We start from the raw sequence: 50,778 nt of genomic DNA on the forward strand, positions 1-50,778 counted from the left end.
CGGGTGCTGGAGAAGGCGGGCTTTCACAAAGAAGGCATCGCCCGGAAAAACGTTAAGATCAACGGAAAATGGGAAGACCATCAGCTGCTGGCGGTAATCAATCCGCATGATTAACCGCTTCTTTGCGGGGCTGGAGAACGAAATCAGCAGCATTAAAAAAGCTTGTCGATGAAGATCATTTCAACCTTTATCGACAAGCTCATAACATGCTTTCATCTGCTTTTTGTCTCTTTCATGATGCTGAAAATGACTAAGGCGATAACACCTGCACATACAATATAAAATAAAACATCAGTCACAGGGTTTCTTATATTTTTTAAGAGAAATATGACTCCGATCAACACGATCGGTATGATCCAGGTGAGCCGCTTTACGGCTTTGGGGCTTGGTTCGTTGTTTCCTTTCGATTCCATTCACTGCCTCCTCTGTTGCCTTTTCTAAACAAAGCATAACACAGGATATATTTGTTAAACACCGACGATCGTCTCATCAAAGAAAAAACCCCTTGGAAAGGAGCATTCCAAGGGGTTCATGTTTTATCGACTTACTCTTCTTTCATACCCGGTTTTTTCCGGCGGAATTTCGCCAGCACTTCGTATACGATCGGTACGATCAGAAGGGTAAGGAGCGTCGAACTGATCAAACCGCCGATAACGGTGACGCCGAGTCCTTTTGAAATGACCTGGCTGCCGCCTTCAAATCCGAGCGCCAATGGAATCAGGGCGCCGATTGTGGCGATGGCCGTCATCAGGATCGGACGGAGCCTTGTAGAGCCGGCTTCAAGGAGCGCTTCTCTCGTTGAGAGCCCTTCCGCTTCCTTATGGATGACGCGGTCGATTAAGACAATTGCGTTTGTGACGACGATTCCGATCAGCATCAGCATTCCGATCATTGCGTTCAGGCTGATCGTTTCTCCTGATACGTATAGTCCCACCAAGGCGCCGATAATCGTAAACGGTAGCGAGAACAGGATCGCAAATGGCGCCAGTGCTCCGCCGAATGTAATCACAAGCACGAGGTAGACGATCGCGACCGCCGCAAGCATCGCGAGTCCGAGTTTTGTAAAGGAATCTTCGATATCAGCGGATACGCCGCCTGTATCGATTGTGACGTTGTCATGCAGCTCGATCTTGTCGATGTTTTTCTGTACGTCGACTGATACGGCTGTGACGTTTTCAGATGTGACTTCCGCCGTGACATCGGCATAGATTTTGCCGTCGCGTTTTGAAATCGTGTCAGATGTCGTGCCTTCTTTCACTTTCGCGACATCGCCGATTTTTACTTCCTGGCCGGTCGGAGTTGTGATTTTCTTGTTTTCTAAATCTTTGACGCTTTTATATGTTTCTTCTTCTGTTTTAATCGTGACATCAAGATCTTTTCCGTCTTTTTTCACGGTTGTAAGCGGCGCCTGCGATGTTTCTTTCATGAGCGCCTGAGAAATCTGTGATGCCGTTAACCCGAGTTTGCTTAATTTCTCCTGGTCAGCGACAAAAGTAAATTCGTCATATGTGCTGGACAGGCCTGAGTTTACGTTCTTCAGGTCATTTTGGTCTTTCATAATCTTTTCGATCTCTTTTACAGTGCCTTTAATCTCTTTTTCTGAATCTCCGTACACATAATAGGTTAACTGATTGTTATTGCCTGAAGAGCTGAAATCCTGGGTTTTCCATTCTCCGCGTTTGGATTGCTTCTGAATGTCTTTTAGGACGTTGTCTTTTTCTTTATCAAAATCAGGTGTGTCTTCCTCATATTTGATATAGAACAACGCGCCGTTTGAGCTTCCGCCCATCAGCGGATTTCCCGCTCCTAACGTATATTGAACCGTATCGACGTGTTTGCGGTCCAATAGGACTTTTTCAGCTTTTTGCGCTTCTTTTTCCGCTTCTTTTTTCGTTTCTCCCGGTTCAGGAGTGTATGTGATTTGCACCATTTTATCTTTTGTAGCAGGCAAGTAGCTCGCTCCGATTAGCGGCACGAGGAACAAGCTTCCGACCAGCATTAGAACCGCGATGATCGAAGTGATCCATTTATGGCTGAGCGACCAATTCAACACTTTTTTGTAGAAGTTGGCCAGTACCCCAGGCTTGTGTTCTTTCGCCTTCACCGGCGCACCTGTCAACGACTTTTTGAAGAGGGTGTGCGCAAGCATCGGCACGAGCGTGATCGCGATCAGCAGGGATGCGGCAAGCGCGAATACAATCGTTAAGGCAAACGGCAGGAACAATTCGCCGATTTGACCGCCGACGAGTGCGAGCGGCAGGAATACCGCGATCGTCACGATCGTTGATGACATGATCGGCATGAACATTTCCTTCGTCGCTTCGCGCACGAGCGCTTTTCCGCGCAGCGGCTCATCTTTCAGCCTCATGCGGCGGTAAATGTTTTCAATGACGACGATCGAGTCGTCGACAACCCGTCCGATGGCGACCGTCATGGCGCCGAGCGTCATGATATTGAGCGTGATATCAAGCTGGTTCAAGACAAGCAGTGCGATTAACAATGACAATGGAATCGAAATGACCGAGATTAATGTTGATTTAATATCCCTTAGGAATAAGAGAATGATCACAACCGCAAAGATCGCTCCGAAAATCGCTTTGCTCAGCATCGTCTCGACCGACTCGGTGATCGGTTCGGCTTGATCGTATGTCGAGCTGTATTTGAAGCCTTTGTGGTCTTTTTTGAATTGTTCGAGTTCAGCTTTTACGTTGTCGGCTACCTCGACGGTATTGGCGTCGTTTGCTTTAATGACGCTGATGCCGATGCTGTCTTTACCATTGGTTCGTGAAATGGATTCGGCTTTTTTGACATCTTTAATCGTTGCGATGTCAGACAGCTTAACCGTCGGGATTCCCGCGCTTTGCTGAGCTTGTCCGGCGCTCTGTGCTCCGGCTTGAGCCTGCGCGCCCTGGGCCGCTTGCGCACTTTGCGCTCCGGCTTGCGCGCTTGCGCCTCCGGCAGACGCCGCTGGAATTCTCATATTTTTCAAGTCTTTAATTGTTTCGATATCGCCGCTGACGACGACCGATTTTTCTTCTTTCCCGAATGTGTACAACCCAAGCGGAGTCGTCACATCAGATCCTTGAATCACTTGCTTGACTGTATCCTCGTCAAGCCCATATTGCTTCAATTTGTCTTTTTTAAATGAAAATTCGACTTCTTCAACCTGCTGCCCGGAAAGCTGAACGGAAGCTACGCCTTCAAGGCCTTCAAGCTTCGTCAGGAGGCTGTCTTCCACTTTTTTCGTCAAGCTTTGAAGATCGTCTTTATCACTGGACACGCTGAGCGCGAGGATCGGGAAGGAATTCATGCTGTAGCGCGAAATGCTCGGCTCTTTCGCATTGTCCGGCAGATCGAGATTCGCCAATGCTTCAGCGGCTTCCGTCTTCGCTTTGTCCATATCCTTTTCATAATCGTATTCAATCATCACCGATGATGCGTTTTCATACGAAGTGGACGTCACAACGCTGACGCCGTCCAGGTTTTGCACGGCTTGTTCAACAGGCTTTGTGACTTCATCAGCTACCTGGCTCGGAGTGGCTCCGGGGTATGTCGTGCTGACGGTCAAATAAGGCATGTTCACATCAGGAATTGATTCCTGCTTCATATTTAAACCCGCATAAATGCCGGCAACCGTAACAATAATCGTCATCAGCCACACAGCGAACTTGTTCTTTAGTACAAAATTAATGATAGAATTCATTACGACCTCCATTGTGTATATCATTTTCAGAATACAGATTGACTGACTGGTCATTCTATACAATAATAAACTTCAAAAGTAAACAGCGTCAACTTATATATGTTAAAATTTATTCAATTTTAAAGAAGTGTTAAAGGGGTACATTCATGACAGAAAAAGAAGAAAAAATCATTAAAGCAGGCCTGCACCTGTTCGCGAAAAACGGGTTTGCTTCCACAACGATTCAGGACATCGCCAATGAATGCAACATCTCAAAAGGAGCTTTCTACCTCCATTTCAAGTCGAAAGAAGCGCTTTTGCTTGCAATCATTAAGTATTATATCGATCGAACGATGGAAAATATGAAGATCATTCAGCAAAAGAATTTTCCTCCGAAGGAAACGTTCAAGGAGCAGATTGCTTATCAATTCAGTGAGAGCAAGGAGCACCGCGACTTTATTCTCGTGATGATCAGCGAACACAGCATCCCGGAAAACAGCAAGATCGAAGAATATTTTAAAAATGTCAGCCAAAAATTCCACGAGACGTATAAAAACGCGCTGTCAGCAGCCTACGGGGACATTGTGAAGCCCTATCTGTCAGACTTGTCCGTGATCGTTCAAGGCATCGTGCAGTCTTATCAAAATTTGTTTATCTTTAATGAACTGGATATCGATTTTTACGAACTTGCGGATTTTATTATGAGAAGAATCGATGACATGATTGATGGCATGGTTCAAAACGGGGAGCAGCCGATCCTGGCCGGACGGACGTACAGCTATTACCGGAACGCCGGCAGTACGGCCGATAAACATACGATTTTGCGGGAGCTTGAAGATGCCAAACGTCAGCCGGCGCTGCCGGAAGACATTCTCATTACACTGGATGTGATCGAGGAAGAGCTGAGAAAAGATTCGCCCCGCATCCCCGTGCTCCAGGGCATGCTGACAAATTTGGAGCATCAGGACAATGTCCAGCATCTCTATGGAATGATCACCCGTTTCCTTCATTCATAAAACAGCCTGATGGCTGTTTTTTTATTTCCCTACAATACGACGATCTGACCATGAATATTTTGGAAACAGCATGTATAATAAGATCGCTTAAGACAATCTAGATTTTTAGGGGGTTTTACCTTAGTGAAAAAAAGCATCGTTTGCTCTATCTTCGCGCTGCTCCTTGCTTTTGCCGTTTCGCAGCCGAGCTACGCACACACCGTTTCTCCGGTGAATCCGAATGCCCAGCCGACGACGAAAGCGGTGATGAACTGGCTTGCCCACCTGCCCAATCGGACGGAAAACCGGGTGATGTCCGGGGCATTCGGAGGATACAGCCTTGACACATTTTCGCTGATTGAAGCCGACCGGATCAAACAAGCAACAGGACAGCTGCCAGCCATATACGGCTGCGATTATGCAAGGGGATGGCTGGAGCCGGAAGAGATCGCCGATACGATTGACTACAGCTGCAACAGCGATTTGATCGCATACTGGAAAAGCGGAGGCATTCCGCAAATCAGCCTGCACCTCGCAAACCCCGCGTTTACTTCGGGTCATTATAAAACTCAGATTTCAAACAACCAGTATGAGAGAATTTTAGATTCTTCCACGCCCGAAGGAAAACGGCTTGAAGCGATGCTGAGCAAAATCGCCGATGGCCTTCAGGAGCTTGAAAATGAAGGCGTACCCGTTCTATTCAGACCCCTTCATGAAATGAACGGCGAATGGTTCTGGTGGGGGCTGACGCAATATAATCAAAAAGACAGCGCGAGAATCTCCTTATACAAACGGCTCTATGTGAAAATCTATGACTATATGACAAAGACAAGAGGCTTGGATCATCTGTTGTGGGTGTATGCGCCTGATGCCAACAGAGACTATAAAACAGACTTTTATCCGGGCGCATCATATGTTGATATCGTCGGGCTTGACGCTTATTTTGATGACCCGTACGCCATTGATGGCTACGATCAGCTCACATCTCTGAACAAGCCGTTTGCCTTTACAGAGGTCGGGCCGCAGATGACAAACGGCGGGCTGGATTACGCGCGGTTTATCCATGCAATCAAAGAGAAATACCCGAATACGACGTACTTCCTGGCGTGGAACGATGAGTGGAGCCCTGCTGTGAATAAGGGAGCGGGCGCCCTCTATCTTCATCCATGGACGCTGAATAAAGGAGACATCTGGGACGGCGGTTCTTTGACGCCTGTTGTGGAATAACGAAAAAACCTTGGAGAATTATTCTCCAAGGTTTTTTAAGCAGCTTGTTCTGTCCTTTTGAGGCTGGTCCTGTTATTTAATATCCATGGCTTTCATAACTCTCATTTCTCTTTCCTGCTTTTTTTTCAAAGCTTCTCTGCCTTTAATCCATTCCCCCAGCAATAAAGCCAGTCCGCCAATAAGAGGAAGATAAAATGATGCGAAAGATTTTCCTTCATGAATGGATAATGCAACGAGAAAAATGATATAAGCTGTTGGCAGTATAGCTCCCCAAAAAGTACGATTTCTGGTCGATAAAAAATATTGAATTCCCAGTATTGCAAATCCGATCAGTAGTATATATATAGTATTCATTTATGAACACCCCGCTCTTTTTTATATTTCTCAATGATTAACTTTGCATTTTCCAGACTTATCTGATCATCGATAGCTAACTGTTTAATAAAATGAACAAAAGTCTCATTTTCCAATTCATCAATGAGTTGAATTTTTTGTATTAATCGATCCAACCTAACCCTAACTGTTGGATAAGATACTTGATAACTCTTTGCAATTTCTTTTAACGAACCAGATTTCAGCATAAAATTTTTAATAAATTCTACATCCTCTTCTTCTAAAGCCAATATCCACTCGGGTACATCTTTTCTTTCCATAGACAGCCCCTCTTATCAATAAATTTAAAAACAAAACTCAAATTAATGATAATATATATCTAAATAAAGTTCAAATAAATTTTAATTTTATTTATTTACATCTTTACACAAATAAAAAAAGGTCCCCAATATGAGGACCTCCATTTAAGTAGCATAAGTCTGTTTTTTTATCGTTTATTAATCTCTTCAAGAAGAAGCTTGTTGACCATCGGCGGGTTCGCTTGTCCTTTTGAGGCTTTCATGATTTGGCCGACAAGGAAGCCGATCGCACGGTCTTTTCCGTTTTTGAAGTCTTCGATCGATTGCGGATTGTTGTCGAGCGCTTCTGTGACAAGCTTTCTGAGCGTCGCTTCGTCAGAAATTTGCACAAGGCCTTTTTCTTTGACGATTTTTTCTGCGTCTCCGCCTTTTTCGATCAATTCTTTGAAGACCTTTTTCGCGATTTTCGATGAAATCGTGCCTTTTTCGATCAGCTTGACCAATCCTGCAAGGCCTTCAGGCGTGAGCGCAACATCCGCAAGCTCTTGTTGCTGAGCGTTCAAGTAAGCCGACACTTCACCCATCAGCCAGTTCGACGCCAGCTTCGCGTCTGCGCCTTTTTCGACGGCTGCTTCGAAGAAGTCGGACATTTCTTTTGTCAAAGTGAGCACTTTCGCGTCATAGGCAGGCAGGCCAAGCTCTTCGATGTAGCGCTTGCGGCGCTCGTCCGGAAGCTCAGGAATGCTGTCTTTCACGCGCTGTTTCCACTCATCGTCAATGTAAAGCTCGACAAGATCAGGCTCAGGGAAGTAGCGGTAGTCGTCAGATCCTTCTTTGACCCTCATCAAAATCGTCGTTTTGGACGCTTCATCATAGCGGCGCGTCTCCTGCTGAATGACACCGCCTGACAAAAGAACTTGCGCCTGGCGTTTTTCTTCGTGCTCAAGGCCTTTTTGAACAAAGGCAAATGAGTTCAGGTTTTTCAGCTCTGTCTTTGTGCCGAACTCCTCTTGTCCGATCGGACGGAGGGAGATGTTGGCGTCGCAGCGGAGCGAGCCCTCTTCCATCTTACAATCGGAAACGCCTGTATACTGAATGATTGATTTCAGTTTTTCAAGGTAGGCGTAAGCTTCTTCAGGCGTTCTGATATCGGGCTCGGAGACGATTTCAACGAGCGGTGTTCCCTGGCGGTTATAGTCGACAAGGGAGTAGCCGTCGCCTGTATGCGTCAATTTTCCCGCATCCTCTTCCAAATGAAGGCGGGTGATGCCGATGCGCTTTGTTTTTCCGCCGACTTCGATTTCGATCCAGCCGTTTTCGCCGATCGGTTTATCAAATTGAGAAATTTGATAAGCTTTCGGGTTGTCGGGGTAGAAATAGTTTTTCCGGTCGAATTTCGTTTCTGTCGCAATTTCGCAGTTGAGCGCCATCGCGGCTTTCATCGCGAAATTAACGGCTTCTTTGTTCAACACAGGCAGTACACCCGGATAGCCTAAGTCGATAACGCTTGTCTGCGTGTTGGCCGCCGCGCCGAATGGCGTTGGAGAACTGGAGAAAATTTTCGATTTTGTTTTGAGCTCCACGTGGACTTCAAGTCCGATTACCGTTTCAAAGTTCATGTTTTTTCACCCCTTACAGTTCAGGTTTTGCTTTATGGTGGTCTGTCGCCTGTTCGAATGCATGGGCGACGCGGTATACTGTGCTTTCGTCAAAGTGTTTGCCGATGATTTGCAGGCCGAGCGGCAAGCCGTTCGCCAAGCCGCACGGTACGCTGATTCCCGGTACGCCCGCAAGGTTGACAGGAATCGTCAGAATGTCATTGGCGTACATGGTCAGCGGATCGCTCGTTTTTTCGCCGATTTTAAATGCCGGCGTCGGCGTTGTCGGTCCGATGATAACGTCATAGTTTGCAAATACGTCTTCAAAGTCCTTTTTGATCAGCGTTCTGACTTTTTGCGCTTTTTTATAGTACGCATCATAGTAGCCTGAGCTGAGCGCGAACGTGCCGAGCATGATGCGGCGTTTCACTTCGTTTCCGAATCCTTCGGAACGCGTTTGTTTGTACAGGTCGATCAGGTTGTCGGCATTGTCCGTGCGGTAGCCGTAGCGGATGCCGTCGAAGCGCGCCAGGTTTGCCGATGCTTCAGATGAAGAAAGCAGGTAGTAAGTCGCCAGCGCGTATTTGCTGTGCGGAAGCGATACTTCTTCCCATGTCGCGCCAAGGCTTTCGAGCACTTTCAGCGCTTCAAGCACGGAATTTCTCGCTTCTTCTCCCACTCCTTCGCCGAGGTATTCTTTCGGCACGGCGATTTTAAGTCCTTTAATGTCGCCTGTTAACGCTGACAGATAGTCGGGCACGTCCACATTGGCGCTCGTCGAATCCATTTTGTCGACGCCTGAAATCGCCTGAAGAAGGTAGGCGTTGTCTTCGACAGATCTTGTGATCGGGCCGATTTGATCCAATGAAGAAGCAAATGCGACAAGGCCGTATCTGGAAACGCGTCCATATGTAGGCTTTAAGCCGACGACGCCGCAGAAAGATGCCGGCTGGCGAATCGATCCGCCCGTGTCAGATCCAAGTGAAAACGGCACTTCCCCGGCCGCAACCGCAGCCGCAGAGCCTCCGCTTGATCCACCCGGAACAGTTTCGAGATTCCACGGGTTTTTTGTCTTTTTAAAGCCTGAGTTTTCTGTGGAAGAGCCCATCGCGAATTCATCCATGTTCAGCTTTCCGATGGTGACCGCTTCAGCTTCGTGAAGACGCTCAACAACGGTTGCATCATAGATCGGGTCAAAGTTCTCGAGAATTTTGCTTGCGCACGTTGTCCGCAGATCCTTTGTTACGATATTGTCCTTAATACCGATCGGCATCCCGAAAAGAAGGCCGTGCTCATCACGGGTATCAAGCGCTTCGTCCAATTCTTTGGCGTATGCGCGGGCTTTTTCTTCATCAAGCTGCAAAAAGGCTTGTACCTTTCCGTCAACTTCGTGAATCCGTTTGTAAGATTCATCGACTAAATCTGATATGCTGATCTCTTTATTATGTATGAGACGTTTTAATTCAGATATTTTATGGTCAAACAGTGACATGTTTTCTCGCTCCCTCCTTTATTCAGTCCAAGATTGACGGCACGCGGATGTAGCCGTCTTTATGATCAGGCGCGTTTTTGACAACGTCCTCAACCGGAAGTCCTTTATCAGGGACATCTTCCCTCATGATATTCTTCATTTGCAATACGTGCGTTGTTGGTTTAACATTCTCTGTATCGACTTCGTTCAGCTCTTCTGCAAATGAAATAATGCTGTCAAGCTGTTCGGTAAACATCGCCGCTTCCTCGTCCGTAATCGCCAGTCTGGCAAGATGGGCGACATGCTTTACTTCTTCTATAGAAATACGCGACATACTAAAAACACCTCCAAGGTTATTCTCGCTTAGTCATAATACTGATCATATCAAATTTTAGCCTTCTAAATCAACAAAACCACTATCTTCGCCCCATTAGGCGGCTTTTATTTTATCGCACATGAAAAATTCAGTAAAATAGCACGTACTAATATTCAGAATATTTTTACTTTATATAATATTTGTAAGCGTTTTCATTATGATGCTTATCAGAACCATCACGCTCTTTTTCAATAAAATCGGATGTTTTTCACGGTTGATTGATGGGGAATAGTTTGATAGGTTAGGTAACTAAGTACGATCTAATCGGCAGCGCCTTAATTCCAATACTTGATTTTTTAAAGAGGGGGCCCTGCAATTTTCTTCGTACCGCAAGTCAGTATTGTCGAAAATTTTAAAGAGGTGATGCCACATTATTTTTAAAGAGGAGAGATATGAAACGTGAGTGTTGAAATATTTATTTCGTTAGGGATTTATTTTGCCGCGATGCTCTTAATCGGCTGGTATTCCTACAGAAAGACATCCAATTTGAATGACTACATGCTCGGCGGCAGAGGTCTTGGGCCTGCTGTTACGGCTTTATCGGCCGGCGCGTCGGACATGAGCGGATGGATGCTGATGGGACTGCCTGGAGCCATGTATGTGACAGGACTTTCGAGCGCCTGGCTTGCCGTCGGTTTAACAATCGGAGCTTATGTGAACTACTTGGTTGTCGCTCCCCGGCTGCGCACATATACAGAAGTAGCAAACGATGCGATTACAATTCCGGATTTTTTCGAAAATCGGTTTAATGATACGACGAGAATCTTGCGCCTGGCATCAGCCATCGTCATTATGGTGTTTTTCACACTGTACACGTCGGCGGGTATGGTGTCCGGAGGAAGACTGTTTGAAACGGCGTTCGGCCTCGATTATAAAATGGGTCTTTTCTTAACGGCAGCAGTCGTGATTGCTTATACGCTGTTCGGAGGGTTTTTGGCCGTCAGTCTCACTGACTTTGTGCAAGGTTTGATTATGTTTATCGCTTTAGTGCTCGTGCCGATCGTTGCCTTTACTCAATTAGGCGGAATTACGCCGACTTTCAATGTGATCGAAGAAATCAATCCAAGCTTGCTCGATTTCTTCAAAGGAACGACCGTCATTAGCATTATTTCATTTCTCGCCTGGGGACTGGGCTATTTCGGTCAGCCGCATATTATCGTCCGCTTTATGGCGATTTCATCCGTAAAAGAGCTGAAGCCTGCGCGCCGCATCGCAATGGGCTGGATGATCATCTCCGTAATCGGCGCACTGCTTGTCGGACTGATCGGTGTGGCGTATGTCCATGAAACGGGTACAGCGCTTAAAGATCCGGAAACGATTTTTATCGTGTTCTCAAAAGTATTATTCCATCCGCTGATTACCGGATTTTTGCTTTCCGCTTTGCTCGCGGCGATTATGAGTACGGTGTCTTCCCAGCTGCTTGTCACATCAAGCGCCATGACGGAAGATTTTTACCGGACGTTTTTCCGGCGCAAAGCTTCGGATAAGGAACTCGTTCTTGTCGGACGTCTGAGCGTTCTGCTTGTCGCCGTCATCGCGATCCTTCTGTCTCTGACACCGAACAACACGATCCTTGATTTGGTCGGCTATGCGTGGGCCGGGTTTGGTTCCGCATTCGGACCCGCCATCCTTCTCAGCTTGTACTGGAAGCGGATGAACCAGTGGGGCGCATTGGCCGGTATGATCACAGGAGCCGTGACCGTGCTGATTTGCATTCTGACCGGTCTGCAGGAGAAGACGGGAATCTATGAAATGATCCCTGGTTTCTTCCTGAGCTTGATTGTCGTTTACGCTGTCAGCATGATCACGAACAAGCCGGCAAAAGCAGCAAGAGATATGTTTGAAGAAATGGAACAGACGCATGAGGAAGAACATTCTTAAATGATCAGGCAATGAAAGCCGCCGGGCGATATCCGGCGGCTTTTTTGCTCAGACGGAATTCTTTTGATGCCACACCGGCAATATAATGGTAGGAGTATTGGGCTTTCTTGCTGATGAATGGTTCCGCGACATCCCCTTCAAAAACAGTTGTCGATCCATAGCGTCTGTGAGAAAATCATATCAATCATATAAGATATTGTCGGAAAGGAGATCATGGGCATGGATTGGCATATTGAAACAGAAACACTGTTGAAGCTTGGCATCGCAACATTAATCGGAATGGTCATCGGTCTCGAAAGGGAGCTGAAAAACAAGCCGCTCGGCTTAAAAACGTGCATCGTGATTGCGATCAGTTCCTGTGTTCTGACAATGATCAGCATTGATGCGGCATACCATTTTCCAAAGTCGAACAGAATTATGATGGACCCTTTGCGGCTTCCCGCACAAATCATATCGGGGATCGGTTTCATCGGAGCGGGCGTGATCTTACGCAAAAGCAACGACGTCATTTCCGGCCTGACCACTTCAGCGATGATCTGGGGAGCAGCCGGCCTCGGCGTCGCCATCGGAGCGGGCTTTTATAAAGAAGCATTTGTCAGTCTCATTTTCATTTTAATCAGCGTCGAGTTTTTGCCGTGGATCGTCGGCAAAATCGGCCCGAACCGATTGCAGGAAAAAGAAATCCGCGTCCGCATGTCTCTGAATGACAAGGATAAACTGACGGATATCCTCAAGGAAATGAAAGCGAAAAAAATCCGGATTCATTCCGTCCGGATCGATGATATGCGCGATAATGAATTTCCGGTCATGGAAACGAAAATCATGGTTCATAAGAAACGGTATGTCACCGATGTCTATTACGATATCAAAGCGATCGACGGCGTCGTCGGCGTAAAATGCGATACGCTTTAAAAAAAGCAGCCCTTTGGCTGCTTTTTTTGTGAATCATAAATATGGACGGTCGGTTCTATAGGATGGAGCTTTCTCTCGCCTAGAGGATTTATTCAATTTCCTCTATTCTCCCCTTTTCAAATGTTCGAATAAATAATATGAGGACAAGCGTATATGTAATTCCTTACCAGCAGGGTGGAAATTTGCTATATTCAGTCGTTTTTTACTGATTGATCGCTAGGAGATCTCTTGAAATTTTTTTAATGTCATCAGCCGATGTCTGTTATTGAATTTTATTTAAGGCCGCATCATCTGCCATCACAATCACATCATTATGTTTCCTTAAAATTGAAGCAGGGAACTCTTGGGAGACACGGGTGCTGTTCAGCAGCCGTGCCAATGCTTCAGATTTTTCATTTCCAGACACGAGCAGAAGGATCCGCTTACTTTCCATTATTGTTTCAATTCCCATGGTCAATGCCTTTGTCGGTACTTCGTCCAAGGAACGAAAGAACCGGGAATTTGCCTGCCGGGTTGATTTATCCAAATCAACGATATGGGTTCTGCTTTTAAAGCTTGTCCCCGGTTCATTAAAACCGATATGACCATTCAATCCCATCCCTAATATTTGTATGTCAATTGCTTTTTCGGAAACAAGTCTGTCGTAACTGATGCATTCTTGTTCCAAATCTTCCGCCATCCCATTTGGGATATTGATATTCCTTTGCCTAATATCCAGATGTTTGAATAATATTTCATTCATATAATAATGGTAGCTGTTTTTATTTTCTTTAGCCAGTCCAACGTACTCGTCTAAATTAAAAGCAGTAACATTCTTAAATGATATTTCCTTTTGCCGATACTTTTTGATCAGGCATTTATACAAACCTAGCGGTGTCGAACCTGTTGCAAAACCGATAACAGGATTTTTTGAATTGTTAATGAGCTCAGTCATTAAATCAGCTGATTTTTCACTCATTTCTTCATAACCTGATACATGAATAATTTTCACGTCGTTCTCCTTTCCGCAAAATAACATGTCCAAGACGGACTACTGTATTAAACTGCACTTCAAAAAGACAAGGCGTCTTCGCTACACCTCAGTAAGACAATCCATTATTCAAGAACTCCGATATTCCGCTGATAACGATCATTTACTCGATTACATTTCCTTTAGAATCAAATACACCGATAAGTTCAGGATCTTCAGAAACGTTTTTTAAGATTGCAATATGCGCATTCGTGACAAAGACTTGTGTACGAAAAGCAAATATTGCCGTATCGCCGACTTTTGCTTCAACTGTGTTTAATGCGCCATAATAATCAATATGATCAGGTGTCATTTCAATAGCTTGAACCTTCTTAAGATGATTTTTGTTTGTTCCAACCAGCGCCGCTTTCATATGTGAACGCGGATAGAATCCACCGCCGAAAACATAAGCATGATGATTAGATATGTGGGATACTTCAGTTACATATAACATTGCAGGTCTTTCTGCGAGTTTTTTCGTTGCATGAATGGGCGTCGTTCCAATTAAAGCATGACCGGGTTCGCCTTGAGTTGCACCATTTTCCTTCAACAATTTGATTGTTCCACAAGATGTTGCACTTGGCATATTCATCTCAAGCCTTTTATACCCTCTTTCCATTAAAAAAGATTTTACGGTTTGCATGGATGTTACATTCGGAGTAACTGTTGGAAGGCCGTCTTTAATCAATATACAAGGAAAGCTTGTTAAACCTGCAATTTCAATTCCTTCTAACTGTTCAATCGATTCGATATCCTTAACGATTTGTTCAAAAGTGAACCCTCCCTCTTGACCTTTATATATATAATCCTCTTTGTTTGCGATACGTAAAAACACTTTTTGTTTTCTTCCCATTTCCTTAGCTGCTCTACTAATGTTTCGAGCATTTGCAAGACTGAAAACCGTAACATAGTCAGGATGAAGCTTTAATATAGCCGGAATCATATGAATAGGTATTTGAACAAGATGTCCGACATGCCCAATTTTGATTCCATTTTGGCTGAGTGTGATTGCCTCCCACGGGTCTACAGCAACCGCTTTGTCAATTCCGCTTTCGGCGATAGCTTGTGCTACCAACGGATTACGGCCAAATTGCTTTGTCATAAAAAATAGTTCAATATCCTGTTTTCTGGCTTTTTCGCTTAAAACTTTTGTATTTTTCTTGACAGTGTCCAAATCTAATACATAAGTGTTAGGTGAAATGATTCCCCGCTGATGAAAATCCAATGCAGCTTCTATTAATTTTTTATTATATTTTAATGTAGATTCCAAAAACATCAGTCTGTCTCCTCTTTTCCTTTTTGCATTAAATGAAGGAATGAACTGCCGTTTTCAGTATTGCGAAGCCCTAGATAATCAGCAGAAGTTGCAGCAATGTCGGATAGCGTTTTTCTTTCCCCGATATTTGCGGGGGATAACTTTTTGTGATAAGCCAGCAAATACGTTTTTTCCCGTGTGTGTTGGTTATGGCCGATCGTAGGGTCATTCCCGTGATCTGCACTAATCATCAGCAGATCCTGATCTGTCATTTTACGGAGAATTTCCGGCAAATATTGATCTACCATTTCAATCCGATTCGCATAACGCACAGGATTCTGTGCATGTCCGGCTAAATCGGTTTCTTGTACTGTGGCAGCAATCACGCCTTTTTTGACACGGTCCGTCTCCTGTATAATATCCTTCATAACTTGTTCCGTATCTACACCCGGAAACCTATTTGCACCTTTACAATAAATAATGTCCTGCATTTTTCCGATAAGAGAAACTTCCATTCCCCCATTTTTCGCCAATGTTGGCAGCTGCTTCTCGGGAGAGATACCAAAACCTAAGTGACGGACTTGATACCCCTGCTTGTATACATTAGATTTAGGCGAATTCACTCCTACTAATCCGTCTTCTCTTCTTTCAACTGACCTCTGCAAGTGTTCGGGTGTTACATTTTCTCCTCCAAGAACAATCACACGATTTACTTTAACATGATGACGGACGCATCTTCCTATTTTCAACACTTCATCAAACGGAATATAATCCAGCGGAGCGCTTACATTATAAATTTGCCCGTAATCTGTTTCGATATTATCAGCCACGACTACTAAATCGTTTACTAATAGATACGGCAAATCTGAATTTGGTATGTTAACTTTATAACCCTGATCTTCCAAAGCGAGTTTAACATGATTGATATGTTCTGCAAAAGGAGCTAAATATGTCTTTTTTGGCTTTGTCCCCATGATTTCATTATGCCCTTCAAAACTGTCTGCTCCTTGATGCATCAGGTTCAAAACACCATAGCTGGCAATATGGTCTACATTTTTCAATTTAGGATGGTGCAAGATTTTGTTTATACCCAATTTTTCGAGATTTGGAATGTTTAAAGAAGGCACCGTATCAAGTATGTGATAGAAAGTATTAGCGCCAACGTCTAAAGGGTGATAATCGCTTGCATCTTCCATATAACCGACACCTAAGCTGTCTAATATTATGATAATGACTCTTTTATTCATTTATATCATCCCCTATTGAAGGATTTACACTAAGATTTTCTGTTGCTCGGTGAACGGATATGTTTAGAATTCTTAAAATGGTCTCAGGACCGCTTCTTAATGGATTAATGCGGATCATTTTTTTGGCCAGTGATGGATCTGCAGATAAAAAAGTGCCAGACACTCTATAAAACATTGGTGCAAACTCGTATTTTGATTCAGCACCTACCGGATGGGGTGCCGCTCCCAATTCATTAGCATGATGGAGCACTTTTTCGGCAATTGGTTTAACAAACTCTACAAGTAAGACTTTTGATTGTGCATTTGCCAAATAAGCCTTTTTAACACCTTTAATGGCTCCATTATTAAGCGAGTGAACTAACTGATCATTGACACTTGCTTGAATTGCCAGCATAACCGGCGCATATACCAGGCCCCTTAAAGCTTCTAAAGCTTCATAACCTTGAACTTGGCTTCCGCCTGAATAGTTTAAATTTTCTATTCTTTGTATTAAATCATTTTTGCCTAAAATGACTCCAATACCTTCCGGACCTAGTAGCTTGAACAATGAAAAGGTGGACAAATCGGCTTTGACTTGCGCTCCAACCTTTTCCGCTTTCATCGCAGCATAGTTGTCATCCGTAATAATGACTAGACTAGAATGAATGGAACGAATTTTTTTTATCGTTTCAGCCAAATCATAATGGTCATCTATTTTTTGCCTCGTATGCTGAATCAATACACCTTTTAACTTCGGGTGTTTGAGGATGGCTTTTTTTATTTGTTCAGAATCGTGAAAATCCGCGTATATTGGCAAGACCCCCATCGACTCTAACGTTGTTTTACTTGTTGGATATATAGGTGCATCATGGACAAGGATCTCGTCACCTGGCTTTAAAAAACTCATAAAACCAAATCTCAATGCCCCTGTTCCTGCACCACGAACTAACATTGCTTTCTCTGTGCCAAAGAAATCGGCTAGTGTCTCTTCTATTTTTTTTGTGAACCGCGGTTTATTCATTCCTTTTACAACGCCTAAATCGCCAAGTGAAAGCAATTCCTCTCCTCGAAAATGTCTTGTGATGACATCCACCAACTTAAATTGTCTATGCATGGCTTCTTCAATAGATAGACTATATAGAGGATAAGTTTCCATGCTCATTCACTCTCCCCTTTCATAAAAGCGCGAGGATTTTTAATCAACATCTTATCAATTGATTCATCAGTTATTCCATAGGTTTGCAAGAGAGGGATAAACGTGTCTATCAAATATGAATAGCCCACCCCGCCTTTATATACCAAATGTGATTTTCTGGTGATGTCCATAGACAGCAGAACCTTGTCTATATACCCTTTAGCCTGTATCTTTTTCAACATTTCTGCCCGAACACGATCAGGCATATAATTTTCTTTACCTATTGTATCGAATTCTACATACACACCTTCTCTCAGCATTTTCAATATATAATCGGCATCTCCTGATAAATCAACATGCCCTATCACCACTCGGTTTAAATCAACTTCATGTTTTTTAAAAAACTCTACTTGTTCATGCCCTAATGTTCCTATGGAAGTATGGGTTGATATTGGTTTTTTTGTTTGCTTATGCGCCACAACAACCGCTTCAAATACTTTTTGTTCGGTTTCCGTCCATTTATTATAACTTGTTCCAATTTCACCGATCAGCTCGGCTTTAGCATCTGTTCCTCTAATTCCTTCAACAATCTCCATTACCATTCTTTCTGCCAACTTTTCTTTTGGTTCGCGAAACACATGGATCGGGTAAAAAGTATCTTGGTAGAAACCAGTTGAAAAGACAATATTAATGCCTGTTTCTTCTGCTACTTTTTGAACGTATGTAATATTTCTCCCCATTCCAATATTCGTGACATCCACAATATTGAGTACGCCCTTTTCGTATAAACTTTTAAATTCTCTAACGGTTTCAGAAAATACATCCAACTTACAATCCTCATTGTTTTTTACTTCGGAAAGGTCTATCGTTGTATGTTCATGCATATAGGTCATTCCGTCTTTCAACATTCGGAAACTTCCCCTCTTTCGATGATTTAGCCAACCTGCCATAAACCGACTGCATAGAGAAGATTGGCAACAATCCCCAACAATATAACTGCAATAGGGCCGACAGCCAATTCAACAAGTGGTTTTGATGCAATTCGGTTTATTAAATAAAATCCAATCACCCAGAAGAAGCCAATACCGGGAGCAATTTTTTCCCCTGCCATCGCACTGCCAATTAATATAGCCATTCCTAGAACATCTGACAGCGAAGTGCGAATATGCTCCCCCATCTCCCTTACACCAGGCAGTTTGTCCATACTTTTTGATACTGCGGATAATGATACGACCTCTAAATACATGACTAAAAAGCCCAACAGAAATGCTAAAATCGGTATATCCCTGAAAATAAGACCGATTGCAAATACCAAAGTGGTACCAGCTAAACCATAAACTCCTGTTACGATCGCAGTTGAAAAAACTAAAGGGATGAAGCCAATTCCACGTGCAAATGTAGCGATTGCCGCCTCTGTGTAAAGCTCTTTATTAATCAATGCTTGAGGCATTGCATCCACTGCTAAAATCAGCATGGATGATGTTAAAGAAACAAGTCCTCCCATAAGAGCTAATAACCAGCGGTTTTTTTTAATTCGATTTACACGCTCATTAAATATATTCACTAAATTTGCATTAGTAGATTCATCTCCGCCTCTAATTCTCGCAGCATAATAAATCATCATTAACATTCCTGCTAATAAAGCCATTCCTTCAGGACTGAGCGAAATTTTATATCCTGCCGCTTGAAATGTTCCAAACTTCTCGAATAAGAGATAAGAAGCCAAAGTGACGATTGCAGTGACGGCGGCTTTTTTTAAACCGTGCTGATATCCAACCGCTACAGCTGGAAATACTGTAAATGCAATAATAATAGGCTGACCAATAAGACTTAAAGAATCTATAAAATTTACGGGAAACATGCCAAATAAATCTACTACAAATTGCAGTCCTAAAACGATTCCAATACTATAAACGGCTCCAATAACCCCTGCAGTTACCATGCCTATTTTGTTTTCCGGAGTCCAAATGCCAATAATGTCACACGCCAATAAAATGCTGTGTCCAATAATGATTGTTGCTCCTATTGAAAGCGGAATACCAAACCCTATGATTAAGCCAAAACTTAATGCAAAACTTGTTGCAGCAAGCTCCCCTCTTGTCATTCTCCCCTCAAGGTATTCAGGCATAATCGGTCGCAAACCATCATTAAACACTGCTACTCCGCGATTTACTAGTATAGAACCTAATGCACCAACAGCCGCTATGACAAGACATTGAATTAAAGAAAGGTCCATTCATTATTCACCTCTATGATTTTTCTCATCTTCTGTACATCATGTCATCCGTGCTTCTTAAATCATCCAGGAAAGCGCTTTCTTTAACTGAAAAAAATGTATACAGTTGAAGCCGGTGTAACAAAATATAAAGAAAAAAATTCATTTATTTTAATAAATAAGGAATTAAAATGTTTAATATATTTTGTGAAGACGAAGCTGTAAAACCAAAGGCAATTTTGCCGCTTTCTACTTCCTTCTCGATCTCTTCCTTGTTTTTTATGGTACTTGGCGAAGCCAAGGTGACGCATTTATCTTTGCCTAATAATGCAATTGCCATTGCAAGCGCACCACCGGATCCTGTTTCACAGGCGCCAATATAATAATCTACCTTATTGTTTTTCACAGCCATAACAGCGTCCAAATCACCTTTAACCAAAACTTCTACATTGCTTCCCCCAATTTCTTTAACAAGTTTTTCAATCGCTTGTTTTTTCAACTGTCCGCCTATTACGATTCTCACCATAATAAAACCCTCCTATTCATTAGATTCTATGACTTTATGAAGATGAAGATAAAAATAGACACGCTCACCTTCTGGAAGTTCTAAACCTGCCAGTGAATGTATAAAATCTATCACTTCTTCTATAGCATTTTTATATGGTGTTTCGTACACTTCATTGATGATGGCAATTGCAGGACTTTCTTCGCTTTCTCCCCTCTCAATTCTAGTTAAAGCCATCGCCATGTGCGTCCAAAACATTTCAGAGTCTTTGATCACCTCCTTTTTCAGCTTTTTTGATAAGAAAACAAATGTGTTCAAAGTTGTGTTGAAAGCATTTTTTGTAATCACTCGACTCGTTAGTAAAATAGACAACTTTTCTTCCAGCTGTATTTGGTTCACGCCAGTTCCTCCAATATACTGTATTTAGTATTTTAAATTTCAAATGCTGACCCATCGCCTCATGTATTGAATGACAAGTCGGATGGGCCGGCATTTTAGTAGCGCGGTATTTTCTCTCCTTTTTCTACACTTTTTTGAGTGTATAATATTTGTTTCTCATTAACCAAATTCCACTTTTCTGCTATTTCTTTTTCTCTGTCTCCTTCAATAACAATAACGGCTTCAGTTGTATCCTTGGAAATTTTCTTGGCTTTCGGTGAAAAAAAATCGATTGCTTTAAACGTTTGAATCATTCTTTTGTCATCGGCATTCCAAACTGCTGCATCAATTTGTTTTGAAAGAAGCATATCGAAAAGCTGCATATAATTCACATTGACAAACTCTGCATTTTTATTTTCAAATTCAGCCAATGTTAATTGTTTCTGATCCAGGGACTCCAAATCAACACCTACTCTTACGACATCCTTACCTATTTCCTCATCTGGATGAGCTAAGAAGATTTTATGGGAAGATACATAACTGCTTTCCCCGAATTTCTTAAAAATTTTCAAATTTGGATATTCTGCTATGATATGATCTGCCGTCATCTTAGAAACAATTGCAAAATCACTTCTTTTTGTTCGGACTGCTTCAATTCGATTCACTCCGCCACGCATATAGATCAAGTTAACTGTTTTTCCGGTTGATTCAAACCCTTCCACAATCCCTGTTGCCAGCCCTTCATATTTCCTTGAATACGGAAGTGGCATTGAGCCGATTAATGGTGCAATACCTGCAATCTCAAGTAATAAATTGTTATCCTTACTTACCAAAAACGTTCCTAAATGGCCTCTAGCCTCCAAATGAATCGCTTTCATATCAACCAATAAATTCAGCGCACTTTGGACAGTCCCCCTGCCGATGGATAACTTATGACAGTAGTCTGAGATGCGGGGAATTTTTTCACCTGCTTTGATATTCATCAATTCTTTAGCAATATTTTTAGCAGCCAAACCATTTTTAGAGTAAAATTTTTCCCACATAATTCATCTTCCTCAAAACAATATACTATATTCTGTATAATCAATTATAAGAGTTGTATCCTAATTTTGCAATAGTATTTTATTCAGAATACTATAAAAAAATATTTTGTTGGCGCACCGTGAATGAATGATAGGTCTCCTTATTCCTGTTTCCGCGTGACAAAAAGAAGCAGCCGAGAAGGCTGCTTCTTTTTTATGAATCATAAATATGAACAGTCGGTTCCTTGTCTCCCGGCTTTTTCAGGATAACGGCTTCCTGCCCGGCTGACGAATTAATGTTGATCTCAACGTTCAGTCCGCTTTTGCCGTAGTAATCCATTACTTCACCGGTCAAGAACTGGGTAAAGGCGATGACTTCGCTTTTGCCGTAAAACTGCATCGGGATGTTGATTTTCATGTCCTGCATTTGGTCGTCTTTATAGAGAGCCGTGCCGACAACCCCTGTGTAGTTTGGAAAATACGTATCGACTTTGTTTTTAAAGCGTTTGAAGAGCTCCGCGTCATCCGGATGTTTCTCTGAACCTTCTGTTGAAGGGAAGAACGTGTACTCTTCATTGATTTTATCCCAGCCGCCGAGCTCGCTTGTCCCTGATTTCACATCGGTTTTGGCGATAAAGTTTCCAGGGACGATCGATGACTTAGGCGCCTGCTTGTAGAGCATGATGGTCAGCGGAATGTTTTTCAAATCATCCATGTTTCTGATCCGTTTCGCCACTTCCTCGGCGATTTTTTCGCCTTCCTGCCTCAGCTTTTTGTCGCTGATGGTCACTTCTTTTTGCGGGTCGCCGACATTTTCGCGGTAGTAGTAGACAGAGTTCAGCGCAAGGCCGATCACGACGCCGCCGAGCTCAATCGTATCCTTGTCTTTGCGGACGAGGTAGTCATGCTCAAGCATATGGGCGAGGTATACCGGGCTTTCTTCGTTTTGCTTCTCTGTTGACCCGCTCCCGGAAAGGGCGGGGTTCAGTCCGAGGTTTTTGAAGTTTTTATCGTCTTTCTCCGCTTTTTTCAGGTCGTCTCCCGTTTTTTTGCGGGCGAGCCAGCTCGTAACTGTATCCTCATCCAGGTATTGTCCTTCTTGAAAAAGGTAATCGTCAGTAGAAAATGAATCTTGCGCAAGGCGCATCATGCCTGTCTCAAATTCATCGATATCCAGCCGCGTATTCAGGCGTTCGGTCGTCAAGCCGCGGGCTTTCCCCGCCTTGAAAGGAAGAACCATTTTATAATAAGAATCGGAGATGTTGTATTTCGGAATGATGGCTTTTTCTTTCGACTTATCCGTTTTCTGCACCATCTCCTGCTCTTCTTCTCCCCCAAAATTCGGCGCACAGGCTGAGAGCATGAGCATACCCGCAGCAGCCGCCAAACATAATATCTTTTTCAATAGAAAACACTCCTCTTATTTCTTTAGCTCACTGATCAGTCTTGCTTCATCCCATACTTCGATGTTCAGCTCTTCAGCTTTCGCCAGTTTGCTGCCTGCCGCTTCGCCGGCAATGACGAGATCGGTTTTTTTGCTTACACTGCCTGTGATTTTTCCGCCGAGCGCTTCGATTTCCGCTTTCGCGTCGTTCCGCGACATTTCGTTGAGCTTCCCGGTCAGGACGATCGTTTTTCCCGCAAAATACGAATCGCTCGCTTCAGCGGCCGCTTTTTTCGGGCCTTTATACTCGGTGTTCACCCCGAGTTCTTCAAGCTCGTCCAACAGCTTTAAAATCTCTTCTTTTTCAAAATAAGTGACGAGGGCGTCCGCCATCTTCTCGCCGATTTCATCGACTTCGACCAATTCTTCTTTTGTCGCTTTTTTGAGTCTGTCAAGCGTTTCAAAATGCATCGCCAGTGTCTTGGCCGCTTTGGCGCCGATGAAGCGGATGCCGAGTCCGAAGAGAAGCCGTTCCAATGAATTCTCCTTCGATTTTTCAATCGACTTCAATAAGTTGTCGGTCGATTTTTCCCCCATCCGCTCGAGATTGATCAGCTGCTCGCGCGTCAGCTTATACAGATCGGCGACATTGTGGACGAGGTCTTCGCGGAACAGCTGGGTGATGACGCGCTCGCCAAGACCGTCTATATTCATCGCGTTCCGGGAAACGAAATGGATCAGGCCTTCCCTGATCTGAGCCGGGCACTCCGGATTGATGCAGCGAAGCGCGACTTCTCCTTCAATTCTGACAAGCTCGCTTCCGCATTCCGGGCATTCCTTCGGCATGTTGAATTCTTTCTCTTCTCCCGTCCTCTGTTCGACGAGCACGTTGACAACCTCGGGAATGATGTCTCCTGCTTTTTTAATAACGACTTTGTCCAGCAGTCTGATATCCTTCTCTTTAATCAAATCTTCGTTGTGGAGAGAGGCTCTTTGGACGGTCGTTCCCGCCACTTTTACAGGTTCGAGAATCGCAGTCGGGGTTACTGCACCCGTCCGGCCGACGCTTAATTCAATGTCCAAAAGCGTTGTGACAACCTCTTCGGCAGGAAACTTGTAGGCGATTGCCCAGCGCGGGCTTTTTGCCGTAAAGCCGAGTTCTTCCTGCTGATCAAGGGAGTTGACTTTAATGACGATCCCGTCGATTTCATACGGGAGGTCGGCGCGTTTTGTCTTGAGCTCTTCGACGATCTCAATGACTTCTTCGATCGTGCTGCATTTTTTTCTTTCATGATTGGTTTTAAAGCCGAGTTCGTCGAGGAAATCAAGTCCCTGGCTTTGCGTTTCAACGCCCATTTCGTCAAGCTCCGCTATACTGTAGACGAAGATATCGAGATTTCGTTTCGCGGCGATTTTCGGATCGAGCTGCCTTAATGAGCCGGCAGCGGCGTTCCGCGGGTTGGCGAACGGCTCTTCATCCCGTTCGAGCCGCGTTTTGTTCAGCAATTCAAAGGAGCGCTTCGGCATAAAAGCCTCGCCGCGTACTTCAATTGAAAGATCGCGCTTCATTCGGAGGGGAATGTTTCTGATGGTCTTCAAATTTTCCGTAATATCCTCGCCCGTTGTTCCGTCGCCTCTTGTCGCACCTCTGACAAATACGCCGTTTTCATAGCGCAGTGAAACAGCAAGACCGTCTATTTTAAATTCGACGTTGTACTCAACATCTCCGACCGCCTGGCGGACGCGGCGGTCAAAGTCGCGCAGATCTTCTTCATTAAACGCGTTGCCGAGGCTCAGCATCGGCGTTTTATGCTGCACTTTTTGAAAGGCGTCCAAAACGGCTCCGCCGACGCGCTGAGAAGGAGAGTCCGGCGTTTTCAGGTCGGGGTGCTCTTCTTCAAGAGCAATAAGTTCCTTCATCAGCTTGTCATATTCGGAATCAGGCACGCTTGGGTCGTCAAGGGTGTGATATTCGTAGTTGTATTTGTTAATCAATGCATGCAGTTGTTCCACACGGCGTTTAGCTGCTTCTTTTTCCATTGGTTTCGTCCTTTCATTTCAGGTCTTTTGCCATTTATTGCTTTTCAATAGGCGCAAAGGCCGCGAGAAGACGCTTCACTCCGGTCGGGCTCGGGAAGGCGATGTCAAGCTCAGTCGATTCGCCGGATCCTTTGACGCTGACAACGGTTCCGACGCCCCACTTTTTATGGGAGGCTTTGTCGCCGACTGCCCAATTGACACCGTCGCCGCCGGTTTTGCTGTACGATGCAGCCGGCCGGGTAACCGGGCCTCTCCGCTCCGGCTTTCTTCCAAACGGCGTTTTCAGATCTTTTTTCTTCTCGTTTAGATTGTCCAATAATTCTTCCGGTATTTCCGCAATGAACCTTGATTCCGGGTTCATATTCGTTCTCCCGAACAATGTCCGCATCCGCGCGTTAGTTAAATAAAGCTCTTCCTCAGCCCTCGTGATGCCGACGTATGCGAGTCTCCGTTCTTCTTCCATCTCCGCTTCCTCCATCAGGGAGCGGCTGTGCGGGAATACCCCTTCTTCAAGCCCCATCAGGAACACGACCGGGAATTCGAGTCCTTTTGCGGCATGAAGCGTCATCAAGATGACCGCGTCTTGATTTCCGGTCTCTTCTTCCTTCTGATCAAGCTGATCGATATCGGCGATAAGGGCCAAATCCGTCAAAAAGGCGACGAGCGATTTATCTTCGCTTTGCTGTTCAAAGTTTTTCGTTACGGAGAGAAACTCGTCGATATTTTCAAGACGGCTCTGCGCTTCCAGGGATTTTTCCGCTTTCAGCATTTCGCGGTATTCGGTTTTTTCAAGAATTTCTTCCGTAAGCTCTGTGACAGATAAGTATTCCTGCATGTTCGTCAGGTTTTCGATCGTCTGTCTGAACTCGTCAAGCGCGTTCGCCGCTCTTGCGCTGAGGCCGATAAAGTCAACCTGTCCGAGCGCTTCAAATAAAGACATTCCGTTCATATCGGCATAAGCCGCGATTTTATCGACTGAAGTCGCACCGACGCCGCGCTTCGGCACATTTACGATCCGCGCAAAGCTGATATCGTCGTCAGGATTTGCGACGAGGCGCAAATACGCAAGGATGTCTTTGATCTCTTTCCTGTCATAGAACTTCGTGCCGCCGACAATGTTGTAGTTGATGTTCGCTTTCATCAGCGTTTCCTCGATGACACGCGATTGAGCGTTCGTCCGGTACAAAATCGCGATATCAGAGAAAGATCGTTTTCCCGAGCCGACGAGCTCCCTGATTTTGCCCGCGACAAATTGGCCTTCGCCAAATTCGTTGTCGCCTCTGAAGTAGGAGATTTTCGCTCCTTCGTCATTTTCGGTCCAGAGGTTTTTCGGCTTTCTGTTGGAGTTGTTCTGAATCACTTCATTGGCCGCGTTCAATATCCGCTTTGTCGACCTGTAGTTTTGTTCGAGCAGAATGACGCTTGCATTCGGATAGTCTTTTTCAAACGACAGAATGTTGGCAATGTCCGCTCCGCGCCATCTGTAGATCGACTGGTCGGAGTCCCCGACGACGCAGATGTTTTCGAAGCGCTGCGCCATTTTTTTGACGAGCAAATACTGCGCCCTGTTCGTATCCTGATACTCATCGACATGAATGTATTGGAATTTCCGCTGGTAGTATTCGAGCACTTCCGGCACCCGGTCAAACAGGATGATCGTCGTCATGATCAGATCGTCAAAATCGAGCGACTGGTTTTTCCGCAGTTTTTTCTGATAATCCTTGTAGACATCGCTGACGACTTGTTCAAAAAAACCGCCGGCTGTTTTCTCGTACTCTTCCGGGTCGATCAATTCGTTTTTCGCACTGCTGATCGATCCGAGTATGCTTCTGGGATCGAATTTTTTCGGATCGATGTTTCTTTCCTTTAAGATTCCTTTAATGACGGAAAGCTGATCTGACGTATCAAGAATCGAGAAATTCCGGTTGATGCCGATTCTGTCGATATCTCTCCGCAAAATTCTCACACACATGCTGTGGAACGTCGAAATCCAGATGTCGTCCGCTCCCGGTCCGAGAATGCGTTCCACACGTTCTTTCATTTCTCTGGCCGCTTTGTTCGTAAATGTAATCGCCAAAATGTTCCACGGGGCAACGCGCTTCTCCGCCATTAAATACGCAATGCGGTGCGTCAATACCCGCGTCTTTCCGCTTCCTGCTCCGGCCATGATCAAAAGCGGACCGTCCGTCGTTTTGACCGCTTCCTGCTGCATCTTGTTTAATCCGCTTAATAATTGGTCGCTAATGTAATTCAATTCCGTTCACCGCCTATTCAAACATATGCTCTATTATAAACCAATCCGGTTCGTTGTGCTCATCCTTTTACGGCCTTTACCGTTTGCAGCGCATCTTCGAAATTCTCATAAATCGCGTTTCCGACGACGATCACATCGGCGTGCTCAGCCATTTTTACCGCCGTCTCCGCATCTTTGATGCCGCCGCCGTAAAACAGCGTCGTTTCCTGAAGCACCGCTTTTGTTTCCTTAACGGTCTCCGAATCCCCCAGCATGCCGCTGTATTCAAGATAAAAGACCGGGAGGCGGAAAAGATGTTCTGCCACGCGGGCGTATGCTTTAATATCCTCAATGTCAAGCTCGGTATCTGCGTTTGTCAAAGCGGCAGCCTTGCAGTCCTGATTCAAAATACAGTACCCTTCAACAACAATCTCATCAGGTGACATCAGCTCGCCGTATTCTTTCATCGCCTTTTTATGTAAGCCGGCAATCCAGTCGGTATCTCTACTGTTGAGCACAGTCGGAATAAAATAGAGATCAAATCCCGGGACGATCGCGTCAATCGTCGACACTTCCAGGACGCACGGCACTAAAAAGCGGCGCACTTTTGACATCAGCCGAAGGACATCATCTTCTGTGACATGATCGCTTCCGCCGATCAAAACCGCGTCTGTTCCAGATTCGCACAGCTGTTCAAGCTGATCATCCGTAATATCTTTATTCGGATCGAGTTTAAAGACATGCTTCCACTCGGTAATATCGTACATGAAAAAAGCTCCTCCATTCGTTCTTACCATTTAAATATTATAACAAATTCAGCCCCTTTCGAAAAACGGATAACGAATAAACGATAAACGTGCAGAAAGCACAAAAAAACCGCCGGTGCTCAGTGCCCTGAGCCAGGCGGTTTCATGACATCATGAAGATGATTCAGATTGATTTGCTTTGACGCGGTCCAGCGCCATGATATAAGCGTCATTTCCGTAGTTCAGGCAGCGTTTCACCCTGGAAATGGTCGCGGTGCTCGCTCCGGTTTCCGTCTCAATTTTGTGATACGTGTTACCGTCGCGCAGCATTCTGGCTACTTCGAGCCGCTGAGCCAATGACTGAATTTCATTTATTGTGCATAAATCATCGAAAAAACGATAGCATTCTTCGAGATCTTTTAGTGATAGTATGGATTGAAAAAGCTGGTCCAGCTCTCTCCCGCGCAATTTATCGATCTGCATCTTTACACACCTTCTCCTTTGCTAATAGAAACCTTGCTGAGATCGGGAACGACATTGATCCACGTTTTTCCCGGCACAAACGGAACGGTCTTGCCGTCCGTCTTCGGTATGATCCGGCCGTTTTCGTTCTTCCAGCTGATCCGATGGACTTCCCCGTTTTGCAAAAGGAGTCCTTTTCCGCCTGAACGAAGGTCAATATCCCTTCTCCCGTACGCATCTTTCATATGATGTTCGGCTTCCGCTATTAGAATGTTTTGAAGAACAACCGGTTCTTCTGTTTCAAGGTCTGTTGTCAAAATACCGTCTGACTTTCTCACATAGCCTTCAACCTTTTTATCATAACCATATTCGACACGGTTTGTAACGGATTTTGTTCCGTAATCTAACCGTATAGAATAAAGCGCATCCGAAGGTTTGTCAGGGCTTGCTTTAAAAGTGAGCGGTTCTGTGCGGGTTTCGATGGCATATCCTTTGTCATCTGCTGCTTGCTTTACATTTTTATATGACGTGTACGAATTATGCGGCGCTTCCCGAAAATCGGCCCTCCAAAACAGGCTGCCGTCGTAATCCATCCCATTGATATGATCGGCGTCGCCGTTCAACAGGCGGCTTTTTGCACCCGGACTCCAGCCGTGATGCACCAAGAGGCTGTCAAAACCGAGAGCCAAATCAATGAAATACTCCCGGGCGCTGCGGACTGGGCCAACCGCTTCAGGCATGTCGCTTTGATAGATCGCCAACAATCGTGTGATCGGTCCTTCACTGAGAGCTTCAATGACAATGTCAGCCTTGCTTAATCCCGACTGCGGCCGTGCTTTTGAATGATTGTTCACCACAACGGCAATGGGCCGCTGCCGAATATCTCCGTCCGCCTTCAATCCTGTCAGCGGATGAATGTTCTTTTCCTTTTCCTGCTGTTCCTGCGACTGGCACGATGCAAGCAGTAAAAGAGAAGCAAAACAAAGCAGTACTCTTACATATCGATTCACCATAGATTAGCTCCCGCTCTTTTATATTTTAACGCATTATCGATGGAAAGAGTACAGTTTTTTTCATCACATCAAAGATCCCTTTCGGCGTCACCCTAATATAAGGCAGATGAGTGCTTTGCAAAAAGAGCAGGGTGTAGATCGGGTCGTCAAACGTATAGCCTCTTTCAAACAAAAGCTCTTTTAACGTCTTTTCCCTTTCAAGCACCTTTTCATACATCTCATTTGATGCACCGCCGCTTAAATGAAGAGGAATTTCGTGCAGGATTTTTCCGTTTTCCGCTAATACGATACCTCCCCCGATTTCTTTCATCCGCTTGAAGGCCAAAAGCATGTCTTCCTTGTTTTTGCCGACCGCGATAATATCTCCCGTTGTCGAATAGGAGCTGACGAACCCTTGGACGCGGGTTGCAAAGCCCTTCAGCATCGTATTGACACGCCATTTTCCGTATTTGTCGAACAGCGAGAGATAGCTTTCATCATGGTCAAAAGAAAGCTGGTTGACAGAGTTGTCAATCTCAATCGTATAAGGCTCCATAATCACGGAATTCCTCATTTTTAAGCCGAGCGGCATGGAAAACTGCAAGTCATCCATCGTTAGATCATATGAAAGGTTCAGAGGGACAAGACCCCCTTTTTGCCAATCCGGAACTGAAAACGCATTCATATTTACGCCGCCTGATTTGATCAGCCGCCCTTTTGCCAAAACTGTCTCCGGATTCGGTTCATCAGGGCTATTCAAAATGTTGAGCGTTGCGTATCTGCCCGGTGCCACCACACCGAGGATATCCTCCATATGATAATACTTAGCGATATTAAACGAAGCCATATTATAGGCATCGATCAGCGGCACGCCCTCTTCGATGGCAATTTCAATCAGCTTGTTTGTCATGCCTTCTTTATAAAAGTTCGGCGTTGCACCGTCCGTTGTATAAAACATATGGTCATAATGGTGAAAGCCGTCTTCGTGCAGCTCGCGCAAAATCTTTCGCAAATCAGGACGGATGGAAGACTGCCTCAAGCCGACGTGGTATCCAAGTTCAAGCCGCTTCAGCACTTCCTTTCCAGTCATGGCTTCATGATCTGCGTCAGCGCCGAAAAGCTTCATCTTCGTGAGCGTTTTTTCCGATGCCCCCGGAAAATGACCCTCGATCCGCTTTCTCCTTCTTTTCGTGCACTGCATGCAATGAAGGAGCAGATCATCGCCGTCCAAGAGGCGCGGCCAGCCTGTCATTTCTCCTCCCTGGATGACGTCCGGGTGTTCTCCCCAACGTTTTCGGTAATCGATCGATAAAATTTGATCTTCATTCAACACTTCAGTCTGCAAGTCATACCTTGACCACCAATAGTAGTGGACAGGCTGTTTTTTCAGTTCTTCCAATATAGAAAACGCTTTCTTTTTTCCGCAATGCAAAAGCAGAAACAAGTTGTCATTTACGAATGTCGTCGTTCCAAACTGTGACACATATTCAGCCAAAGTTTGGGGATTATAAATTTGAAAAGGATGGACGTGCGGCTCAATATACCCGGGTACAATGTATTTTCCTTCACAATCTATTGTAGTTTTAACAGCCGTCTTCGGCAAGTCACGGCCGACGTAAACGATTCTGTCATGATGAATCCATACGTTTGCCAGAATCCATTGCTTTACATACGGGTTCAGTACAGAGGCATTTCGTAAAAGGAGCGTTGGCTGCAGCCTTGAACTTACAACATCAACTTGCGATCTGATGTGTTTGTTTTTCCAAATTAAGGTGCGTTCGGACATTCACATACTCTCCTTTACATGTAATGATCCTATGTTAACACATTTACTATCGTCACGCATTACCAATCCGTTACAATTTTTCGAAAAAACACTTTATTTAATTATTTAAATAGGAGGAATGAAGCATGAAGCAAAACATCGGACTGTTTGACGCCGTTTTTCGCATTGCCTGCGGACTGACGATCCTGTCGGCGGCAGCGGCAAAGTTTACGAGAAAACCGTGGTGCAGAATGACGCTTTTCTGCATGTTTATGGGGGCGATGAAGGCCGCTTCCGGCATCTTGCGATTTTGTCCCATGACATATGTTTGCCAAACTTATATGAAGCAGCAGGGAGAAGCTGGCGAACAATCGTAAAAAGCACCTTTTATAGGTGATTTCAGACCGTTGACAAAATTCGGATTTCTAAGGTCCTGCCTATTTTTTGTCCAGTTTATTTTGTTTTTTCGATGAAAAGGACGGCGGTTAGGGCCTTTCCATGTCCATTCATCTCAGCGAAAACAAGCATCGCCTGCATGGACAATTTTTTCTTTCCCCACAGGGTTGTCCAGCGCAGGCCATGCCGCAAAAAACCCGTTCGATGGTTTCGCGCATGGAGCGATGCCCAAGCACGTATTGAATCAGAACCATTTTGATCAATACAACAGGATCAATGCTTGGACGTGCTTTTGAAGAATAAAGAGGGGCAACTTTTTCATAAATAAATGAAAAATCCATGAACTTCTTCCATCTTCCTGACCAGATCATCTTCAAGGACAAGTTCACTTAAGGCAACGACTTCAAGCTGTTCACGCTGATCTTTTGAGTGCTTGGACAACATAGTAAAACCTCCAAAACTAGATTCCACTCACATTTTTTTAAAAAAAGCTTGTCGATGAAGCCACTTTTTATGCTTTGTCGACAAGCTGAAAGCATCCCAAACCGGGATGCTTTTTTCTATTCGGTCAATTTTTCAATCTGGCCCATCACATCGCTGATCTGCTGAGCGCTTTGCACCAATTCTGACTGCTCCAGCTTCTCGACTGTTAATTTTCCTTCCTCAACACTTTTCAAAACATCCTCAGCGCTTTTTTGCAGTGTTTCATTATGCTTCTCGATGGTGTTATGAATCTCGGCTGCGGCATCGGGAGGGGTTAATTCATTAAAATCGGCTGCAGCCTGCTGGATAGACTCAAGCTGAGTTTCCAGCTTTTCTTTTGCACCCGTGTCGTTTACAGCCTGTTCAGCCAAGGAAGGCGCCTCCTCCGCAAATGTCTTCACTTCTTGGATATAGCCGGCCGCTTCATTTGTATAGTTCAATCCGTCATTCACCTGATCAAGCATTCCGCATCCGCCTGCACCTAAAAGGCCCATTCCGGCAAGAACTATAAGAATTCTTTTCATTGTTTGCCTCCTTATCGTTTCTTTTTCATTTTTTCTTTCAAAATCGGAATTAATTTTTCTTTCGCCAAAGGCAGACCTTTCTTCACCAATTCACGCTTCAGCCATTTCCCGAGCTTAGACACGGTCAGTCTCCTTTCCCTTTTGATAAAAATGAAAAAACTCCACCGATTTGGTGAAGTGGATAAACAAAAAGACCTTCACCAAATCAGATTTGGCAAAGGTCTCGCTAACAATTAGATTGCCAGCAAAGCCGAGGATCTAGGACATCCCGTAATGACGACTTTACTGTGACAGCTACTCCCCTTTGGAGTATTCATTTTTATTACTTTCATTTTAAGGCACAAGGCTTATCCAGTCAAATTCCTGCTGGCCGGCTTATGAAAGAAATGCCCTGTCCGTAAAAAAACACCTTCTTGGGAATGAAAGTGGCAGATTGTTGACGAAATCCTAAAACGGTTTAAAGTTTTAGGATTTCGTCATCTTTTATAGGGGCTTTTTTTATATTGAATGAGGTCATTTTTGCAAATGCTCTCTTATACAATCTTCACATAAAATCAAGCCGTTGCTCTCCAGAAACCTTTTGACATGGGTGATTCCTGATAATCCGACGGGCTTGTCTATGTAATAAAATGTCTCGTCTTTTGATATTTGTTTTTTACACCTTTTGCACTTTACATGACTCATATGCTTTCTCCTTCCCTATCACTGTCTTAATAAAATGGTACTAAAGGTTAGGCGATTTTTCCACCAACAACAAAAAAGCACCACTTCAGGCGCTTTTAAAATTAGTATGGCGCCGTTTTCCCCGCTGACTTCACCCGCAGACGGAATTGTTTCAAGCCGTACATGCTGCTGTCCGCCATCGGCGCGATCGCAAGCTTTTCCATCGAAGAATACTGCTTGAGGAGCGCCTCAAGAGCGATCGCCGCTTCCAGCCTCGCGAGCGGAGCGCCTAAGCAGAAATGGATGCCGTGGCCAAATCCGATATGCGGGTTCGGATGACGGTGAATATCAAATTCGTGCGCCCTCTCAAATTTCGCTTCATCACGGTTGGCAGAAGCAAGAAAAGCGACGACGCCTTCTCCTTTTTTCAAACTTACTCCTCTGATCTCGGTATCCTGTTTAACGAAGCGCACGATCATCGGCGCGGGCGCCCGGAAACGGACGGCTTCCTCGACGGCCTGCGGAATCAGTTCAGGATGCCTTGCGAGCTCGTCATACGCACCCGGTGTTTCGAGAATGCTGTAGACCGCATTTGAAATCAAATTGGTCGTCGTTTCATTCCCCGCCATCAAGAGCAGGTTGCAAAACGGAACCAATTCATCAGGAGAAAGCTTGTCCCCTTCTTGTTCGGCTTTGATCAAGAGCGAAATCAAGTCATTGCCGAGGTTTTGTCTTTTCTCTTCGATCATCTTTTCAAAAAACGCGGTCAGCTCTTCTTCGCCTTGATCCCTGATATTTTTCCACTCGTTCACATCTTCTTGCCGGTCGCTCTTCGGCAGGCTGACCAACACGTCGGACCATTCTTTGAAATGGTGCTTATACACTGAAGGAACGCCGAGCAATTCCGAAATGACGATGACGGGCAACGGATATGAAAAATCCTGTACAAGGTCGATCTCTTCCCTGCCGCGGATTTGAGCGAGCAGTTCATTCGTCAGTTCGCGAATGCGCGGCTCCCACTCTTTCATGACACGCGGAGTAAAAGCCTTGTTGACGATCGATCTGATTCTCGTGTGTTTCGGTGGATCCATGCTGATCAACGTTTTCGCAAACGTATTGCCGGTTCCAAGCTGATGGAACTGATTTGAAAAAAACTCTTTGTCGCTGATCACTCTTTTGACATCGTCATAACGGAACACACTCCATACCTTGCTGTCTTCATCATAGTGAATCGGTGATTCGGTGCGCATTTTTTCATACCATGGAAACGGATCATACGGGTCTTGTCTGTTCTTTCCGTTAAGCAGCGCTTTCTGAATAGGGTTCTGCTGTTTTGTTTGACTCATTCGCTTTCACTCCTTCGGTTCTTGTCAGCTGATTCATGAAGTTCAATATGTTAGTTTAAAATTAAAAGAACCCACCGGATCATTCAACCAACAAGTGGAAAAGAAGTGTCGAAAAAGTGTTTGAGGAGGCGGCTGAAGTGGCTGACAGCTATCGCGGGGACAAGCGGATTACAAAATCGAAAACAAATTTAAAAAAAGCCTTGTTTGAACTGCTTGCTGAAAAAGAATGGGGAAAAATCTCTGTACAGGATATTACGCAACGGGCAAACTTGAATCGAACGACATTTTATCAGCATTATCAAGATAAATACGATTTGCTTCATCAAAATATGAGAGACATGTTTGAAGTAATGAAAGAGGATATTTTTTCGCCGCTTGATATAGATTGCAGCGGGGAAAAGCCTGAAGCGTACTGGTATGTGCTGCGCTTTTATCAGCATTTACAACAGAACTGCGATGATTTTGCGATTATCATCAACAGAAGATATGAGCTGAACATTAAGGAGCTGCTCAATGACTTTTGGAATGACAGCTTTTTGACGGGAATCAAAAAAACGGCAGCTGCCGATACTAACCGCTCAGTGCCTCTTGATATCCAGCGGCGATTTGTGATTTCCGCCTTTGCAGGCACAGCCGCATGGTGGCTTGAAAACGGCATGCCTTATCCGCCCGAATTGATGGCTGAATCGTTGATTAAAATGATCCAAAAAAATTGACGGCAAAAAAAGAGACAAAACGGGTGCTCCCGCTCTGTCTCTTCACCGGTTATTTCTGCGCTGCCTTGAGCGCACGCGCGCCGATATCCGTCCGGTAAAACAGCCCCGGTTTTCTTACTCGTTCCACCGCTTGATAGGCTGCTTCCCTGGCCGCTTCAAACGTCTCGGCAAACGCCGTGACATTGGCGACGCGGCCGCCGTTTGTCACAAACTGACCGCCGCTTTTTTTCGTGCCAGCGTGAAAGACGACGGTCTGTTCCATATCAGGCTCAAGCATGCCGATCGGCGTGCCTTTTTCATAGCTTTCCGGATAGCCGTCAGATGCAAGAACAACGGTGACTGCCGCCGTATCCTTCCACTTCAGCTCCACTTCTTTGTCCGCGAGGAGGTCAAGCAAGACTTGTACAAGGTCTGATTCAAGACGCGGCAGTACGACCTGGGTTTCCGGATCTCCGAATCTCGCGTTGAATTCGATCACTTTTGTTCCTTTTTCGGTTAGCATTAAGCCAGCATACAAGACTCCCGTAAACGAACGGCCTTCTTTAACCATCGCTTCGGCCGCCGGCTCCAAAATCGTTTTAACGGCGTCTTCAACGACCGCATCCGAAATCTGCGGCACCGGGGAATATGCGCCCATTCCCCCTGTATTCGGGCCTTTGTCTCCGTCAAATGCCCGCTTGTGATCTTGCGCGATCACCATCGGATACACTTTTTCACCTTTGACAAAAGCCATCAGCGAAAATTCTTCACCGCTCAAAAATTCCTCGATAACGACAGAGGCGCTTGCATCGCCGAACTTTTCATCTTCTAAAAAGTCATGCAGACACTGAACCGCATCTTCGGCTGTCATCGCGACTGTGACGCCTTTTCCAGCGGCAAGCCCGTCAGCTTTGATGACGATCGGCGCGCCTTTTTCCTCAACATACGCCTTTGCTTTTTCAAAAGATGTAAACGTTTCGTATTCTGCTGTCGGTATTTGATATTTTTTCATAAGATCTTTGGCAAACTGCTTGCTTCCTTCAATCACCGCTGCTTTTTTCGACGGACCGAACACCGGAAGGCCCGCTTCTTCAAATGCATCAACAAGCCCTTCGATTAAAGGGACCTCAGGACCGACAATCGTCAGTCCGATATTGTTTTCTTTTGCGAAAGCGAGAAGCCCTTCGTGATTGCCTTCGTCAAGATCAACGAGTACGGCGGTCCCGGCCATTCCGTCATTGCCGGGCGCCGCATATACAGTGCCGACAAGAGGGCTTTGCGCCGCTTTCCAGGCGAGCGTGTGCTCCCTGCCGCCTCTGCCGATAATCAATACGTTCACGCTGGTCACTCCCTTAATGTTTGAAATGGCGGATTCCGGTGAACACCATCGCGATCCCGTATTCATCCGCTTTTTGAATCGAATCTTCATCACGAACCGATCCGCCCGGCTGAATGATCGCCGTCACACCGGCTTTAGCCGCTTCTTCGACCGTATCAGGCATCGGGAAGAACGCATCTGATCCGAGCGCGCTTCCTTTCGCTTTCCCGCCGGCTTGCTCAATTGCGATTTTCGCGGAGCCGACTCGGTTCATTTGTCCAGCGCCGACGCCGATCGTCATATCGTCTTTTGCCAGGACAATCGCATTCGATTTGACATGCTTCACAACTTTCCAAGCGAGCTTCAAGTCAGCCCATTCCTGTTCGGTCGGCTCTCTTTTCGTCGGAATTGTGATGTCGGCGTCGTCAAAACCGTGCATATCCAGATCCTGAATCAAAAGCCCGCCTTGAACAGATGTCAGCTGCTTTTCGTTTTTCACAGGCTGATTGACATCAAGGGTCAAGAGGCGAAGGTTTTTCTTGGATGTTAAAATATCAAGCGCTTCTTCGCTGAATGCTGGCGCGATGATGATTTCCAAAAAGATTTTGTGAAGCGTTTCAGCCGTCGCTTTATCCACTTCCCGGTTCAAAGCGATGATGCCGCCGAAAATTGACGTTTCGTCAGCGGCGTATGCTTTGTTAAACGCCTCTTCGATCGTGTTGCCCGTCCCGACGCCGCAAGGGTTCATATGCTTGACGGCAACCGCAGCCGGCTCCGTGAACTCGCGGACGATTTGAAGTGCTGCATCCGCGTCTTTGATATTGTTGTAAGAAAGCTCTTTTCCGTGCAGCTGTCCAGCTGAAGCAATTGACCCTTTGACAGGGAGCGCACTTTGATAAAAGACTGCTTCCTGATGCGGATTTTCGCCGTAGCGGAGCGATTGCTTTTTCTCAAAGGTGACGGTGAACTGTTCAGGCTCTTTTTCGCCGGTTACCTTTGTTAAATAGTCAGCGATCAACGCGTCATACGCTGCCGTGTGGCGGAACACCTTCGCTGCCAACTCGCGTTTTTTCTCAAGAGAGACGCTGCCGTTTTCTTTCAAGTCGTTCAGTACAGGGCTGTAGTCGCGGGGATCGACGATAACCGCCACGTCCTGGTGGTTTTTCGCTGCTGCGCGAAGCATGCCTGGACCGCCGATGTCGATATTCTCAATCGCTTCTTCGAATGTGACGTCTTCTTTAGAAACCGTTTCTTTAAACGGATATAAATTAACAACGACAAGGTCGATCGGCTGAATTCCCTGTTCATTGAGCTGCGCCATGTGTTTTTCGTTGCCGCGGACGGCAAGAAGCCCGCCGTGAATATTCGGATGAAGGGTTTTCAGACGGCCGTCCATGATTTCGGGAAAGCCCGTCACTTCAGAAATGCCGATGACGTCAACGCCGTTTTCCTGAAGAAGTTTGCTTGTGCCGCCTGTTGAAATCACTTCTACGCCAAGCTCTGTCAATTCTTTTACAAAAGGGACAATGTTCGTTTTATCTGATACGCTGATTAATGCGCGTTTGATCGTCATTCCTTTTCACCTCTGCCATTTAGTTCAAGAAGCTCTTTGATTACTTCGGGATAAAGCTCATGCTCCAATTTGTGTATCTTTTCTTCAAGAGATGCGAGTGTTTCGCTTTTTTCAAGCTCGACGGCGCGCTGGGCGATAATCGGACCGGTGTCCATGCCTTCGTCAACATAGTGAACCGTGATGCCCGCCACTTTCACACCCGCTCTGTACGCCTGTCCGATCGCGTCGATGCCGGGAAACGCCGGCAGGAGCGACGGATGGATGTTGATGATTTTATTCCGGTAAGCCGACAGAAGCGTATCGCCGATCAGTCTCATGTACCCCGCCAGGACAATCCATTCTGCTCCGTGGAGGCGGAGCTGTTCAACGATCACTTGTTCAAAAGCTGCTTTATTTTCGAACGATTTCGGCTGGAATGCGAACGATGGAATTCCGGCTTTTTCCGCTCTTTCAAGCACTTTCGCATCGGGCTTGTCACAGACGACAAGGACGATTTCGGCATCCCAGTTCTCTTCTCTCATTCTTCTTGCGATCGCTTCAAAGTTCGTTCCGCTTCCTGATGCAAATACCGCGAATTTTCTCATGAAAGACCGGCACCGCCAAACTCAACGCCGCTTCCGGCTTTCACTCTGCCGATGAGATAGGCTTTTTCACCGTTGTTTTCGAGCGTTTGAATCACGTCTGTCATATCCTCTTCTTTAACCGCAAGGACAAACCCGATTCCCATATTGAAAACATTGAACATTTCCTCGGACTTCAGGCCGCCTTTCTCCTGAATGAACGGAAAGACAGGAGGGACGGGCCAGGAGCCGATGTCGATTTCAACACCGAGACCATCAGGCATCATGCGCGGCAGGTTTTCAATAAAACCGCCGCCGGTCACGTGCGCCATGCCTGCGATTTTACCTGATTTCACCGCTTCAAGGACAGGCTTGACATAAATTTTCGTCGGCTCTAAAAGCTCTTCGCCAAGAGGCCGTTCAAAAGGTGTATACGTCTCATCAAGGTTCAGACCGGCATCTTCAAGAAGAACTTTACGAACGAGAGAGAAGCCGTTGCTGTGAAGTCCGCTTGAAGAAAGTCCGATTAAAAGGTGCCCTTCGCTGATGTTTTCGCCCGTGACGATGCCATCTTTTTCAGCGGCTCCGACCGAGAACCCGGCAATATCGTATTCATCCTCTGTATAAAGACCCGGCATTTCCGCCGTTTCTCCGCCGACTAGCGCTGATCCTGACTGTACACAGCCTTCTGCGACGCCTTTTACAATTTCTTCAATTTTGACGGGGTCGGCTTTTCCGACCGCAAGGTAATCGAGGAAGAACAGCGGCTCCGCTCCTTGAGCGAGCACATCGTTGACACACATAGCGACGGCATCGATGCCGATCGTGTCATGCTTGTCCATCGCAAAAGCGAGCTTCAGCTTTGTGCCGACACCGTCCGTTCCCGAAATCAGAACCGGCTTTTTGTACGGCAGTTCTGACAGGTCAAACATGCCGCCAAATCCGCCAAGACCGCCCATTGCGCCGATTCGCTTCGTTCTTTCCACATGTTTTTTCATTCGTTTTACGGCTTCATATCCGGCTTCAATATCAACCCCGGCGTTTTTATAGCTTTCAGACAACACAACCCACTCCTTATTCCGCGCTTGTCCATTCGTAATATTCAAAATCAAAAGAGCAGCCGCATCGCTTCTGCTGCCCTTTATTCATTTCAGGAGGCGCGGCGCTTCAAGAGCGCCGGCCGGTTTATTTTGTCAAAACGGCTTCTTTCACGTGAGGAAGAACCGTATCCTGATAAATCTCGGTCGGGTATTTTCCTGTAAAGCAGGCCATGCACTGCCCGCAGTTTTCGTCTTCATACTGTCTTCCGATCCCGGAAAGGAGTCCTTCAATGCTCAAGAATGACAATGTATCGGCGCCGATTTCCTGACGGATTTCTTCCACTGAATGGGAGGACGCGATCAGTTCTTCATGCGTTGATGTGTCAATTCCGTAAAAGCACGGATGGGCAATAGGCGGGGAACTGATTCTGACGTGCACTTCCGTCGCTCCGGCTTCGCGCAGCATCGTCACAATCCTGCGGCTTGTCGTGCCTCTCACGATGGAATCGTCCACCATGACGACGCGCTTGCCTTCAACGACCCCGCGGACGGCTGACAGCTTCATTCTCACGCCCTGCTCCCTGAGCGACTGTGACGGCTGAATGAACGTTCTGCCGACATAGCGGTTTTTAATCAGTCCGAGTTCGTAAGGAATTCCCGTCGCTTCGGCATAGCCGATGGCCGCTGAAATGCTTGAATCCGGAACCCCTGTCACCACATCTGCTTCAATGCCTGATTCTTCAGCAAGCTTTTTACCGAGATTCTTTCTCGCGCTGTGGACATTAATGCCGTTAATATTACTGTCAGGCCTTGAGAAATAAATGTACTCCATGCTGCAGATCGAACGGTTGATGTTGATGGAGAACCGCTCAGACTTCATGCCTTCATCATTGATGATCAGCATCTCACCCGGTTCTACATCGCGCAAATATGTCGCGCCGACCACATCAAACGCGCACGTTTCAGAAGCGACGACGTACGCGTCGCCGAGCATTGCGACAGACAGCGGTCTGAGTCCGTTCGGGTCAAGCGCCACGATCATCTCCTTTTCCGTCATGATCAGGAAAGCATAAGCGCCTTTCAGCATGGAAAGAGCGTTTTTGATCTGATCTTTCAACTCGAAGTGGCCGCTTCTTTTAATTAAATGGGCGAGCACTTCCGTATCAGAAGACGTTTGAAAAATGCTGCCCTGGTTTTCAAGCTGCTGTTTCAGCTGACTGGCGTTTACTAAGTTTCCATTGTGCGCAAGCGCAAGGCTGCCGTTGTTTTGCGAATGGAAAAGGAACGGCTGGACGTTTTCGAAGCCGCCGCCGCCCGCCGTTGCATAGCGGACATGGCCGATCGCTCCTTTTCCTGTCACCTTTTTGAGCTCGCCGTTTTGAAAAACTTCAGTAATCAGCCCCTGGCCTTTGTGGGCAGACATTTTTTCGCCGTCTGTCGCCACGATGCCGGCGCCCTCCTGGCCTCTGTGCTGAAGGCTGTGAAGGCCGTAGTACGTAATTTGCGGTGCTTCTTCATGCCCCCAAATCCCAAATACGCCGCATTCTTCATTTAAGCCTTTGATTTCAGCAAGCATGGGATAGCTCCTTTCCATGCGCTTTCGAGCTCTTCTATCTGCGCATGAATCCATTGTTGTCCTTCCTGGCTTTGAACAGACAGCGCGCTGTCTGACGTTACTTCGCCGATGAGCTCGGCGTCTTTGACAAGCTTTTCGAACGCTTCTTGATGCTCTTTTTTCACAGAGACGATAAACCGTGATTGTGTTTCGCTGAATAACAATGCAGATTCGCCTGCAAGCGTTACATTGGCGCCGAGTCCTTGAGAAGATATGACGCTTTCCGCCAGCGCCACGCCAATGCCGCCTTCTGAGACGTCATGCGCGGACTGCACGAGCCCTGTGCGGATCGCTTTCAGAAGCGCTTTTTGACGCGCTTGTTCGACTTCCAAGTCGATGGCAGGCGCTTTGCCGTAAATCTTTCCTTCGGACAGTTTTTGCAGCTCGCTTCCGGCGAACTCAGGGAATGTTTCGCCGATGACATAAATCAAATCGCCCGCTGCTTTAAAGTGCTGTGTCGTAATATGGTCTGTATCTTCGATCAGTCCGACCATTCCGATGACAGGCGTCGGGTAGATCGCGCTTCCGTTTGATTCGTTGTAAAGAGAGACGTTTCCGCCGATGACCGGTGTGCTGAGCACGTTGCACGCCTCGCTGATCCCGTCTGCCGCTTTTTCGATCTGCCAGAAAATCTCCGGCTTTTCCGGATTCCCAAAGTTGAGGTTATCCGTAACGGCAAGCGGTTCTGCTCCGGAGCAGACGATATTGCGGGCCGCTTCCGCGACAGCGATTTTCCCGCCTTTTTCCGGATCGAGGTACAAGTAGCGGGCATTGCAGTCCGTTGTCATGGCAAGCGCCTTTTTCGTGCCGCGAATCCGCAGGACGGCTGCATCAGAGCCCGGTGCGACAACCGTGTTCGTCCTGACCATGTAGTCATATTGGTCATAAACCCATTCTTTGCTCGCAATAGTCGGCTGCTTTAACAGCTCGAGAAGCGTTTCTTTCGCATCTTCGACTTTTGGTGCAGGGACGTCTGTTTCAAGGAATTCTTTATAATAAGCCGGAACTTTTGACGGCTTATGGTAAACCGGCGCTTCCTCTGCAAGCGCATCAACCGGAAGATCGGCAACCATTTCCCCGTTGTGGAAAAGGCGCAGCATCTTGTCGTCTGTCACGTGACCGACAGCCACAGCTTCAAGATCATACTTGTCAAAAATATCGATGATCTCTTGTTCGCGGCCGCGTTCGATGACTAAAAGCATGCGCTCCTGAGATTCGGAAAGCATCATTTCGTACGGCGTCATCCCTGTTTCGCGCTGCGGGATCAAGTCAAGGTTCATCTCGATGCCCGATCCGGCTTTGGATGCCATTTCCGCGCTTGAACTTGTCAGTCCTGCCGCACCCATGTCCTGAATACCGACCAAGGCGTCTGATTTGATGACTTCCAGACACGCTTCAAGAAGCAGCTTTTCCATGAATGGATCGCCGACTTGCACAGCCGAGCGTTTTTCTTCTGATTGGTCAGACATTTCCTCTGAGGCGAACGTGGCGCCGTGGATGCCGTCGCGCCCCGTTTTCGCACCGACGTACATGACCGTATTGCCGACGCCTTTCGCCTGCCCTTTTTTAATATCTTCATGGTTGATCAAACCGACACACATCGCGTTGACAAGCGGATTGCCTTCATAGCAGCTGTCAAACTGAACTTCACCGCCTACGGTCGGAATGCCGATGCAGTTTCCGTATCCGGCAATGCCCGCGACTACTTCTTCAAACAAGTACTTCACACGCGGTGAAGTGAGTTCACCAAACCGGAGAGAGTTCAAAACAGCGATCGGACGCGCGCCCATTGAAAAGACGTCGCGGATGATGCCGCCCACACCTGTTGCAGCTCCCTGGTACGGCTCAATCGCTGACGGATGATTATGCGATTCGATTTTGAAGACAACCGCCTGATTGTCGCCAATATCGACGATTCCTGCGCCTTCCCCCGGCCCTTGCAGGACGCGTTCGCCTTTTGTCGGGAACTTTTTCAGGATCGGCTTGGAATTTTTGTAGCTGCAGTGCTCTGACCACATGACCGAAAAAATCCCGATTTCCGTATAGTTTGGAAGCCTTCCGAGAATCGATTCAATCATGGCAAACTCGTCATCGCTGACACCCATTTGCTGATAGAGCTTCTCTTCCTTAATTTGTTCTTGACTTGGTTCAAGCAGTAGCGACATGAGTTTCCCTCCAATTTTTCACGATAGATTGAAACAGTTTAAGACCGTCGGCGCTTCCGAGCAGAGAATCGACTGCGCGTTCAGGGTGAGGCATCATGCCTAATACATTGCCTTTTTCATTGACGACGCCTGCAATATCGGCGACGCTTCCGTTAATATCCGTTCCGTATGTGAAAGCGATTTGGTTGTTTTCTTGTAATCCGGCAAGCGTTTCTTCATCACAGTAGAAGTTTCCTTCGCCATGAGCGACCGGAATCGTGATAGATTCGCCTTGGCCGTAGGAAGATGTAAAAATCGTTTCATTGTTTTGGACGACCAGTTCAACCGGACGGCAGATAAATTTCAAATCTTTGTTGCGTCTCATTGCGCCCGGCAAAAGACCGAGCTCCTGCAAAATTTGAAAGCCGTTGCAGACGCCGAGCACCGGTTTTCCTTCTTCAGCCGCTTTTTTGACGGCCGGCATAATGTTTGCGAAGCGGGCGATCGCGCCGCATCTTAAATAATCACCGTATGAGAATCCCCCCGGAATGAGGACGCCGTCATATTCATCAAGACTTGTTTCTGTATGCCAGACGTATTCAGCTTCTTCGCCAAGCTCATCCTTGATCGCGTGGAACATATCGATATCGCAGTTTGAGCCCGGCAGCACAATCACCGCAAATTTCACTGTGCGACAACCTCCTCGACTTCGTATCTGTAATCTTCAATCACCGTGTTGGCCAAAAGTTTTTCGCACATTTCTTTGACGAGAACGTCAAGGTCGCGGTCTGATTTTTCGATGGTGAGCTCCATGTATTTGCCGATGCGGACGTCCTGAACTTCTTTGTAGGACATGCTGTGCAAAGCATGCTGAACGGCGCTCCCCTGAGGATCTAAAACACTCTCTTTTAAGCTGACATACACTTTCACTTTGTACATATTACATGCCTCCAAGTCTTTTGAATATTTCTTCGTATGCATCCGTCAATCCGCCCAGGCTTCTTCTGAACACATCTTTATCAAGCTTTTCATTCGTTTCTTTATCCCACAGCCGGCACGTATCCGGGGAAATCTCATCGGCCAGCAGGACCTCGCCGTCTTTATCGCGCCCGAACTCAAGCTTGAAATCTATCAATCTGACACCGCAAGCCGCGAAAATCGTCTGCAGCTCTTCGTTTACCTGTCTCGTAATCAATTTGATTTTCTCCACCTGTTCAGGCTCAGCCGCGTTTAAAATCCGGATATGGTCTTCTGTGATCAGCGGATCGCCGAGCGCGTCATCCTTGTAGTAAAACTCGATAATCGGCTGCTCCAGCTCCGTGCCTTCCGGAATGCCGAGCCGTTTGGACATGCTTCCCGCAACGACATTGCGGACAACGACTTCAAGCGGGATGATCGTCACTTTTTTAATGAGCTGCTCCGTTTCTGAAATTCGTTCAACAAAGTGGTTGTTGATTCCCTTCTCGTGAAGCCTTGTGAAAATCAGGCTGGAAATTTCGTTATTTAAACGACCTTTTCCGTCAATCTCGGCTTTTTTTTCTCCGTTAAAAGCCGTCGCCGAGTCTTTGTATTCGACAAACAACGTGTTGTCATTATCCGTCAGGTATATCTTTTTCGCTTTTCCTTCATATAAAAGTTCATTTTTCACAATATTCACAGAAGGCCTCCTAACCCGAATGTTGGAAATATTTCACCTTTTAGACCCCCGCCTGTCAAAGCGGGCGGTCTATTCTACGCTAAGCCTAAACGTTCAAAAATGTAGTCGACGTTTTTCAAGTGGTAATTGTAATCAAAGCAGTCGTTAATTTGTTCCGGAGACAGCCGGGACGTAATTTTTTCCTCAGCCTCGACAAGCTGGCGGAACGGTACTTGTTTCTCCCATGCTTCCATCGCTTTCGGCTGAACGGTGTCATACGCTTCTTCCCGCGCCATGCCGGTGTCAATGAGAGCGAGAAGGACGCGCTGCGAGTAGATCAATCCGAGTGTGCGGTCCATGTTGCGCTTCATGTTTTCAGGGAACACGGTCAAGTTTTTCACAATGTTGCCGAAGCGGTTCAGCATGTAGTTCAGCGCGATCGTCGCATCAGGCAGAATGATGCGCTCTGCTGATGAATGCGAAATGTCGCGTTCATGCCAAAGCGGTACATTTTCATAGGCGGTCAGCATGTAGCCGCGGATGACGCGCGCCATTCCCGTCATGTTTTCCGAACCGATCGGGTTGCGCTTATGCGGCATGGCAGATGAACCTTTTTGGCCTTTTGCGAAAAATTCTTCGACTTCGCGGGTTTCGCTTTTTTGGAGGCCGCGGATCTCAACGGCGAATTTCTCGATGCTTGTCGCAACTAGTGCCAGTGCAGCCATATAATCGGCGTGGCGGTCTCGCTGCAGCGTCTGTGTTGAAATCGGCGCCGGTTTTAAGCCGAGCTTCTCACATACGTACTGCTCGACGAATGGATCGATGTTCGCGTACGTTCCGACGGCGCCTGAAATTTTACCGACTTCGATGCCTTCTTTCGCCTGCTTGAAGCGTTCCAGGTTGCGCTTCATTTCTTCATACCAAAGGGCGAGCTTCAAGCCAAATGTCGTCGGTTCTGCATGCACGCCGTGTGTGCGTCCCATCATGACCGTATATTTATGTTCCTTTGCTTTTTCTTTCAAGATGTCAACAAATCTCTCAATGTCCTTGAGCAAAATATCGTTCGCCTGTTTTAATAGATAGGAAAGAGCTGTATCGACCACATCTGTTGATGTCAGTCCGTAGTGCACCCATTTTTTCTCTTCGCCAAGCGTTTCCGATACGGCGCGGGTAAATGCGACGACATCGTGGCGCGTGTCCTGCTCGATTTCAAAGATGCGGTTGATGTCAAATGACGCTTTTTCCCGCAAAACCTTCACATCTTCTTTCGGAATGACGCCGAGCTCAGCCCAAGCTTCACAAGCCAGTATTTCAACCTCCAGCCATGCTTGGAATCTGTTTTCATCCGTCCAAATCGCAGCCATTTCAGGTCTTGAATAACGTTCGATCATTGTTTTCGTCCTCCATCTCTTTCAATCCACTTTTCTGTCATCTTCCCGATCCATTCATTGTCGGGTGTTCTTAAAAATGTGATATGCCCCATTTTGCGGCCCGGTTTGACTTCATGCTTTCCGTATATATAAAGCTTCGCTTCTTTTAATAGTTCGGGATCTTCTTCAGCCATGTACACTTCATCTCCGAGAAGGTTTACCATCATTCCTTCCTTCAGAAGGTCCGTTTTGCCGAGCGGCAGTCCGCAGACAGCACGGATATGCTGTTCAAACTGGCTCGTTTCGCAAAGATCAAGGGTGTAATGGCCGGAATTATGCGGCCGCGGCGCTAGCTCATTGACGAGAAGTTCGCCGTCTTCTTTCAGGAAAAGCTCAACGGCCAGTGTTCCGACAAGCTGAAGCTTTTCGGCAAGCCTGAGGGCAAGTGCTGCCGCTTGTTCCTGAACCGCTTTATCGGCCCGTGCCGGGACGATGCTCTGGAATAAAATATTTTGTTTATGGATGTTCTCTGCCGCCGGAAAAACGGTTGTCTCTCCGTGAACCGATCTCGTCACGATCACGGACAATTCCATTTTGAAAGGAACCCAGCTTTCCAAAATGCATGTGCCGTGCTGTAAAAGTGCTGCGGCTTCCCCGATTTGTGCTTGTTGTTTCAGGACGTACTGCCCTTTTCCGTCATACCCGCCGCGGCAAGTTTTCAGCACCGCCGGAAGACCGAGCTCCGCTACGGATGCTTCCAGTTCCGTCCGGTCGTGAATGATTCGGTACGGGGCGACTTTGCAGCCCGCTGATTCAATCGCTTTTTTCTCGGTTTCCCTGTTTTGCGTAAGGAGCAACAGCTCGCTCCCTTGCGGAAGGTAAGCGTGCTCTTTCAGCCAGTTCAGCGCATCATAATCGATGTTTTCGAATTCATAAGTAATCACATCGCTCGCTTCGGCAAGCTTCCGTATCGCTTCGCGATCATTATAAGCAGCCGTAATTTCAAGGTCTGCGACCTGTCCGCACGGTGATGAAGGGACAGGGTCAACAACAGCGATTTTATAGCCCATTTGTTTGGCCGCGACCGCCATCATTTTGCCAAGCTGTCCGCCTCCGATAATGCCGATTGTCGCTCCCGGAAAAATCGTTTGTTTATACAAGCTGATCACTGCTTTCCAACACGGTTTTTCTGATGCTTTCCCTTCGTTCATCCAATCTTCCGGCAAGCTTTTCGTCAAAAGCTGACAAAATCTGCGCCGCAAGCAGTCCGGCGTTGACCGCTCCCGCTTTGCCGATGGCAACGGTCGCAACGGGTACACCGCCCGGCATTTGAACGATTGAAAGCAACGAATCGAGACCGTTCAGCGCTTTTGACTGAACCGGCACACCGATGACGGGCAGCGTCGTTTTGGCTGCGACCATTCCCGGCAGGTGAGCGGCTCCGCCCGCTCCGGCAATGATGACTTTCAAGCCTCTTTCCCGCGCCGTTTCGGCATATTCGAACATTAAATCAGGCGTCCGATGTGCGGAGACGACCTTTTTTTCGTACGGAATTCCCAGTTCATCGAGGATGCCGCAGGCATGTTTCATCGTTTCCCAGTCAGATGTGCTTCCCATGATAACACCAAGAAGAGGCTGCATATCTTTTTGTCCCACCTTTAGCTGTTATTCTTCGCATATAAAAAGCCCGGCATGTATTGCATTTGTAGGAAGCAACACAAACCGGGCATGGCGCGTGTATCGTCAGTTAGTCCGCTTCTCGCGATCTCCATGTCAGTTTATTGTCCACTTTCCTGCATAGTCCGATGATTTACGGTCATCGGGTAGAGACTTATGGGCCATATTCCCAAGATTATATGAGGATGTGTTTTCATGTCATGTTTATCTTAACAACGGACTGTGATAATGTCAACGACATTATCGAACGATAGTATATTTTGTTGTTCTAATGTTCGGGTTTAGAGTAATTTACCTTCGAATATAATTTTTCTTCCGCACGGAACAACCTGAATCGTTCCATTTTCCTTTGTTTCTTTGAAGACCGGCTCCTCCATTCGACGCACCGGTGTATAGCCTTCTTCCTGCATCTTCGTCAACACGGATTCGATCGTTTCGCCTTCCGTTACTTCAAAGCGCTTTTTTTTCGGCTTTGTCATTATTCTTTAATTCTCCTTTTCTTTACGGCTTTCACCCAGAATCCGCCGTGTATCGTCTTCGGTTCATAGGAAATGATAAATGCTTTTGAATCGATTGATTTAATCGTTTCGTACAGCTGCAGTTCGTATTTTCTCGGCGTCAAAATCTGCATCGCCGTTCTGTCTCCCTCAAGTCCGCCGACGACCCAGTGGGTGACGCCGTAGCCTTTTTCCCTGAGCTGTTTCGGCAAATCCAAATCAAGCTCTTTCGTAATGGCGTTAACGGTAATATAGCCCAAAGCGAGCTTTTCTTCAATTTTCGTGCCGACGATGATTCCGATTCCAAATCCGACCGCGTAAGCAATCACGTTTTGGATTTGATTTAAATTATCTAGAACGAGCCCCAGCCCGACGACGTAGACAAGCATTTCGATTGTCCCGATAAAAGCGGCGAGATACCGCTGGCCTTTAAGAGTCAGTATCATTCGAAGGGTTAAAAACGTTACGTATATAATATTGATAACCAGAATAATTCCAACCATGATCACACCATTCAATAGTGCTGAGTGAAGCAATTGAAATCCCTCCTTTAGATGCAAAGCAATCATATTCTACTAGAGAAATTCTCCATACACAATCCTGTAATGGCCCTGCTTCACCACAAAATTTTTCGACATTGCTCACTCCCATCAGTTTACCCTTTTTCTGCCGGTTTCAAAGCATTGAAACACAATTAAAAAAGACGTTCAAATGAACGTCTTTCAGAGCTGGTGCTTATGATCCCGCTGACAATCTCCAACGGATTCGCTCAGTTTGCGGTGCTCCTTTTCCAAATCGCTCAGCGTGTATGACGAGAGGTCTTTCAAATTGTCCAGCCGCCCTGATTTTGCAAGCTGCCTGATTAAATACTCCTTTTTTTGTTTTACAGCTTTTCGAAGAAAGTTAGCCATCGATCACTCCCCCATCTTATTGGTTAAAATATATATTATTCTTATGAGTCAACTCAGAATTAATGCGGAGAAAAAACCGGTTCTTCAAGAAGAACCGGCAATATCTCCTTAAACAGGAATAAGCGACGACAACAAGTATCCGCCTACCAGCTTCCATGTTGCCGCAACGAATACCAATTCAAGCAAAAAGACGGTAAACACACAGTACATCAGGTCAAACCGCGCTTTTTCGCTTTTTTCATAAATCGATTGAATCAGCGTAAAAGTCCCGAATGTCAATCCCATAAAGATGACGATCGAGAGAATCACCGTCGCGGCCGTGAAGTTGATAATCGCGAATATCATCCACAAAGCGGCGGGGACGATAAACGGAACCAATAGAGAACCGTACTTTGCCGTGATATCGAAAAATGAAACTTTATACCTGAGCATAAAATTCGATACAACCCAGCTCGATGCTGCCATCCAAAACATGAAAGCCATGCAATAGATAAACACAACCAAAAACACTTCCAGGAACGGCACTGACACGCCGAACCCGAGAATTCTCCCCCTGCCCGCAAGCAGCTGATAAAAGTTGCCGAGCGAAAAGAAAACGGCTAAAAGCGTCATTGAAATAACGGAATACTTAAAATAAGACCGGTCAAAATCAAGTGCGCTGCGCACCGGGGATTTTAAAATATCGAGCACAAAGCTGAAATAGCGGAACAAAGCGGCAATCACGCTCTCCATCACCGATTTGACTTTCGCCGCAGACGGATTCGTCTCCTTGCTTTTCTTCGCTTTTTTCCGGGAATTCCTCGACATCCTCGAAGCAGGTTCTTCTATATCATCTTCATTTCGTTTGTGATGTTCTTCAATCATATAAGCAACTCCTATTCTATTCAAAAGCTTTACATAAATGAAAAGCACTTTTATAAATTACATAAGCTGTGTGAAACAGTCAAGACAAACCTCTTTTTATCATAGATGCGGCAGCCCTTATATATGACGAAAAACGAAGGCGGAAGGTTCCGTTTTTAATGATTGGAAAATAAAAAAGGCTTGTTCAAATGAACAAGCCTTTCAGACCGTTGACAAAATAGGTCGGATTTCTATGATCCGACCTATTTTTGTCCATTTTGTTCTATTTTTCCGACGAAAAAGCTGGCGATGAGGACCTTTCCAGGTCCAATTCGCCAGCTTTTTG

General features: G+C 46.0%; 48 protein-coding genes, 1 pseudogene and 1 riboswitch (1 of these 50 cut by a window edge). Of the genes and pseudogenes, 7 read left to right on the forward strand and 42 right to left on the reverse strand.

Annotated elements, in window-relative coordinates; genetic code table 11:
- On the forward strand, positions 1–114 hold the end of the coding sequence (locus KI350_RS18915) for a GNAT family N-acetyltransferase (RefSeq protein ID WP_033155047.1). It extends 429 nt beyond the left edge of the window; only the last 114 of its 543 coding nucleotides appear in the window; its start codon lies beyond the left edge, outside the window; the stop codon is at positions 112–114.
- Positions 115–212: 98 nt separating this feature from the next.
- Here KI350_RS18915 and KI350_RS18920 read toward each other — a convergent pair whose 3' ends face one another.
- Together KI350_RS18920 and KI350_RS18925 are read right to left on the reverse strand one after the other, a co-directional pair.
- Entirely contained in the window at positions 213–413 is a 201-nt protein-coding gene (locus KI350_RS18920) for a hypothetical protein (RefSeq protein ID WP_020450473.1), read from the reverse strand.
- A 131-nt stretch (positions 414–544) separates the two neighbouring features.
- Positions 545–3,703 (reverse strand): efflux RND transporter permease subunit, encoded by a 3,159-nt coding sequence (locus KI350_RS18925; protein ID WP_025810346.1) that lies wholly within the window; start codon positions 3,701–3,703, stop codon positions 545–547.
- A gap of 146 nt (positions 3,704–3,849) precedes the next feature.
- Between KI350_RS18925 and KI350_RS18930 the strand changes: the two genes are divergently transcribed.
- Together KI350_RS18930 and KI350_RS18935 are read left to right on the forward strand one after the other, a co-directional pair.
- A complete protein-coding gene (locus KI350_RS18930) occupies positions 3,850–4,698 on the forward strand; it encodes a TetR/AcrR family transcriptional regulator (RefSeq protein ID WP_025810344.1) in 849 nt (282 codons plus the stop codon).
- Between the two features lie 123 nt (positions 4,699–4,821).
- Positions 4,822–5,904 (forward strand): glycoside hydrolase family 26 protein, encoded by a 1,083-nt coding sequence (locus KI350_RS18935; RefSeq protein WP_025810342.1) that lies wholly within the window; start codon positions 4,822–4,824, stop codon positions 5,902–5,904.
- Positions 5,905–5,976: 72 nt separating this feature from the next.
- On the opposite strand, the gene KI350_RS18940 is transcribed toward KI350_RS18935, so the two are convergent.
- The 5 genes from KI350_RS18940 to gatC all read right to left on the reverse strand — a co-directional run bounded on the left by KI350_RS18940 (position 5,977) and on the right by gatC (position 9,939).
- On the reverse strand, positions 5,977–6,258 hold the full coding sequence (locus KI350_RS18940; RefSeq protein WP_020450469.1) for a hypothetical protein: 282 nt from the start codon (positions 6,256–6,258) through the stop codon (positions 5,977–5,979).
- Positions 6,255–6,557 carry a DUF2089 family protein gene (locus KI350_RS18945; protein WP_025810340.1) on the reverse strand — a complete coding sequence of 101 codons (303 nt, stop codon included), beginning with the start codon at positions 6,555–6,557 and terminating at the stop codon, positions 6,255–6,257. Before KI350_RS18945 ends, KI350_RS18940 begins: the two co-directional genes overlap by 4 nt.
- Positions 6,558–6,724: 167 nt before the next feature.
- Positions 6,725–8,155, reverse strand: coding sequence for an Asp-tRNA(Asn)/Glu-tRNA(Gln) amidotransferase subunit GatB (gene gatB / locus KI350_RS18950; protein WP_020450467.1), 1,431 nt, complete (start codon positions 8,153–8,155; stop codon positions 6,725–6,727).
- Between the two features lie 13 nt (positions 8,156–8,168).
- Complete coding sequence (gene gatA / locus KI350_RS18955) at positions 8,169–9,626, reverse strand: Asp-tRNA(Asn)/Glu-tRNA(Gln) amidotransferase subunit GatA (protein ID WP_023855604.1); 1,458 nt, start codon at positions 9,624–9,626, stop codon at positions 8,169–8,171.
- A 22-nt stretch (positions 9,627–9,648) separates the two neighbouring features.
- Positions 9,649–9,939 carry an Asp-tRNA(Asn)/Glu-tRNA(Gln) amidotransferase subunit GatC gene (gatC, locus tag KI350_RS18960; protein ID WP_003179590.1) on the reverse strand — a complete coding sequence of 97 codons (291 nt, stop codon included), beginning with the start codon at positions 9,937–9,939 and terminating at the stop codon, positions 9,649–9,651.
- A 441-nt stretch (positions 9,940–10,380) separates the two neighbouring features.
- On the opposite strand from gatC, the gene putP reads away from it, so the two are divergent.
- Positions 10,381–11,862 (forward strand): sodium/proline symporter PutP, encoded by a 1,482-nt coding sequence (gene putP, locus KI350_RS18965; RefSeq protein WP_023855603.1) that lies wholly within the window; start codon positions 10,381–10,383, stop codon positions 11,860–11,862.
- Between the two features lie 219 nt (positions 11,863–12,081).
- Positions 12,082–12,774 (forward strand): MgtC/SapB family protein, encoded by a 693-nt coding sequence (locus KI350_RS18970; protein ID WP_020450464.1) that lies wholly within the window; start codon positions 12,082–12,084, stop codon positions 12,772–12,774.
- Positions 12,775–13,036: 262 nt separating this feature from the next.
- Here KI350_RS18970 and nagB read toward each other — a convergent pair whose 3' ends face one another.
- From nagB to KI350_RS19050, 16 genes are all read right to left on the reverse strand, one after another.
- The gene (nagB, locus tag KI350_RS18975; protein WP_020450463.1) at positions 13,037–13,765 is read right to left on the reverse strand and encodes a glucosamine-6-phosphate deaminase; all 729 of its coding nucleotides are present in this window, start codon (positions 13,763–13,765) and stop codon (positions 13,037–13,039) included.
- Between the two features lie 142 nt (positions 13,766–13,907).
- Positions 13,908–15,059, reverse strand: a complete 1,152-nt coding sequence (locus KI350_RS18980) for a YhfX family PLP-dependent enzyme (RefSeq protein ID WP_025810337.1) — start codon at positions 15,057–15,059, stop codon at positions 13,908–13,910.
- Positions 15,059–16,285, reverse strand: coding sequence for a phosphopentomutase (locus KI350_RS18985; protein WP_025810335.1), 1,227 nt, complete (start codon positions 16,283–16,285; stop codon positions 15,059–15,061). Before KI350_RS18985 ends, KI350_RS18980 begins: the two co-directional genes overlap by 1 nt.
- Positions 16,278–17,426 (reverse strand): aminotransferase class V-fold PLP-dependent enzyme, encoded by a 1,149-nt coding sequence (locus tag KI350_RS18990; RefSeq protein WP_020450460.1) that lies wholly within the window; start codon positions 17,424–17,426, stop codon positions 16,278–16,280. Before KI350_RS18990 ends, KI350_RS18985 begins: the two co-directional genes overlap by 8 nt.
- Positions 17,423–18,307, reverse strand: a complete 885-nt coding sequence (locus tag KI350_RS18995; protein WP_025810331.1) for a phosphotriesterase family protein — start codon at positions 18,305–18,307, stop codon at positions 17,423–17,425. Before KI350_RS18995 ends, KI350_RS18990 begins: the two co-directional genes overlap by 4 nt.
- A gap of 26 nt (positions 18,308–18,333) precedes the next feature.
- On the reverse strand, positions 18,334–19,635 hold the full coding sequence (locus KI350_RS19000; RefSeq protein WP_025810329.1) for a YhfT family protein: 1,302 nt from the start codon (positions 19,633–19,635) through the stop codon (positions 18,334–18,336).
- 145 nt (positions 19,636–19,780) lie between these two features.
- Positions 19,781–20,140, reverse strand: coding sequence for a DUF2620 domain-containing protein (locus KI350_RS19005; RefSeq protein WP_020450457.1), 360 nt, complete (start codon positions 20,138–20,140; stop codon positions 19,781–19,783).
- Between the two features lie 12 nt (positions 20,141–20,152).
- Positions 20,153–20,518, reverse strand: coding sequence for a PRD domain-containing protein (locus tag KI350_RS19010; protein ID WP_020450456.1), 366 nt, complete (start codon positions 20,516–20,518; stop codon positions 20,153–20,155).
- A 95-nt stretch (positions 20,519–20,613) separates the two neighbouring features.
- Positions 20,614–21,540 carry a GntR family transcriptional regulator YhfZ gene (gene yhfZ, locus KI350_RS19015; protein WP_025810327.1) on the reverse strand — a complete coding sequence of 309 codons (927 nt, stop codon included), beginning with the start codon at positions 21,538–21,540 and terminating at the stop codon, positions 20,614–20,616.
- 193 nt (positions 21,541–21,733) lie between these two features.
- The gene (locus KI350_RS19020) at positions 21,734–22,924 is read right to left on the reverse strand and encodes a CamS family sex pheromone protein (RefSeq protein ID WP_023855598.1); all 1,191 of its coding nucleotides are present in this window, start codon (positions 22,922–22,924) and stop codon (positions 21,734–21,736) included.
- Between the two features lie 15 nt (positions 22,925–22,939).
- A complete protein-coding gene (gene ligA, locus KI350_RS19025; RefSeq protein ID WP_023855597.1) occupies positions 22,940–24,943 on the reverse strand; it encodes an NAD-dependent DNA ligase LigA in 2,004 nt (667 codons plus the stop codon).
- Positions 24,944–24,977: 34 nt separating this feature from the next.
- Positions 24,978–27,197 (reverse strand): DNA helicase PcrA, encoded by a 2,220-nt coding sequence (gene pcrA, locus KI350_RS19030; RefSeq protein WP_025810325.1) that lies wholly within the window; start codon positions 27,195–27,197, stop codon positions 24,978–24,980.
- 59 nt (positions 27,198–27,256) lie between these two features.
- The gene (gene pcrB / locus KI350_RS19035) at positions 27,257–27,943 is read right to left on the reverse strand and encodes a heptaprenylglyceryl phosphate synthase (RefSeq protein ID WP_020450451.1); all 687 of its coding nucleotides are present in this window, start codon (positions 27,941–27,943) and stop codon (positions 27,257–27,259) included.
- 150 nt (positions 27,944–28,093) lie between these two features.
- Entirely contained in the window at positions 28,094–28,405 is a 312-nt protein-coding gene (locus KI350_RS19040) for a YerC/YecD family TrpR-related protein (protein ID WP_003179568.1), read from the reverse strand.
- A gap of 2 nt (positions 28,406–28,407) precedes the next feature.
- Entirely contained in the window at positions 28,408–29,394 is a 987-nt protein-coding gene (locus KI350_RS19045) for a DUF3048 domain-containing protein (RefSeq protein ID WP_025810323.1), read from the reverse strand.
- A 28-nt stretch (positions 29,395–29,422) separates the two neighbouring features.
- Entirely contained in the window at positions 29,423–31,162 is a 1,740-nt protein-coding gene (locus KI350_RS19050) for an adenine deaminase C-terminal domain-containing protein (RefSeq protein ID WP_020450449.1), read from the reverse strand.
- Positions 31,163–31,287: 125 nt separating this feature from the next.
- On the opposite strand from KI350_RS19050, the gene KI350_RS19055 reads away from it, so the two are divergent.
- Positions 31,288–31,518 (forward strand): YgaP family membrane protein, encoded by a 231-nt coding sequence (locus KI350_RS19055; RefSeq protein ID WP_020450448.1) that lies wholly within the window; start codon positions 31,288–31,290, stop codon positions 31,516–31,518.
- A 198-nt stretch (positions 31,519–31,716) separates the two neighbouring features.
- Here KI350_RS19055 and KI350_RS19060 read toward each other — a convergent pair.
- The 3 genes and pseudogenes from KI350_RS19060 to KI350_RS19070 form a co-directional block, all read right to left on the reverse strand.
- Positions 31,717–31,981 (reverse strand): annotated as a pseudogene (locus KI350_RS19060) (transposase); the annotation flags it as partial.
- 116 nt (positions 31,982–32,097) lie between these two features.
- The gene (locus KI350_RS19065) at positions 32,098–32,544 is read right to left on the reverse strand and encodes a DUF6376 family protein (RefSeq protein WP_020450446.1); all 447 of its coding nucleotides are present in this window, start codon (positions 32,542–32,544) and stop codon (positions 32,098–32,100) included.
- A 785-nt stretch (positions 32,545–33,329) separates the two neighbouring features.
- Positions 33,330–34,553 (reverse strand): cytochrome P450, encoded by a 1,224-nt coding sequence (locus tag KI350_RS19070; protein ID WP_025810319.1) that lies wholly within the window; start codon positions 34,551–34,553, stop codon positions 33,330–33,332.
- A gap of 137 nt (positions 34,554–34,690) precedes the next feature.
- Between KI350_RS19070 and KI350_RS19075 the strand changes: the two genes are divergently transcribed.
- Positions 34,691–35,269: a TetR/AcrR family transcriptional regulator gene (locus KI350_RS19075; RefSeq protein ID WP_020450444.1), complete on the forward strand. Its 579-nt coding sequence runs from the start codon at positions 34,691–34,693 to the stop codon at positions 35,267–35,269.
- A gap of 49 nt (positions 35,270–35,318) precedes the next feature.
- Here KI350_RS19075 and purD read toward each other — a convergent pair whose 3' ends face one another.
- The 16 genes from purD to KI350_RS19155 all read right to left on the reverse strand — a co-directional run bounded on the left by purD (position 35,319) and on the right by KI350_RS19155 (position 50,453).
- The gene (gene purD / locus KI350_RS19080) at positions 35,319–36,587 is read right to left on the reverse strand and encodes a phosphoribosylamine--glycine ligase (RefSeq protein ID WP_020450443.1); all 1,269 of its coding nucleotides are present in this window, start codon (positions 36,585–36,587) and stop codon (positions 35,319–35,321) included.
- 13 nt (positions 36,588–36,600) lie between these two features.
- Positions 36,601–38,139, reverse strand: coding sequence for a bifunctional phosphoribosylaminoimidazolecarboxamide formyltransferase/IMP cyclohydrolase (purH, locus tag KI350_RS19085; RefSeq protein ID WP_105980770.1), 1,539 nt, complete (start codon positions 38,137–38,139; stop codon positions 36,601–36,603).
- Entirely contained in the window at positions 38,136–38,723 is a 588-nt protein-coding gene (purN, locus tag KI350_RS19090) for a phosphoribosylglycinamide formyltransferase (protein ID WP_020450441.1), read from the reverse strand. Before purN ends, purH begins: the two co-directional genes overlap by 4 nt.
- Entirely contained in the window at positions 38,720–39,760 is a 1,041-nt protein-coding gene (purM, locus tag KI350_RS19095) for a phosphoribosylformylglycinamidine cyclo-ligase (RefSeq protein ID WP_101561728.1), read from the reverse strand. Before purM ends, purN begins: the two co-directional genes overlap by 4 nt.
- Positions 39,761–39,884: 124 nt before the next feature.
- Positions 39,885–41,315, reverse strand: coding sequence for an amidophosphoribosyltransferase (gene purF, locus KI350_RS19100; protein ID WP_212930573.1), 1,431 nt, complete (start codon positions 41,313–41,315; stop codon positions 39,885–39,887).
- Positions 41,291–43,519 (reverse strand): phosphoribosylformylglycinamidine synthase subunit PurL, encoded by a 2,229-nt coding sequence (gene purL / locus KI350_RS19105; RefSeq protein ID WP_020450438.1) that lies wholly within the window; start codon positions 43,517–43,519, stop codon positions 41,291–41,293. Before purL ends, purF begins: the two co-directional genes overlap by 25 nt.
- Positions 43,503–44,186, reverse strand: a complete 684-nt coding sequence (gene purQ / locus KI350_RS19110; protein WP_065644529.1) for a phosphoribosylformylglycinamidine synthase subunit PurQ — start codon at positions 44,184–44,186, stop codon at positions 43,503–43,505. The genes purL and purQ overlap by 17 nt, the downstream gene beginning before the upstream one ends.
- Positions 44,183–44,437: a phosphoribosylformylglycinamidine synthase subunit PurS gene (gene purS / locus KI350_RS19115; protein WP_003179532.1), complete on the reverse strand. Its 255-nt coding sequence runs from the start codon at positions 44,435–44,437 to the stop codon at positions 44,183–44,185. Before purS ends, purQ begins: the two co-directional genes overlap by 4 nt.
- Before the next feature lies 1 nt (position 44,438).
- A complete protein-coding gene (gene purC, locus KI350_RS19120) occupies positions 44,439–45,155 on the reverse strand; it encodes a phosphoribosylaminoimidazolesuccinocarboxamide synthase (RefSeq protein ID WP_212930574.1) in 717 nt (238 codons plus the stop codon).
- Positions 45,156–45,229: 74 nt separating this feature from the next.
- Positions 45,230–46,525: an adenylosuccinate lyase gene (purB, locus tag KI350_RS19125; RefSeq protein WP_020450435.1), complete on the reverse strand. Its 1,296-nt coding sequence runs from the start codon at positions 46,523–46,525 to the stop codon at positions 45,230–45,232.
- The gene (purK, locus tag KI350_RS19130; protein ID WP_025810313.1) at positions 46,522–47,664 is read right to left on the reverse strand and encodes a 5-(carboxyamino)imidazole ribonucleotide synthase; all 1,143 of its coding nucleotides are present in this window, start codon (positions 47,662–47,664) and stop codon (positions 46,522–46,524) included. The genes purB and purK overlap by 4 nt, the downstream gene beginning before the upstream one ends.
- On the reverse strand, positions 47,657–48,145 hold the full coding sequence (gene purE, locus KI350_RS19135) for a 5-(carboxyamino)imidazole ribonucleotide mutase (RefSeq protein ID WP_020450433.1): 489 nt from the start codon (positions 48,143–48,145) through the stop codon (positions 47,657–47,659). Before purE ends, purK begins: the two co-directional genes overlap by 8 nt.
- Positions 48,146–48,281: 136 nt before the next feature.
- A riboswitch (purine riboswitch) is annotated at positions 48,282–48,384 on the reverse strand.
- A 78-nt stretch (positions 48,385–48,462) separates the two neighbouring features.
- On the reverse strand, positions 48,463–48,660 hold the full coding sequence (locus KI350_RS19140; RefSeq protein ID WP_020450432.1) for an NETI motif-containing protein: 198 nt from the start codon (positions 48,658–48,660) through the stop codon (positions 48,463–48,465).
- On the reverse strand, positions 48,660–49,181 hold the full coding sequence (locus KI350_RS19145; protein ID WP_369878949.1) for a DUF2179 domain-containing protein: 522 nt from the start codon (positions 49,179–49,181) through the stop codon (positions 48,660–48,662). Before KI350_RS19145 ends, KI350_RS19140 begins: the two co-directional genes overlap by 1 nt.
- A gap of 219 nt (positions 49,182–49,400) precedes the next feature.
- Positions 49,401–49,589 (reverse strand): hypothetical protein, encoded by a 189-nt coding sequence (locus tag KI350_RS19150; protein WP_065644523.1) that lies wholly within the window; start codon positions 49,587–49,589, stop codon positions 49,401–49,403.
- Positions 49,590–49,697: 108 nt separating this feature from the next.
- Complete coding sequence (locus KI350_RS19155) at positions 49,698–50,453, reverse strand: BAR domain-containing protein (protein WP_020450430.1); 756 nt, start codon at positions 50,451–50,453, stop codon at positions 49,698–49,700.
- Positions 50,454–50,778 lie beyond the last annotated feature (325 nt).

The sequence above is a fragment of the Bacillus sp. J41TS8 genome (assembly GCF_018333035.1).
GTDB classification, from domain to species: domain Bacteria; phylum Bacillota; class Bacilli; order Bacillales; family Bacillaceae; genus Bacillus; species Bacillus paralicheniformis.

What these genes read in the sequence shown, in the direction of transcription:
- KI350_RS19145 (WP_369878949.1), bottom strand. Translation starts at nt 49,181, where the DNA reads ATGGTTGGAATTATTCTGGTTATCAATATTATATACGTAACGTTTTTA.
- KI350_RS18995 (WP_025810331.1), bottom strand. Translation starts at nt 18,307, where the DNA reads ATGTTGAAAGACGGAATGACCTATATGCATGAACATACAACGATAGAC.
- KI350_RS19000 (WP_025810329.1), bottom strand. Translation starts at nt 19,635, where the DNA reads ATGGACCTTTCTTTAATTCAATGTCTTGTCATAGCGGCTGTTGGTGCA.
- KI350_RS19065 (WP_020450446.1), bottom strand. Translation starts at nt 32,544, where the DNA reads ATGAAAAGAATTCTTATAGTTCTTGCCGGAATGGGCCTTTTAGGTGCA.
- KI350_RS18925 (WP_025810346.1), bottom strand. Translation starts at nt 3,703, where the DNA reads ATGAATTCTATCATTAATTTTGTACTAAAGAACAAGTTCGCTGTGTGG.
- KI350_RS18920 (WP_020450473.1), bottom strand. Translation starts at nt 413, where the DNA reads ATGGAATCGAAAGGAAACAACGAACCAAGCCCCAAAGCCGTAAAGCGG.
- purL (WP_020450438.1), bottom strand. Translation starts at nt 43,519, where the DNA reads ATGTCGCTACTGCTTGAACCAAGTCAAGAACAAATTAAGGAAGAGAAG.
- KI350_RS18980 (WP_025810337.1), bottom strand. Translation starts at nt 15,059, where the DNA reads ATGTTTTTGGAATCTACATTAAAATATAATAAAAAATTAATAGAAGCT.
- KI350_RS19055 (WP_020450448.1), top strand. Translation starts at nt 31,288, where the DNA reads ATGAAGCAAAACATCGGACTGTTTGACGCCGTTTTTCGCATTGCCTGC.
- pcrB (WP_020450451.1), bottom strand. Translation starts at nt 27,943, where the DNA reads ATGTACGATATTACCGAGTGGAAGCATGTCTTTAAACTCGATCCGAAT.
- gatA (WP_023855604.1), bottom strand. Translation starts at nt 9,626, where the DNA reads ATGTCACTGTTTGACCATAAAATATCTGAATTAAAACGTCTCATACAT.
- KI350_RS18940 (WP_020450469.1), bottom strand. Translation starts at nt 6,258, where the DNA reads ATGAATACTATATATATACTACTGATCGGATTTGCAATACTGGGAATT.
- gatC (WP_003179590.1), bottom strand. Translation starts at nt 9,939, where the DNA reads ATGTCGCGTATTTCTATAGAAGAAGTAAAGCATGTCGCCCATCTTGCC.
- KI350_RS19140 (WP_020450432.1), bottom strand. Translation starts at nt 48,660, where the DNA reads ATGACAAAGCCGAAAAAAAAGCGCTTTGAAGTAACGGAAGGCGAAACG.
- purB (WP_020450435.1), bottom strand. Translation starts at nt 46,525, where the DNA reads ATGATCGAACGTTATTCAAGACCTGAAATGGCTGCGATTTGGACGGAT.
- KI350_RS19005 (WP_020450457.1), bottom strand. Translation starts at nt 20,140, where the DNA reads ATGGTGAGAATCGTAATAGGCGGACAGTTGAAAAAACAAGCGATTGAA.
- KI350_RS19070 (WP_025810319.1), bottom strand. Translation starts at nt 34,553, where the DNA reads ATGAGTCAAACAAAACAGCAGAACCCTATTCAGAAAGCGCTGCTTAAC.
- KI350_RS19150 (WP_065644523.1), bottom strand. Translation starts at nt 49,589, where the DNA reads ATGGCTAACTTTCTTCGAAAAGCTGTAAAACAAAAAAAGGAGTATTTA.
- KI350_RS19040 (WP_003179568.1), bottom strand. Translation starts at nt 28,405, where the DNA reads ATGCAGATCGATAAATTGCGCGGGAGAGAGCTGGACCAGCTTTTTCAA.
- KI350_RS18985 (WP_025810335.1), bottom strand. Translation starts at nt 16,285, where the DNA reads ATGAATAAAAGAGTCATTATCATAATATTAGACAGCTTAGGTGTCGGT.
- purH (WP_105980770.1), bottom strand. Translation starts at nt 38,139, where the DNA reads ATGACGATCAAACGCGCATTAATCAGCGTATCAGATAAAACGAACATT.
- KI350_RS19050 (WP_020450449.1), bottom strand. Translation starts at nt 31,162, where the DNA reads ATGTCCGAACGCACCTTAATTTGGAAAAACAAACACATCAGATCGCAA.
- purS (WP_003179532.1), bottom strand. Translation starts at nt 44,437, where the DNA reads ATGTACAAAGTGAAAGTGTATGTCAGCTTAAAAGAGAGTGTTTTAGAT.
- KI350_RS18990 (WP_020450460.1), bottom strand. Translation starts at nt 17,426, where the DNA reads ATGAGCATGGAAACTTATCCTCTATATAGTCTATCTATTGAAGAAGCC.
- KI350_RS18970 (WP_020450464.1), top strand. Translation starts at nt 12,082, where the DNA reads ATGGATTGGCATATTGAAACAGAAACACTGTTGAAGCTTGGCATCGCA.
- KI350_RS19155 (WP_020450430.1), bottom strand. Translation starts at nt 50,453, where the DNA reads ATGATTGAAGAACATCACAAACGAAATGAAGATGATATAGAAGAACCT.
- KI350_RS18945 (WP_025810340.1), bottom strand. Translation starts at nt 6,557, where the DNA reads ATGGAAAGAAAAGATGTACCCGAGTGGATATTGGCTTTAGAAGAAGAG.
- purE (WP_020450433.1), bottom strand. Translation starts at nt 48,145, where the DNA reads ATGCAGCCTCTTCTTGGTGTTATCATGGGAAGCACATCTGACTGGGAA.
- gatB (WP_020450467.1), bottom strand. Translation starts at nt 8,155, where the DNA reads ATGAACTTTGAAACGGTAATCGGACTTGAAGTCCACGTGGAGCTCAAA.
- purN (WP_020450441.1), bottom strand. Translation starts at nt 38,723, where the DNA reads ATGAGAAAATTCGCGGTATTTGCATCAGGAAGCGGAACGAACTTTGAA.
- KI350_RS18930 (WP_025810344.1), top strand. Translation starts at nt 3,850, where the DNA reads ATGACAGAAAAAGAAGAAAAAATCATTAAAGCAGGCCTGCACCTGTTC.
- purF (WP_212930573.1), bottom strand. Translation starts at nt 41,315, where the DNA reads ATGCTTGCTGAAATCAAAGGCTTAAATGAAGAATGCGGCGTATTTGGG.
- yhfZ (WP_025810327.1), bottom strand. Translation starts at nt 21,540, where the DNA reads ATGTGGGAAAAATTTTACTCTAAAAATGGTTTGGCTGCTAAAAATATT.
- ligA (WP_023855597.1), bottom strand. Translation starts at nt 24,943, where the DNA reads ATGGAAAAAGAAGCAGCTAAACGCCGTGTGGAACAACTGCATGCATTG.